The 57671-nt window shown below is 44.7% G+C and carries 57 protein-coding genes (1 of these 57 running past the window's edge); 25 read left to right on the forward strand and 32 right to left on the reverse strand.

Features of this window, described 5'->3' with window-relative positions:
* Both cas3 and LGZ99_RS08765 read right to left on the reverse strand, forming a co-directional pair.
* Positions 1-2638, reverse strand: a 2638-nt coding sequence (cas3, locus tag LGZ99_RS08760) for a CRISPR-associated helicase Cas3' (RefSeq protein WP_262979039.1), incomplete at its 3' end; no start/stop codon positions are given.
* Positions 2639-3277: 639 nt separating this feature from the next.
* Positions 3278-3757 carry a dihydrofolate reductase family protein gene (locus LGZ99_RS08765; RefSeq protein WP_262979040.1) on the reverse strand — a complete coding sequence of 160 codons (480 nt, stop codon included), beginning with the start codon at positions 3755-3757 and terminating at the stop codon, positions 3278-3280.
* 585 nt (positions 3758-4342) lie between these two features.
* On the opposite strand from LGZ99_RS08765, the gene LGZ99_RS08770 reads away from it, so the two are divergent.
* The 6 genes from LGZ99_RS08770 (at position 4343) to mutS (ending at position 14876) form a co-directional block, all read left to right on the forward strand.
* A complete protein-coding gene (locus LGZ99_RS08770; RefSeq protein WP_023045152.1) occupies positions 4343-4846 on the forward strand; it encodes a sigma-70 family RNA polymerase sigma factor in 504 nt (167 codons plus the stop codon).
* A gap of 12 nt (positions 4847-4858) precedes the next feature.
* Positions 4859-5839, forward strand: a complete 981-nt coding sequence (locus LGZ99_RS08775; RefSeq protein WP_262979041.1) for a FecR domain-containing protein — start codon at positions 4859-4861, stop codon at positions 5837-5839.
* An 84-nt stretch (positions 5840-5923) separates the two neighbouring features.
* Positions 5924-8497 (forward strand): TonB-dependent receptor, encoded by a 2574-nt coding sequence (locus tag LGZ99_RS08780; protein ID WP_262979042.1) that lies wholly within the window; start codon positions 5924-5926, stop codon positions 8495-8497.
* An 843-nt stretch (positions 8498-9340) separates the two neighbouring features.
* A complete protein-coding gene (locus LGZ99_RS08785; RefSeq protein WP_021326002.1) occupies positions 9341-10426 on the forward strand; it encodes a PLL family lectin in 1086 nt (361 codons plus the stop codon).
* A 490-nt stretch (positions 10427-10916) separates the two neighbouring features.
* Positions 10917-12032, forward strand: coding sequence for a PLL family lectin (locus tag LGZ99_RS08790; RefSeq protein ID WP_036841169.1), 1116 nt, complete (start codon positions 10917-10919; stop codon positions 12030-12032).
* Between the two features lie 288 nt (positions 12033-12320).
* Positions 12321-14876, forward strand: coding sequence for a DNA mismatch repair protein MutS (gene mutS / locus LGZ99_RS08795; RefSeq protein ID WP_262979043.1), 2556 nt, complete (start codon positions 12321-12323; stop codon positions 14874-14876).
* 166 nt (positions 14877-15042) lie between these two features.
* Here the strand turns inward: mutS and LGZ99_RS08800 are convergent, their stop codons facing one another.
* The 15 genes from LGZ99_RS08800 to cysG all read right to left on the reverse strand — a co-directional run bounded on the left by LGZ99_RS08800 (position 15043) and on the right by cysG (position 27137).
* Entirely contained in the window at positions 15043-15330 is a 288-nt protein-coding gene (locus LGZ99_RS08800) for a HigA family addiction module antitoxin (protein WP_021323174.1), read from the reverse strand.
* On the reverse strand, positions 15330-15608 hold the full coding sequence (locus LGZ99_RS08805) for a type II toxin-antitoxin system RelE/ParE family toxin (RefSeq protein ID WP_262979054.1): 279 nt from the start codon (positions 15606-15608) through the stop codon (positions 15330-15332). The genes LGZ99_RS08800 and LGZ99_RS08805 overlap by 1 nt, the downstream gene beginning before the upstream one ends.
* 151 nt (positions 15609-15759) lie before the next feature.
* Positions 15760-16017 carry a zinc ribbon domain-containing protein gene (locus LGZ99_RS08810; RefSeq protein ID WP_243464908.1) on the reverse strand — a complete coding sequence of 86 codons (258 nt, stop codon included), beginning with the start codon at positions 16015-16017 and terminating at the stop codon, positions 15760-15762.
* Positions 16018-16406: 389 nt separating this feature from the next.
* The gene (gene rpoS / locus LGZ99_RS08815; protein WP_023044146.1) at positions 16407-17405 is read right to left on the reverse strand and encodes an RNA polymerase sigma factor RpoS; all 999 of its coding nucleotides are present in this window, start codon (positions 17403-17405) and stop codon (positions 16407-16409) included.
* 51 nt (positions 17406-17456) lie between these two features.
* Positions 17457-18440 (reverse strand): murein hydrolase activator NlpD, encoded by a 984-nt coding sequence (gene nlpD / locus LGZ99_RS08820; RefSeq protein ID WP_390894008.1) that lies wholly within the window; start codon positions 18438-18440, stop codon positions 17457-17459.
* Positions 18441-18610: 170 nt separating this feature from the next.
* Positions 18611-19237: a protein-L-isoaspartate(D-aspartate) O-methyltransferase gene (locus LGZ99_RS08825; protein ID WP_021323170.1), complete on the reverse strand. Its 627-nt coding sequence runs from the start codon at positions 19235-19237 to the stop codon at positions 18611-18613.
* Positions 19231-19995, reverse strand: coding sequence for a 5'/3'-nucleotidase SurE (gene surE / locus LGZ99_RS08830; RefSeq protein WP_262979045.1), 765 nt, complete (start codon positions 19993-19995; stop codon positions 19231-19233). The genes LGZ99_RS08825 and surE overlap by 7 nt, the downstream gene beginning before the upstream one ends.
* Positions 19973-21022, reverse strand: a complete 1050-nt coding sequence (gene truD / locus LGZ99_RS08835) for a tRNA pseudouridine(13) synthase TruD (RefSeq protein ID WP_262979046.1) — start codon at positions 21020-21022, stop codon at positions 19973-19975. Before truD ends, surE begins: the two co-directional genes overlap by 23 nt.
* A 3-nt stretch (positions 21023-21025) precedes the next feature.
* Complete coding sequence (ispF, locus tag LGZ99_RS08840; protein ID WP_036841446.1) at positions 21026-21499, reverse strand: 2-C-methyl-D-erythritol 2,4-cyclodiphosphate synthase; 474 nt, start codon at positions 21497-21499, stop codon at positions 21026-21028.
* A 13-nt stretch (positions 21500-21512) separates the two neighbouring features.
* Positions 21513-22244: a 2-C-methyl-D-erythritol 4-phosphate cytidylyltransferase gene (ispD, locus tag LGZ99_RS08845; RefSeq protein WP_262979047.1), complete on the reverse strand. Its 732-nt coding sequence runs from the start codon at positions 22242-22244 to the stop codon at positions 21513-21515.
* A gap of 5 nt (positions 22245-22249) precedes the next feature.
* Positions 22250-22570, reverse strand: coding sequence for a cell division protein FtsB (gene ftsB, locus LGZ99_RS08850; RefSeq protein WP_262979048.1), 321 nt, complete (start codon positions 22568-22570; stop codon positions 22250-22252).
* Positions 22571-22715: 145 nt separating this feature from the next.
* Entirely contained in the window at positions 22716-23351 is a 636-nt protein-coding gene (gene cysC, locus LGZ99_RS08855; RefSeq protein WP_262979049.1) for an adenylyl-sulfate kinase, read from the reverse strand.
* Between the two features lies 1 nt (position 23352).
* On the reverse strand, positions 23353-24795 hold the full coding sequence (gene cysN / locus LGZ99_RS08860) for a sulfate adenylyltransferase subunit CysN (RefSeq protein WP_262979050.1): 1443 nt from the start codon (positions 24793-24795) through the stop codon (positions 23353-23355).
* 11 nt (positions 24796-24806) lie between these two features.
* Complete coding sequence (cysD, locus tag LGZ99_RS08865; RefSeq protein WP_262979051.1) at positions 24807-25715, reverse strand: sulfate adenylyltransferase subunit CysD; 909 nt, start codon at positions 25713-25715, stop codon at positions 24807-24809.
* Positions 25716-25724: 9 nt separating this feature from the next.
* Entirely contained in the window at positions 25725-27137 is a 1413-nt protein-coding gene (gene cysG / locus LGZ99_RS08870; RefSeq protein ID WP_036841442.1) for a siroheme synthase CysG, read from the reverse strand.
* Positions 27138-27699: 562 nt separating this feature from the next.
* Between cysG and LGZ99_RS08875 the strand changes: the two genes are divergently transcribed.
* Both LGZ99_RS08875 and LGZ99_RS08880 read left to right on the forward strand, forming a co-directional pair.
* The gene (locus LGZ99_RS08875; RefSeq protein WP_081858333.1) at positions 27700-28176 is read left to right on the forward strand and encodes a CesT family type III secretion system chaperone; all 477 of its coding nucleotides are present in this window, start codon (positions 27700-27702) and stop codon (positions 28174-28176) included.
* 33 nt (positions 28177-28209) lie between these two features.
* Positions 28210-29508: a Tle-like phospholipase domain-containing protein gene (locus LGZ99_RS08880; protein WP_036840228.1), complete on the forward strand. Its 1299-nt coding sequence runs from the start codon at positions 28210-28212 to the stop codon at positions 29506-29508.
* An 81-nt stretch (positions 29509-29589) separates the two neighbouring features.
* On the opposite strand, the gene ampC is transcribed toward LGZ99_RS08880, so the two are convergent.
* Positions 29590-30747: a class C beta-lactamase gene (gene ampC, locus LGZ99_RS08885; RefSeq protein ID WP_021323158.1), complete on the reverse strand. Its 1158-nt coding sequence runs from the start codon at positions 30745-30747 to the stop codon at positions 29590-29592.
* A 399-nt stretch (positions 30748-31146) separates the two neighbouring features.
* Here ampC and agaR point away from each other — a divergent pair, with 399 nt between their 5' ends.
* The 10 genes from agaR (at position 31147) to LGZ99_RS08935 (ending at position 40643) form a co-directional block, all read left to right on the forward strand.
* On the forward strand, positions 31147-31920 hold the full coding sequence (gene agaR / locus LGZ99_RS08890; RefSeq protein WP_021323157.1) for a transcriptional repressor AgaR: 774 nt from the start codon (positions 31147-31149) through the stop codon (positions 31918-31920).
* 65 nt (positions 31921-31985) lie between these two features.
* Positions 31986-33281 (forward strand): D-tagatose-bisphosphate aldolase, class II, non-catalytic subunit, encoded by a 1296-nt coding sequence (locus tag LGZ99_RS08895; RefSeq protein ID WP_036840230.1) that lies wholly within the window; start codon positions 31986-31988, stop codon positions 33279-33281.
* The gene (locus tag LGZ99_RS08900; protein ID WP_036840231.1) at positions 33278-34459 is read left to right on the forward strand and encodes an AgaS family sugar isomerase; all 1182 of its coding nucleotides are present in this window, start codon (positions 33278-33280) and stop codon (positions 34457-34459) included. Before LGZ99_RS08895 ends, LGZ99_RS08900 begins: the two co-directional genes overlap by 4 nt.
* Positions 34460-34461: 2 nt before the next feature.
* The gene (agaV, locus tag LGZ99_RS08905; RefSeq protein WP_023044130.1) at positions 34462-34944 is read left to right on the forward strand and encodes a PTS N-acetylgalactosamine transporter subunit IIB; all 483 of its coding nucleotides are present in this window, start codon (positions 34462-34464) and stop codon (positions 34942-34944) included.
* 11 nt (positions 34945-34955) lie between these two features.
* Positions 34956-35741: a PTS N-acetylgalactosamine transporter subunit IIC gene (agaW, locus tag LGZ99_RS08910; RefSeq protein ID WP_023044129.1), complete on the forward strand. Its 786-nt coding sequence runs from the start codon at positions 34956-34958 to the stop codon at positions 35739-35741.
* Positions 35731-36624, forward strand: coding sequence for a PTS system mannose/fructose/sorbose family transporter subunit IID (locus LGZ99_RS08915; RefSeq protein ID WP_036840233.1), 894 nt, complete (start codon positions 35731-35733; stop codon positions 36622-36624). Before agaW ends, LGZ99_RS08915 begins: the two co-directional genes overlap by 11 nt.
* Before the next feature lie 21 nt (positions 36625-36645).
* The gene (gene agaF, locus LGZ99_RS08920; protein WP_023044128.1) at positions 36646-37080 is read left to right on the forward strand and encodes a PTS galactosamine/N-acetylgalactosamine transporter subunit IIA; all 435 of its coding nucleotides are present in this window, start codon (positions 36646-36648) and stop codon (positions 37078-37080) included.
* A gap of 9 nt (positions 37081-37089) precedes the next feature.
* On the forward strand, positions 37090-37950 hold the full coding sequence (locus LGZ99_RS08925; RefSeq protein ID WP_036840235.1) for a tagatose bisphosphate family class II aldolase: 861 nt from the start codon (positions 37090-37092) through the stop codon (positions 37948-37950).
* A gap of 38 nt (positions 37951-37988) precedes the next feature.
* Positions 37989-39893 carry an alpha-amylase family protein gene (locus LGZ99_RS08930; protein ID WP_036840291.1) on the forward strand — a complete coding sequence of 635 codons (1905 nt, stop codon included), beginning with the start codon at positions 37989-37991 and terminating at the stop codon, positions 39891-39893.
* Between the two features lie 210 nt (positions 39894-40103).
* A complete protein-coding gene (locus LGZ99_RS08935; protein WP_021323152.1) occupies positions 40104-40643 on the forward strand; it encodes a cysteine hydrolase family protein in 540 nt (179 codons plus the stop codon).
* 65 nt (positions 40644-40708) lie between these two features.
* On the opposite strand, the gene speD is transcribed toward LGZ99_RS08935, so the two are convergent.
* The 3 genes from speD to LGZ99_RS08950 form a co-directional block, all read right to left on the reverse strand.
* Positions 40709-41503: an adenosylmethionine decarboxylase gene (gene speD / locus LGZ99_RS08940; protein ID WP_021323151.1), complete on the reverse strand. Its 795-nt coding sequence runs from the start codon at positions 41501-41503 to the stop codon at positions 40709-40711.
* Positions 41504-41531: 28 nt separating this feature from the next.
* A complete protein-coding gene (speE, locus tag LGZ99_RS08945) occupies positions 41532-42395 on the reverse strand; it encodes a polyamine aminopropyltransferase (RefSeq protein ID WP_036840237.1) in 864 nt (287 codons plus the stop codon).
* 111 nt (positions 42396-42506) lie between these two features.
* Positions 42507-42854, reverse strand: coding sequence for a YacC family pilotin-like protein (locus LGZ99_RS08950; protein ID WP_021323149.1), 348 nt, complete (start codon positions 42852-42854; stop codon positions 42507-42509).
* A 204-nt stretch (positions 42855-43058) separates the two neighbouring features.
* On the opposite strand from LGZ99_RS08950, the gene cueO reads away from it, so the two are divergent.
* The 4 genes from cueO to hpt all read left to right on the forward strand — a co-directional run bounded on the left by cueO (position 43059) and on the right by hpt (position 47074).
* On the forward strand, positions 43059-44603 hold the full coding sequence (gene cueO / locus LGZ99_RS08955; RefSeq protein ID WP_021323148.1) for a multicopper oxidase CueO: 1545 nt from the start codon (positions 43059-43061) through the stop codon (positions 44601-44603).
* A 268-nt stretch (positions 44604-44871) separates the two neighbouring features.
* On the forward strand, positions 44872-45096 hold the full coding sequence (locus tag LGZ99_RS08960) for a hypothetical protein (protein ID WP_021323147.1): 225 nt from the start codon (positions 44872-44874) through the stop codon (positions 45094-45096).
* Between the two features lie 7 nt (positions 45097-45103).
* Positions 45104-45877, forward strand: coding sequence for a hypothetical protein (locus tag LGZ99_RS08965; protein ID WP_023044126.1), 774 nt, complete (start codon positions 45104-45106; stop codon positions 45875-45877).
* 660 nt (positions 45878-46537) lie between these two features.
* The gene (gene hpt, locus LGZ99_RS08970; protein WP_021323144.1) at positions 46538-47074 is read left to right on the forward strand and encodes a hypoxanthine phosphoribosyltransferase; all 537 of its coding nucleotides are present in this window, start codon (positions 46538-46540) and stop codon (positions 47072-47074) included.
* Positions 47075-47237: 163 nt separating this feature from the next.
* Here hpt and LGZ99_RS08975 read toward each other — a convergent pair whose 3' ends face one another.
* The 3 genes from LGZ99_RS08975 to can form a co-directional block, all read right to left on the reverse strand.
* Positions 47238-47579 (reverse strand): type II toxin-antitoxin system ChpB family toxin, encoded by a 342-nt coding sequence (locus LGZ99_RS08975; RefSeq protein WP_023044125.1) that lies wholly within the window; start codon positions 47577-47579, stop codon positions 47238-47240.
* Complete coding sequence (locus LGZ99_RS08980; RefSeq protein ID WP_023044124.1) at positions 47579-47833, reverse strand: AbrB/MazE/SpoVT family DNA-binding domain-containing protein; 255 nt, start codon at positions 47831-47833, stop codon at positions 47579-47581. The genes LGZ99_RS08975 and LGZ99_RS08980 overlap by 1 nt, the downstream gene beginning before the upstream one ends.
* Before the next feature lie 312 nt (positions 47834-48145).
* Positions 48146-48799 (reverse strand): carbonate dehydratase, encoded by a 654-nt coding sequence (can, locus tag LGZ99_RS08985; RefSeq protein ID WP_023044123.1) that lies wholly within the window; start codon positions 48797-48799, stop codon positions 48146-48148.
* Between the two features lie 187 nt (positions 48800-48986).
* Between can and LGZ99_RS08990 the strand changes: the two genes are divergently transcribed.
* Both LGZ99_RS08990 and LGZ99_RS08995 read left to right on the forward strand, forming a co-directional pair.
* Positions 48987-49913, forward strand: coding sequence for an ABC transporter ATP-binding protein (locus LGZ99_RS08990; RefSeq protein WP_021323140.1), 927 nt, complete (start codon positions 48987-48989; stop codon positions 49911-49913).
* Positions 49910-50680 (forward strand): ABC transporter permease, encoded by a 771-nt coding sequence (locus tag LGZ99_RS08995; RefSeq protein ID WP_036840239.1) that lies wholly within the window; start codon positions 49910-49912, stop codon positions 50678-50680. The genes LGZ99_RS08990 and LGZ99_RS08995 overlap by 4 nt, the downstream gene beginning before the upstream one ends.
* Positions 50681-50778: 98 nt before the next feature.
* Here LGZ99_RS08995 and panD read toward each other — a convergent pair whose 3' ends face one another.
* The 8 genes from panD to sfsA all read right to left on the reverse strand — a co-directional run bounded on the left by panD (position 50779) and on the right by sfsA (position 57488).
* Positions 50779-51159, reverse strand: coding sequence for an aspartate 1-decarboxylase (panD, locus tag LGZ99_RS09000; RefSeq protein ID WP_036840241.1), 381 nt, complete (start codon positions 51157-51159; stop codon positions 50779-50781).
* 79 nt (positions 51160-51238) lie between these two features.
* Positions 51239-52093 (reverse strand): pantoate--beta-alanine ligase, encoded by an 855-nt coding sequence (gene panC, locus LGZ99_RS09005; protein ID WP_036840243.1) that lies wholly within the window; start codon positions 52091-52093, stop codon positions 51239-51241.
* Between the two features lie 53 nt (positions 52094-52146).
* Positions 52147-52938 carry a 3-methyl-2-oxobutanoate hydroxymethyltransferase gene (gene panB / locus LGZ99_RS09010; RefSeq protein ID WP_036840246.1) on the reverse strand — a complete coding sequence of 264 codons (792 nt, stop codon included), beginning with the start codon at positions 52936-52938 and terminating at the stop codon, positions 52147-52149.
* Between the two features lie 67 nt (positions 52939-53005).
* Entirely contained in the window at positions 53006-53521 is a 516-nt protein-coding gene (folK, locus tag LGZ99_RS09015; RefSeq protein ID WP_036840249.1) for a 2-amino-4-hydroxy-6-hydroxymethyldihydropteridine diphosphokinase, read from the reverse strand.
* Between the two features lie 5 nt (positions 53522-53526).
* A complete protein-coding gene (pcnB, locus tag LGZ99_RS09020) occupies positions 53527-55029 on the reverse strand; it encodes a polynucleotide adenylyltransferase PcnB (protein WP_231398169.1) in 1503 nt (500 codons plus the stop codon).
* A gap of 151 nt (positions 55030-55180) precedes the next feature.
* Entirely contained in the window at positions 55181-56068 is an 888-nt protein-coding gene (gluQRS, locus tag LGZ99_RS09025) for a tRNA glutamyl-Q(34) synthetase GluQRS (RefSeq protein ID WP_036840252.1), read from the reverse strand.
* 62 nt (positions 56069-56130) lie between these two features.
* Entirely contained in the window at positions 56131-56586 is a 456-nt protein-coding gene (dksA, locus tag LGZ99_RS09030) for an RNA polymerase-binding protein DksA (protein ID WP_036840254.1), read from the reverse strand.
* Between the two features lie 191 nt (positions 56587-56777).
* Positions 56778-57488, reverse strand: coding sequence for a DNA/RNA nuclease SfsA (sfsA, locus tag LGZ99_RS09035; protein ID WP_036840257.1), 711 nt, complete (start codon positions 57486-57488; stop codon positions 56778-56780).
* Positions 57489-57579: 91 nt separating this feature from the next.
* Here sfsA and hrpB point away from each other — a divergent pair, with 91 nt between their 5' ends.
* Positions 57580-57671: the 5' end (the start) of an ATP-dependent helicase HrpB gene (gene hrpB, locus LGZ99_RS09040; protein ID WP_036840259.1), read on the forward strand. 2350 nt of this gene lie beyond the right edge of the window; the window shows 92 of its 2442 coding nt (coding positions 1-92); the start codon lies at positions 57580-57582; its stop codon lies off the right edge, out of view.

Consider the following 57671-nt stretch of genomic DNA (forward strand, 5'->3'; position numbering starts at 1 on the left):
TTTGGTGATATCTCTGTTGTAATGCATTGAGAGCGGGAATTAATTTCCTTGGAATTGGCGCTAATTTATCTGCATACTTATTTTTAGATAATGTAACCGTACTCAATGACACTGAAAATTCGGCGGAATTTACCCAGGGTACAAGTTGTCCTGAATCAGTCTTTTTCAGTAATAACACCTCAACGGTTTCAATATCACTGTAGCGGGTATGAATATCGGCATCATCTTCATACCAATTATCGGCACTTCGATCACAATAACCATATAACTGCCACTGCAACCAATAAGACTTCGCTTTGGCTTCCTGACTTCGTTCCTCATCAATTAATACATTTTCCTGGCGTTTTAACTTTTCAGGCGCTTGCTCATAAGCATGACCATAAACCGCATCAATTAACTCACGGGTTTCCGCAGGCATACGTATTGCACCCAGCTTTCTCAATACACGCATGCTTAACCACAAACGTGCAGGCGAACGATAAACATATTGTGTGCTGCGGAAATTATGGCTTAACCAATCTGATTCGGGTTGCTCCTTCCAATCAGGCGCGTGGATAAAGAGTATTGGCGCAGAACGTGAATCTTTAATTCCATGTTGATAAACGCCATCGCTATCACGAGTATGACGTTGCAAACGCCCTGCTCGCTGAATCAGATCATCAATAGGACAAATATCTGAAATCATCACATCGGCATCAGCATCCAAACTTTGCTGGAATACTGGTGTAGCAATTAACGCTTTACCGCGGCGTATTTCACTATGACTATTTTTACCAAAAATAGTCATTACATGATTTTCAATTTCTTTCCGGTGTTGCAATACGAACCGGCTATGAAATAACAGACAACGTTCAGGTTCAGTGAGTAAGCTTCGCAGCGCCTGATAAGCCTCAATAGCATCGTCTACTGTATTTCGGATCCAAACAACACATTGCCCTTGTACAATCGCAGCCAATACTTTTTCAACACAACAGACAAAGCTATTTAAGAAATCAACCTTGACTTCCCGGCTAACATCTTTTCGACTTGATAACGGTTGTTCAATAACGGGCGATATGGCATTCAAGCTTATTTTTGTCGCTAAAGGAAAATCCGTTTTTTGCAATAATTGTGAGCTCAATCCACCGGCGTTCAACCAAATGTCCGTTAAACGCTGACGCTGTTTCAGGGTCAGTGTCGCTGTCAGCAAAATAGCTGAACCACCTTGATAGAGATGCAGAGCTAATAAATTTTCCAATAAATTAAACATAAATTCATCAGCAGCATAAACTTCATCAACAATTAATACCTTACGATTAAGGCCAAATAATCTCAGGGCCTGATAACGTCTGGGTAATACAGCCAATAAAGCCTGATCAATAGCGCCTATTCCAACAGGCGCTAACAATGCTTTCTTGCGTGGATCCGCCAGCCATTGATTGCACTGTGCTGAAGTGGTGATATCTGTTTCACCATAACTTCTGTCTGGGTGATCTAACGCCAGAATGGCTTCATGAAATTGAGCATTCATCTCTTGTGCACCATGAGACAAAATAATATCTGGTTTACTGCCATCGTCTGTTGATAGCATTTGCTGATAATATTCAGCAATCCGGTGAAACATTGCATTGGAAGACGTCATGTCAGGCAAACCGAAATAAAAACCGTCGGCTGCTTTTATTCTCATTAAACGATGTGTCAGCGCTAATGCCGCCTCTGTTTTTCCTGCCCCGGTAACATCTTCTAAAATAAAGAGTTGAGGAGAATCATCTACAGGTATTGATTCAGCCCACTTCTGTAATGGCGTCGCAGCAAAACCGTAGTGGTCCTGAATAGAAATAAATGGCTTTACTATCGGCACCTTGCCTAAATCTGTCGCCATCACCGCTTTTTTTGCCATGGCTTTAGCATGTTGCCAATAATCTGCTAATGGCATAGGTTCAGATTGATATACAAAATAGCGATTATCAGAACCAATCCAATCCGCCAATATTGCAATACCAGCAAACTGCCAGCTCACTTGCTCTAATCGCCGTCGCCATTCTTTGGATTGTAATTTTTCAATAGGAAACTCAGGTTGGAGTAATTCAATTAAGTGGTGAACAAAGAGTGTGGCGGCATTGAGATTATGAGGTTCAGTAAAATATTCGATAGCTTTATAGTCTGTTTTATCTATTGGCTGACCATGATGTCCTAATACACAGTCCATCAGCACCATTAAGGTATCGAAAATCTCTTGCTGTTCTCTCCGTTTAATATCCTCAATATTAATCAGCTTTTTAAGCAACTTCGGTTTGATATGTTCCCAAAAATACAGCCCCATACGGTCATGACAAAAATAACGTCCATCATAGCCTTTACAGCAATAAGGTCGATACAGACCGACTGACTGACTGGGAAATAATTTTTGAAAAGCAGATGCAAATTTACCAATATCATGCAACGTCAGTACAAAAGAGACAATACCTTGTAACTGTTTTGTCGATAACGCTAAAAAATGAGTGAGATCTTTAGTCAGCGATCTTTCTAAAGAAAGTAACTGTCTGCCGACAGCCGCGACATCCAAGCAATGATAAGGGAGTAGATGATAATCTGTACTCTCAGCTTCTGATGTTCGCTTTGCCTTACCCCAATATTGAAAATAAATTGGTATTTCCATTTAAAATCCTTACTTAAACATTTCTTTTACCTACTTTTAGAACATAATGCGAAAATTTAGATCAAAAAAATACTACTTTCTGTTTTTTTGGGATAATCCCGTATAAAGATGCCTTACTTAAACAGATAAACTTCAAGTTCACCTTTGTTAAGCACAAAACAGAATTAAAGCGACATCGTATTGCAAGGAACAACTTGATAACGTGACTAACCTTATACATCCATTTGATAAATAAGGATAACTAGGTGAAAGATTTGTACCGTCTCATCAAGGATTCATTTACGCTGGCAACCCTGCATATATTAATGTCTGACCAAGTTGAGATGAAAATACTGATGGGTGTTTGGCGATGTCAATACAATCATATGCGAATCGCATTCAGTCTTTAGCGGTACAAGCTTAAATCCTGATGCGATAACATAGTGAAGGGGCTGATTTACTAATAAAAATAACTTAATAGAATGATTAATATAGATATTTTCACAGATGAACGACTTCCAGTAAGAACATGGTGCGATTATGGCGCAATTCAGATAATCGCGCCACTTTTGCGCCATCAATATGGCGCAATAAAAACGTTACTATTTTTATTTGGTTGAAATAAAATAATTTTCTATCAATTATTTTAAGGATGTTGTGTTAATCGATATTTACATCCAACAGGATTTCAATGGCACCGCTACGTAAAAAACGTTGAGTTTTAGGTGTAACACTCACTTTTTCACTCACAGGAAGAACTTCAATACCTGTACCTAAAAATACCGGAATCGTGGTCAAGAATACTTGCTGTAATTCACCAACCTTAGCAAAATACGCAGCAGCAATATCTCCTGCTGCTTTATTGGTTATGGTAATATTCAGCCCTTCATGCTTTGGTAATGTCCGATGAGAAAGAACAAATGCGGGAATATTTTTGTATGGCCAATCATCCGATGAATTTGCCATTATCCATTCGTATGTTCCCGAACCCATAATCACAGCACCAATACCTTGGTAAAAATCATCATAAGGTGTTGCGTCATCTCCAAGTACAAACTCATCTAACCAATCCAGAACGTGGGTATTATTAGCAATAAAACCGTCTATTGTCGCAGCGACGTAATAAATTAGTTTCGGCATTATTCTTTCCTATCAAACACGATGTTAAGATACTCTTCTCCCAGAGTATATATATTAAAACATAGATTTATTCGTACCATTTTATATCCTAATACCACTCTCTATATCGCAAAGAGAAATACCGAAACACAGCTCTTTACATCTACAAACGTAAATCTCATCGTTTGTTCGATATCGCCTGAACACAGATTGAAAAATTCTCAGAATTAAAAGAAGAAGTAAAATGTATCACTAAGCATAAATATCAATATCCAACCAATAGATTAGAATAATTTCCCAAAATTCTACGGGGAAATTATATTTTCCACTGTAACTTTCTCCATATTATATTCTATTTAAGTACTTAATATATTAGCCATTTTAATGTATTGATGCAAAATAATTCTGTTACACGACAAAGGAGTATCTATCTTAAATTCTCGATCGCCTATTTAAAGCTTGTATAATTTAGTCTTGCTAATGATAAATAAAAAACCAATCTGAGCAACATATCCCCGCAAATTATTTATTGGTAACGGAGAGTAATTACCTGTAACATACCAAAAATGATAATGATTTGCATTTACATTGTAAAATGGCATGAAAATGACCGTTAATGCTTTAGACACTCAAAAGATCCAGTGGATGTACGTCCACAATCATGATTGGCTATTCCGTTGGCTTAAGCATCGTCTTCACTGCGATGAAACCGCCGCAGACCTGGCTCAAGATACTTTTGTCAAATTACTTCGCTCGCCCTTGCCACAGCAGTTAAATGAACCTCGTGCCTATATCGTCACTATCGCTAAGGGGTTGATGATTAACTGGTATCGCCGTCGATCACTTGAACAGTCTTATCTGGATCTGCTCGCCAGCCTGCCCGAGCAGCTTATTCCTGCACCAGAGCAGAGACTTATTATCCTCGAAACGCTTCAAGAAATTGATATGATGCTCAGTCAACTCCCCACGCCGGTACAGACTGCTTTTTTGCTCTCCCAGATAGAGGGAATGAAATATGAAGATATTGCAAATCACATGAATATTTCACTATCTACGGTAAAACGCTATATGAAACAAGGTTTTTATCAGTGCCTGATAGCGATGGCATAGAGAGGTTGATATATGGCTTCTACCAATACATCCCACTCATTAAGTACAACCTCTGAAACGATACTTGCAGAAGCCGCAGAATGGCTGACCATTCTAAATGACAGCCACGTCAGCGAAGCTGACCGGGACGCCTGTGCCGCCTGGTGTGCACAAAGCCCAGAACATGCTCAAGCTTGGGAGCGTGCGCAATGCCTGTTAGCACGGTTACATCACTTACCGCCTCATATCGCATCACCTTTGTTGAGCAATAAACGTCCCCTTTCCCGCCGGGAAGCCATCAGAAAACTCACGCTCATGTTGTTAATACCAACTGGAGCATCGTTCTTCTGGCAATCCGATCAATTTAAGCTTCTGACTGGCGATTATCACACCGTTACAGGACAAATACAGCGCTGGTCATTGCCAGACAGCGGTCAGCTAACGTTAAACACACAAAGTTCAGCGGATGTTTATTACGACGATACCCAGCGGCTTGTTCATTTAAAATTGGGGGAAATGTATATTGAAACCCATAAAGATAGCCGCCAGCCGGTACGCCCATTTAAAGTACTAACCAAACAAGGCACTATTGTGGCGTTGGGTACAAAATTCAGCGTCCGCCAGCAAGCCTCCCATACTCAGGTAGAAATAGCAGAAGGGGCAGTTCGTATTATTCCAGATAATGGTTCATCACAAATATTGTATGCCGGAGAAGCGACGCATTTCACTCCGTTTGCCGTTTCTCCATCACATCTCAGATCAGCAATATCGCTAAGTTGGTTACAAGGTATGATAGTGGCTGATAATTTGCCGCTGGCAACAGTGATTGCTGAACTGAATCGCTATCGCTCCGGCGTGATCCGCTGTGATGATGCAGTAGCAAATCTGCGGGTTTCTGGCGCCTTTCCTATACGGGATACGGATTTGGCACTGCGTATGCTATTACAGACCTATCCGCTCTCAATGCGCAGCCTGACTCGCTACTGGATTACCCTCTATCCACCCAATGAATAAAAATAATTATTTTTACTGACACTTTTTTCAATCTCATACGGCATAGAGACAAAAGAAGCTTAAAAAGCGATGGAGAAATTGCCTATGCCATATCATGTTAACTGCCTGGGATCACAACCACGCTGGCAGAAAAAGTCCTTAACCACATTGTTATTTCCATTGATGCTACTGTCGGTACAGCCCATTTATGCAGCTACACAACCCGAGACCGTTTATTCCGTCAATATTCCGTCGGGGGCATTGGGAAATTCTTTGTCCCGTTTTGCGGCTCAAACAGGTACGGCGTTCTCCTTCGATCCGAATTTAACCCATGGACTGACAGCACCTTCATTAAACGGCAGCTTTACCGCCCATGAAGGTTTGGCACAACTGCTCACAGGCAGCCATTTACAACTGTCCCAACGCACCGATGGCAGTTATACGTTAGTAAAAATAGTAAGAAATATGACCAAAAAAGGTGCAATAACACTGAGCCCCCTTGCGGTAACAGGCAGTCGCGGGTATTCAGGTAATGAGCCGTTGCGTTTCGAGAGCACCACCATCAAAGGTAAAGATATCGAAAAATTTGGTGTGATCCACCCTGTTGATATATTTAAAACAACCCCAGGCGTATTGTCTGGTGAAGCACGCAGTTCAGGCAGCCTGGATGTGAATATACGGGGCCTGCAAGGACAAGGCCGGGTCTTAACCACCGTTGATGGCGCATCTAACCAGACTGCCTTGTATCGTGGTTATCAAGGTGTCTCCAATCGTTCCTTCATTGATCCCGATTTCATTGGCCGGGTAGACATCAGCAAAGGCCCGACAGGAAAAGGCGGTATGGGAGCCATTGGGGGTGTTGTGGAGATAAAAACCATCGAAGCCAGCGATATCCTGCTTGATGGACAAAAAATCGGACTTCGTCTAAAGGGAAGTCTATTGAATAACCATTCTAATCCTGACGATTATCAACGTAATGACTGGCCATCCCCATCAAAAACCTCTTTCTTTGATGCCAGGAATCGAACCGGGAGTATTGTTTTCGCAGTGGCCGAACCTTCCTATGAATTGCTGTTTGGTGCTTCTCAGCGCAAGCGTGGCAATTACCATTCGGGTAAACATGGGCCAGGAGCCAGGGAACGTGGGATGCCGGGTTACCTGTGTCAAAGCGATCCACAGGATTGCCTCATTCCACAATTCAGTGAACAGATGGCAGGTTATTCGCTGTATGCAATGGGCGATGCCGTTCCTAACACTTCTGAAGATAGTCAATCGTTACTGGGTAAAGGAAAAATTCGTTTTGGTGATGGTCATGAAATCTCCGCTATCGTTAGCCATTATCAAAATCTCTACGGAGAATCTTATGTCGCGGATATGGCAAACCTGAGCCAAACATTCATGATCTTAGATCAGGGTCCACTGACACGGCTCAATATGAACAGACACAGCCTCAATTATAAGTGGGAGCCGTCATCAAATCCCTGGATTAATTTGGACATAGGCGTGTGGCAGACACGAGTTAACGATCGCCCCCGAACTTCAAATAATACCCTCGGCGATAAAAAATTCATGCGTACAGTAGGGATGAATCTGAGTAACACCTCATTATTTGAGCTTTCAAAGCAAGATATTGAACTGAACTACGGCGCCAGTTTTATCCGTGAACGCACTGGCCCAAGCAAAGGAAAATGGGAGTATGCCGTTAATCGGGAAGGAGAGCGTAAGGAAGGTCATTTTTTCCTGAACGGCAGCTATATGCCTACCGAACGTCTTACCTTAATGGGTGGATGGGATTACAAATCCTATCAGGTAGAAGATTATGGCCCAGTGCCTTCTCTTCGTCGGAAACTGGTCTCAGGAAAAGTAAACAACAAGCAGGATCATGCTCATGGTTACTGGGCAGGAGTTAAATTTGAACTTAATAATGAAACTGCGTTACATGCCAAATATACCTATGCGCCACGTTTTCCATCAATGGTTGAAGGTATTCGTGGCTACATGATGAGTGTTGACGACCATATAAAACCTGAAATTTCAAAAAATATAGAATTAGGGCTGACATCTCGTTTCCCGGATGTAATTGCTGACAATGACAGTGTAGATATCAAAATATCCTACTTCGATAATCGGGTGAAAGACTATATCAACCGATCATGGATGAATGATTATTGGAGTATGTATATCAGCAATATTAAAGCAGCAAAATTCGCAGGGTTAGAATTGGCGAGTGTTTACCACAGTGATCATTTTGATGCCCGTTTATCTATGAATTATTATACGAAAGTCAGATTCTGTACTGAAAATGAAGGTTGTGTCGCTCGCAGCCTCCCTTCGGATTATGCTACTAACCATATTCCGCCTAAATATGCTGTATCACTCGATCTGACACGAAAATTTCTAGATGACAAAATGTCCATCAACGCGAGAGTCTCACATTATGGTAAAAGATCTGTACCCGCAGCAAAACCGGGACAAGGTTCCGCTCTCCTGCTGGCCCCCATTATTTGGCGACCCGCAACAGTGGCGGATATCTCTCTGACCGCCCATGTGAATAAACATGTCGAGTTTGAGTTTGGTATAGATAACGTCTTCGACAAATATTATATCCAGCCTCTCAGCCTAGGTTATATTCCATCGCCGGGAAGAACATTTCGTGCCGGGATCACAACTTACTTTTAAATCAATCAGTTAAAATAAAGGCATATCACTGAGCTGATATGCCTTTTTCTGACAGCACGCCATTTATCCCCGTGAATACAGGGAACACTTTTTAACTTTATCTTTAATACATAAAAGATAAGGTTTATTCCCGAAAATACGGGAAACACAGACAAAGTGGTTAATTTATTTTTAAATATTTTAATAGGATAAAAGTTTTACTCAGTTTTTAAAGGACTAAATAGTAATAAACTTGAAAATCAAAACCAAACTTACAAATTAATACCAGATTCTACCTATATAAGTTTATAGAGCGTGCAAGTAATTAGTTTATTTAAGTTGTTATTATTAAAAAATTAATTAATTTAATTTTAAATAAAATTACTAAATAATTCCATTTCGTTATTAACAGTTCAAGATTAATTTCAACATGTATCGGAATTTTTTTATCAATATAGGAAAAAAATATTTTTCCACCTGTTGGACAAGACCTTACCTTTCATTAGCCATTTCTTGTACCCGGCAGATCTTATTTCGAATAAAAACAGAATGACCATGATATAAATATATTATTAATAGAAATACAAGGTGATTTTCAAATAATAAATAGTTTATGTGTAATTAATCATTCTTAGATGATCGTATGTAAAAATACATATTAACACATGGCGTTTTATAAAATAAAATCACGTTTGTTTGACACTTAATTAATCAAAAATTATCTTCAAATAAAATATCAATTATTTCTCTTCTTAATAAAACAAGAAGAATAAATGATAATGGCAATCTACAAAATTAAATGTCTTGTTCATTAAATTACTATTAAGTGAACTTGAAAAATTATTTTTTTAATAAGGTATACATATGAAAATAGACTCTGTTGATACATTAAATTTAGATAATACCCCAAATTATGTAACCGCATTATCCGGAATTGTCTCAGTGACAGGCAACGCCTATGGGCGTCTTGAGGTTTTCGGGATAGGTACTGACAACGCAGTGTGGCGTAATTGGCAAACAGTACCAAACACCGGCTCTTCCTGGTCTGGTTGGAGCTCGCTTGGTGGAGGAGTCACCAGTAAGCCTGCTGTTTACCTCAATGTGGACGGTCGATTGGAAGTATTCGTACGTGGCGCAGATAATGCGCTATGGCATAACTCGCAAACCGCCCCCAATGCTGGTTGGTCAGGCTGGCAGTCATTAGGTGGTGGGATCACCAGCAACCCGGCGGTATATGTCAACTCCGACGGCCGGCTTGAAGTCTTTGTACGTGGCGGCGATAACGCTCTCTGGCACATCTCACAAACCACACCCCATTCCAGTCAGTGGTCGAGTTGGCACTCTCTGGGGGGGACGATCACCAGCAACCCAGCGGTACATATCAACTCCGATGGCCGGCTTGAGGTCTTTGCACGCGGTGCCGACAATGCACTCTGGCACATCTCACAAACCGTTCCCCATGCTGGTCCGTGGTCAAGCTGGCACTCTCTGGGTGGTGGGATCACTAGCGATCCGGTAGTAGTCGGTAACTCCGATGGTCGGCTTGAGGTTTTTGTGCGCGGCGGTGATAACGCACTCTGGCACATCCGGCAAACTGTTCCCCATGCTGGACCGTGGTCAGGCTGGCAGTCACTGGGTGGTGGGATCACCAGCAACCCAGCGGTATATGCCAACGCCGACGGCCGGCTTGAGGTCTTTGCTCGCGGCGGTGATAACGCACTCTGGCATATCTGGCAAACAACAGCGCACACTGGCCCGTGGTCTAGTTGGGCCTCATTGGGTGGCAGTATCACCAGCGCACCCGTGGTGGCGAAAAACGCTGACGGCCAGCTTGAAGTCTTTGCACGCGGCGGTGATAACGCACTCTGGCATATCAAGCAAGGCACACCATCGTGGTCCGCTTGGGCATCTCTCGGCGGCACGTTGATCGACGCTTCAGCGATCAAATAATCTATAAAAAACCAGCTTCGCATAAGAGAAGTATAACCTTCTGGCCTGATGCACAAGGAAAATATTCACTGAGTCGCATCGGGCCAGTGGTACTTAAAATAGATTTTTGGTTGAATATGTCTGGAAAGCAATATCTAACAAAGTAACAGTTTGGTTGTCAGATGTATTGAATGAAATTAAAATAACCATGAAAAAATATATTTTCAAATATAATAAAAATTAAACTTTAAACCGGTAAAACAATTCATTTATAATTTATTATTTTTTAATTACTGCATGTAAAATATATATAAACGAATGGGGTTTTATAATGTAACATCACATTTACCTGACACCTTAAAGATCAGAAACCAGCATCAAATAAAACATTCACCATTTCTTTTTTTAATAAAGAATACAAGCAAGAATATTAATATAAAAATTAAATATATTGCTTATTACATGACTATATTATTGAGTCTAAAAAATTATTCCTAAAAAGGATATATAAATGAAAAAAGCATCTATTAATACATCAGGTCCAGATAATACCGAGTCATATGTTGCAGACGAAATCAAAATATCCAACGAAAGCACCTGGATGGCGTTATCCGAAATTGTCTCAGTAGCAGGCAACGCCGATGGCAGGCTCGAGGTTTTCGGTGTGGGCACCGACAATGCTGTGTTGCACAATTGGCAAACGGCGCCAAACACCAGCTCCTACTGGTCAGGCTGGAACTCGCTTAATGGGAAAGTGACCAGCAAACCCGCTGTTTACATTAATTCAGACGGCCGACCGGAAGTATTTGTACGTGGCACAGATAATACGCTATGGCACAACAGGCAAATCGCCCCCAATTCCGGTTGGTCAGGCTGGCAGTCTTTGGGGGGTGCGATCACCAGCAACCCAGTGATATATGCCCACGCCGATGGCCGGCTCGAGGTCTTTGCGCGCGGCTCTGATAATGCTCTCTGGCACATCTGGCAAACAGCTCCCCATTCCGATTCGTGGTCTGGTTGGCAGTCACTAAATGGCGTGCTCACCAGTGATCCAGCGGTACATGTCAACGCCGATGGTCGGCTTGAAGTCTTTGCGCGCAGCAACGATTACGCTCTCTGGTACATCAGGCAAACGGCTTCTCATACCTATCCCTGGACAAACTGGCAGTCACTGAGTGGCGTGATAACCAGCAACCCGGTAGTGATTAGCAACGCTGATGGTCGGCTTGAGGTCTTTGCACGCGGCTCTGATAACGCTCTCTGGCACATCTGGCAGGTCGCTCCCAATTCAGGTTGGACAAACTGGCGGTCACTGTCTGGTGCGATCACCAGCAACCCAGCGATATATATCAACGCCGATGGCCGACTTGAAGTCTTTGCACGTGGTGCCGATAACACACTCCAGCACATCTGGCAGACGACAGCATCTGGTTCATGGTCTGACTGGGCTTCATTGAATGGCGTGATTACCAGCGCACCCGTGGTGGCAAAAAACGCTGACGGCCAGCTTGAAGTCTTTGCACGCGGCGGTGATAACGCACTCTGGCATATCAAGCAAGGTACACCATCGTGGTCCGCTTGGGCATCTCTCGGCGGTACCTTGATCGACGCTTCAGCGATCAAATAATCTGGAAAAAGCCAGCTTCGCACAGGACGTGCGTAATCTTCTGGCCCGATGCATTTAAGGAAAACATCCACTAAATTGCATCGGGCCAGTGGCACGTAACGAGGATTTTACTTTTAATTTTGTAGCACCACCGCAAAATATCGACCCTTATTTCCGATCTATTCAGATCCTTACAATTTATCCAGTCCAATTTGCGAATTGCTTCCAGATTTTACTTGTGTAAGTTTAAAGCTTGGTGCGATACCATAACAAAAGAATTAATTCACAAATTTAACGTAAGACAACTGCATGATTAACACAGAAACTTTCGACACCCACACGCCCATGATGCAGCAATATCTCCGTCTTAAAGCGCAGCATCCCGATATCCTGCTGTTTTATAGAATGGGGGATTTCTATGAACTCTTTTATGACGATGCTAAAAAAGCCGCAAAACTACTGGATATTTCGCTGACCAAGCGAGGTCAATCGGCTGGTAACCCTATTCCAATGGCGGGCGTGCCACATCATGCAGTAGAAAACTATTTAGCTAAACTAGTTCAATTAGGCGAGTCAGTCGCTATCTGTGAGCAAGTTGGTGATCCAGCCACCAGCAAAGGCCCGGTTGAGCGTAAAGTCGTTCGCATCGTTACCCCCGGTACCGTGACAGATGAAGCTTTATTGCAGGAACGGCAAGATAACCTGCTCGCAGCCATCTGGCACGATAATCAGGGATTTGGCTATGCCACACTGGATTTAACATCCGGTCGCTTCCAAATATCCGAAACGGCAGAACAGGAAACGATGTCAGCCGAATTGCAACGTAGCCGTCCTGTTGAATTGCTCTATCCTGAAAGTTTTGAGCATATGGCTTTGATTGAAAATTATCATGGCCTGCGCCGCCGCCCTTTATGGGAATTTGAACTGGATACAGCAAAGCAGCAGCTTAATCTGCAATTTGGTACCCGTGATCTGGTCGGTTTTGGTGTGGAAAAAGCAACTCTCGCTCTGCGTGCCGCGGGCTGCCTGTTGCAATACGTCAAAGATACTCAGCGCACAGCTTTGCCTCACATCCGTGGCATCACAGTGGAACGTCAGCAAGATACGGTTATTATGGATGCGGCAACCCGCCGTAATCTGGAGCTGACACAAAATCTGTCTGGCGGTACAGATAATACCCTCGCCTCCGTTCTTGATCTGTGTGTTACCCCAATGGGTAGCCGAATGTTGAAGCGTTGGTTGCACGCCCCTGTCAGGGATCGCCAGATATTGGAGAACCGTCAGCAGGCCATTGCGACCTTGCAAGAAATTGGGTTGGAGTTGCAGCCATTTTTACTGCAAGTCGGTGATCTGGAACGTGTGTTGGCCCGCCTGGCTCTGCGCTCTGCCCGGCCACGGGACCTGGCAAGAATGCGCCATGCATTCCAGCAATTGCCTGATATCCATCAGATTATGGCTTCTTCGGATTCCCCGTATATCAAACAATTACAGAAAAACATTGGTCAATTTGATGAGCTACAGGAATTGCTTGAAAAAGCGATTGTAGAAACACCACCGGTATTGGTTCGGGATGGTGGCGTGATCGCGCCCGGCTATAACAGCGAGCTGGATGAGTGGCGTGCATTGGCTGATGGCGCCAGTAACTATCTGGAACAACTGGAAATCCGCGAACGTGAAAAACTGGGCATTGATACTCTGAAAGTCGGCTTTAATGGTGTTCATGGCTACTATATTCAAGTCAGTCGTGGACAGAGTCATCTGGTGCCTATTTATTATGTTCGCCGCCAGACACTGAAAAATGCTGAACGTTATATCATCCCTGAACTAAAAGAATATGAAGATAAGGTTCTGACTTCTAAAGGGAAGTCTCTGGCAATAGAAAAAGCCCTGTACGAGGAATTATTCGATCTGTTACTGCCTCACCTGGCCGAATTACAAACCAGCGCCGAAGCACTGGCTGAACTTGATGTATTGGCAAACCTAGCCGAACGGGCTGAAACCCTGAATTATGTCTGCCCAACACTGAACGATAAACCAGGTATTCAAATCACCGCTGGACGCCATCCGGTTGTTGAGCAAGTTCTGAGTGAGCCATTTATCTCCAACCCACTCTCTTTATCCTCACAGCGACGTTTGCTGATTATTACCGGTCCAAATATGGGCGGTAAAAGTACCTATATGCGTCAGGCAGCCCTCATTACACTTCTGGCTTATATCGGCAGCTTTGTGCCTGCTGAAAAAGCGGTAATTGGCCCTGTTGATCGCATCTTTACCCGTGTAGGCGCTTCCGATGATCTGGCATCTGGCCGTTCAACCTTTATGGTGGAAATGACGGAAACCGCCAATATCCTGCACAATGCGACCGAACAAAGCCTGGTATTGATGGATGAAATTGGCAGAGGAACATCAACTTACGATGGTCTTTCTCTGGCATGGGCATGTGCAGAAAATCTGGCAAACCGCATTAAGGCAATGACTCTGTTTGCCACTCACTATTTTGAGCTGACCACGTTACCGGAAAAACTCGAAGGTGTGGTGAATATTCATCTGGATGCGGTAGAACATGGGGATACCATCGCATTTATGCACAGCGTACAAGATGGTGCAGCCAGTAAGAGTTATGGGCTGGCAGTCGCTTCCCTCGCAGGCGTGCCACGCGAAGTGATTAAACGGGCGCGCCAGAAACTTAAAGAGCTGGAATCGCTGTCTAACAATGCAACTGCAAGTCATGTGGATACACCGCAACTTGCGCTGTTAACAGAAGAAACCTCACCGGCGGTTGAAGCATTGGAAAATCTCAATCCAGACTCTCTGACTCCCCGTCAGGCATTGGAATGGATTTATCGGCTGAAAGATATGGTGTAAGAAAGTGTTCGATAAAAGCCTTTTATAACCGATATCCGGTTTTTTGCAATGTGTATCCCTGTAATTTGAATATAATATTGATTAAAAAAGGTGAGCTTATACTCACCTTTAAACCAATGACGAAGCAATTGAGGTGGTTCAAAATTAGGGGCATTGAAATTATTAATCAAGCTATTTGCAATCGATGAAGGTGAGATACATCAATATGCTGTTTTGCCTGCCATAAATCGTAATCCACCTGCATTCCCATCCAAACTTGAGGTGAACTGCCAATAACGGCAGACAATTTCAGTGCCATTTCTGACGAAACATCAGACTTGCCAACAACCAAGCGTTGCACAGTTGATGGTGCTACACCCAGTGCCTTAGCCAGGCCTCTGGCGCTCAAATTCAGAGCCTCCATAGCCTCTTTAACCAATATTCCGGGATGCGGGGGGTTATACATCATAGCCATTAGTGGTAATCCTCATAGTTCACAATGTAGACATCACCATCATACAATTCAAAGGTAATTCGCCAATTCCCTGTCACAGTAATAGACCACACACCATTCCGGTTTCCTGCAAGTGGGTGTAAAGAAAAGCCAGGGATATCTACATCTTCAATTTTTACAGCTCTATTCAACACCTCAAGACGGGTAGCAATCTTTGGAGCTTGCATGGTATTAATACCGGCTGTAGAACCTGTTTCGAAAAATTTTTTCAACCCTTTATGTTTAAAACTCTTAATCATATCCGCTGCTGAATGGTGCTGTTCGGTACGATTATCATACTCAGTTGCCGCGCAATACGCAACGCTTTTGCAAGTCACAATGAAACTTTAAAACCCTCTGTGGTTTGGTACGGGATTACTCTGATAATAAACAGTTGACATCCTCCCCTTCCTAAAGGAAGGCGATCCCTGCAACCAGACGGCGATGCCCCGCCGCGAGAATGTTCATTGCCGCATTTCTGTCGCGGTTGTGTGTTGCTCCGCACTCAACACATGTCCATTCTCTTATTCGCAAACCCGCTCTACCTTTCGGACTGCTGTCGGAGATAGCTCCGCAGCACGAACAGGTCTGGGTGGAGTAGTTTTCGTTGACAACATCAAACACCACTGACCGCGCAATCGCTTTATATTTCAGTTGTGTTTTGAGCATCGCCCAGCCCGCGTCTAACACGCTCTTTGCCTAACGAGGCGCTCAGCTTGCGGTAGAACCGGCCTGCTGCCAATGGGCCCCTTCTTGAAAGGAAGGGGCTTCCCGCGAAAAGCATGGTGAGGTGAATTTAATCCCAATAGAGCGGATATAATATGGTGTGTTGATATCAGTTATATTCGAACAAAAAAAGATAGAATTACCTAGTGGGAGTGATGAACTCACTCTTGAAAAAGGAGTCATTAGAAATCCTTGATTAAGATTCACCATCATCCCAGACAGGGTTAGGATAATTTTACCGGGTACTGAAGAACTCAATAACACCGAGCGCCAACAACGCAAAAACACGGACAACAGTTCTTCAGAACCCAAGTAGTTAAACTACTCAACAATTAAGTACGGAACAAGGCTTCAATATTCAAACCCTGGGTTTGCATAATATCTTTCAAACGCCGCAAACCTTCAACTTGGATCTGACGCACTCTTTCCCTTGTTAAGCCGATCTCTTTTCCTACATCTTCCAGCGTTTCAGCCTCATACCCCAAAAGACCAAAACGACGCGCTAATACTTCACGTTGCTTCGAATTCAACTCAAACAGCCATTTGACGATACTCTTTTTCATATCGTCTTCCTGTGTTGTTCCCTCCGGCCCGCTTTCATTCTCATCCGATAAAACATCCAATAGCGCTTTATCGGAATCGCTGCTAATGGGGGTATCAACCGAAATGATACGTTCATTCAATCGCAGCATACGGCTTACATCATCAACCGGTTTATCCAGTTGCTCTGCTATCTCTTCTGGGCTAGGTTCATGATCCAATTTATGGGCAAGTTCTCTTGCTGTACGCAAGTAGACATTAAGTTCTTTAACAATATGGATTGGCAACCGAATGGTACGGGTTTGATTCATAATCGCCCGTTCAATAGTTTGCCGAATCCACCATGTTGCATAGGTAGAAAACCTGAACCCACGCTCCGGGTCAAATTTTTCAACAGCACGGATAAGGCCAAGATTGCCTTCTTCAATCAAATCAAGAAGCGCTAACCCCCTGTTACTGTAACGACGGGAAATTTTAACAACCAACCGCAGATTACTCTCGATCATTCTCTGGCGGGCCAGAACATCACCACGTAATGCCCGCCTGGCGAAAAAAACCTCTTCTTCCGCGGTTAACAAAGGAGAAAAACCAATCTCGCCGAGATAAAGCTGTGTCGCATCAAGAACCCGCTGGTTCATACCCTGCAATACATCTAAATCATTCTCAAGATCAGTCAGGTCATCCTCACCATTCTTCAATAATTTCTCATCGAAGTCGTCAGCTTCAATACCACTTTCATCTAAATCCGCATCATCATACAACTCGTTAACTTTCAGCGTATTTTGGCTCATAAGCTGCCCCTACCTATGATAATGCAGGCAGAATTCAGCATTCTGCCCAGTTTATCGCTGCGGAAGATAACGCAGCGGGTTTACGGATTTTCCCTTGTAACGAATTTCAAAGTGTAATCTTACAGAGCTGGTACCCGTGCTACCCATAGTGGCAATTTTTTGCCCCGCCTTGATGTCCTGTTGCTCACGAACCAGCATTGTATCGTTATGAGCATAGGCACTCAGGTAGTCATCGCTATGTTTTATAATTATCAGATTTCCATATCCACGTAAGGCGCTTCCGGCGTAGACCACTCGACCACCTGCTGTTGCGAATACTGACTGACCACTGCTGCCGGCAATATCAATCCCTTTGTTACCCCCTTGGGTATCAGAGAAATTTTCAATCACTTTGCCTTTAGCTGGCCACATCCAACTGCTGATAGCACTGTTTCCACTGCTTGCGGTTGTCGTCGGTGATTTTACATACGTATTATTTACGGTTGACGTAGTTGCCTGTGGCAACATTTTTACACTCTTCTGTTTTCCAGAATTTGCAGGATACGCATTAGTTGATTGAGAATCAACCAGCGTTGTTTGAATTTGATTATGGCTATAAGTGGTTAACATCCCGCCGCCGCTGGTCCTCAAAGTCTGTCCCACCGTCAGGCTATAAGGTTCTGAAATATTATTTTTGCTCGCAAGATCACGAAAATCACTCCCCGTGATCCACGCAATATAAAACAGAGTATCACCGTGCCTTACGGTATAAGTGTTGCTGTTATAGCTACCTTTAGGAATACTTTCATAATCACGGTTATAAATAATTCTCCCTTGTGAATTGCTGCCGCTAGCACTCATTGATGAAGGTGAAGATGGCATTGGTGTAGATGTAGATATAGCAGAGCTGTCTGAAGAGATTACCGGACGACTGAGACCCCTGCTTTGCTCCTGATTAATACTGGTGATAGGCGCTGGGCGAGTTGGTGGATTTGTACAACCGACTAACCAGATTCCCATCAATGAACAAATTACAATCCGCTGTATTTTCTTCATTGGGCTTCCCGAATTCATACTTTCTTCCCCCATAACGGCAAATAATAAGCGTAAAGATCAATAACTCTTAAAGGTTATACATAACCACAAAAATTTCAAAACGAAAATAATTTCGCTTATTAAAGCAAATATAACCATTAATTGAAAAATAGTTGCAATAGACTACGAATTTAAGCCAGTTCCCCTTGTACAAGGGGCACAAAGCGTACGGCTTCGATCACTTCACTATGAAAACCATTGCCATGACGTTTCACAGATTTAAGAATTTGTGTGTGTTCACCAACGGGCAAGACCATAACACCACCATCAGCAAGCTGGAGCATCAATTCTTGTGGAATATATGGAGGAGCCGCGGTCACGATAATAGCATCAAATAACCCACGCGATGGCCATCCTTGCCAACCATCCCCATGACGGGTTGAGACATTATGTAAATCAAGCTGTTTCAATCTGCGTTTAGCCTGCCACTGCAAACCTTTTATCCGTTCTACCGAAAAAACATGTTTGACCAAATGAGCTAATATCGCCGTCTGATAACCAGAGCCTGTACCAATTTCCAGTACTTTAGCATCAGGTGTTAATTGAAGCAGTTCAGTCATACGGGCGACAATGTAAGGCTGAGAAATTGTTTGCCCATAACCAATAGGTAAAGCCGTATTTTCATACGCTTTATGTGCCAATGCTTCATCGACAAAACGCTCCCTGGGCACAGCGGAAATGGCTGCCAGTAAACGTTCATCTTCTATTCCCTGCTGGCGTAATTGTGTCAGCAAATTTTTCATTGCCCGACTTAGCATTCTCCATCAACCTCAGCTTTAGCTAACCAGTCTCTGACTAACTCCTGCGCTTTATACGCAGTCAGATCGATCTGCAATGGTGTAATAGAGACATATCCCTGTTCTACAGCTGCAAAATCTGTTTCAGGCCCCGCATCATGTTTATCTCCCGGCGGCCCCAACCAGTAAAGCATGTTTCCTTTCGGATCTTGCATGGAGTAGACCTCTTCCGCGGCATGACGACTACCACAACGCGTCACCCGAAAACCTTTAATTTGATCAAGTGGCAGATCAGGCACATTCACATTCAGAATATTACCCGCTCTCAAAGGTGCTGTTTGTAACATTTGCAACAAACGGCGTGTGATTTCTGCCGCTGTTTCGTAATACGATTCGCCATCAAGTGAAATGGACAATGCCGGTAATCCCAAGTGGCGGCCTTCCATCGCGGCAGCAACAGTACCTGAGTAAATCACATCATCCCCAAGGTTGGGGCCACGGTTAATACCAGAAACAACAATTTCCGGGCGCGGAAGAACTAAGCGATTAACACCGAGATAAACACAATCTGTTGGTGTGCCATCCAGCACCGAGATATCCCCATTATCCAGCGTATGAATTCTTAATGAACGATCAAGTGTCAATGCATTAGATGCACCGCTCCGGTTACGATCAGGCGCAACAATCTGCACATGATAGCTTTCCCGCAATGTTGTCGCCAAAACCTGAATACCTGGTGCGGTGACACCATCATCATTACTCAGCAATATTCGTAACATTATTTTGATCCTGATTGATGATTTCCCTGACCACACTAGTAGCAAAACTGCCGGCTGGCAGCCAGAAACTGATCTTTACCGTGCTATTATCCGGCCATTCCCAACGCAGATCCTGGGGCTGAACCAGAATAGCCCTGCGGGTACAATCCACTCTTTCCCGTTTGATAAGTTCCCACAATGATTCATAAGGCTGCAAATATTGCCGTTCAAAATCCTCAGATTGATGCAGTGTTCCCAATTCACCACTGCCTGGCAGTGGCGCGGTTATCTGTAGTTCTCCGTCGATGACCCGCTGCTGCAATACAGGCAACTCGGCTTCGCCGGCAACAAACCAACTACCACGCCCCGTTAATTGTAAGGCGTCGCCATTAATGACCTGTTGCTGTTGTTTAACAGCAATCCGCGCACTCGCCACCGCATTAAACATAGCACTGCGACTGGCTGAAAGATAAAAGCTGCGTTTATTTCTCTCTTTTACCCGGATTTCATTATTCGCCCAGCGTTGCGCCTGTACCAGATTCTGCCCATCCCGCCCGAAACGTTGTTCACCAAAATAGTTAGCAACCCCACCTTGTTGAATCAGTTGTAATCGGTTTTCAACAAACTGGTGATGACTGATTTCCCGCAAAATTAGAGTAAATGAATTTCCTTTCAGTGCTCCAATGCGCAGTTTACGTTTCTGACGATCTGTCGCCAGAACCTCACATCCTTCAAGCTGAAACGATGCAAAATCAGGATCCTGTTTACCGGGTAAGTGTAAGCAAAACCATTGTTCTGTCACTGCGTTGCGGTCTTTTAAACCTGCATAACTGACCGATCTAGGCGGTATACCAGCGAAACGGGCGAGGTTCTCGGCAACAAATTGAGTATTACAACCCGTTTTACGGATATGCACCATCAAGTGCTCACCTTCCCCATCAGGAGAAAAACCTAAATCTTCGCAGACGATAAAATCTTCCGGTGAAGCTTTTAATATCCCCGTCGCTTCCGGTTGCCCATACAGCCAATTTAATTCAGCTAATACCATCAATTATTCCTTAACCAGCAAAGCCACCGCTTCGCAAGCAATACCTTCTTTACGTCCAACAAATCCCAATTTTTCGGTCGTTGTGGCTTTAACATTGATATCATCAATGTGACATTGCAGATCTTCCGCCAGATTGACTCTCATTTGCGGGACATGCGGCAGCATTTTTGGTGCCTGAGCAATAATCGTAATATCCAAATTACCGATCCGATAACCCTTTTCTCTGATACGACGATAAGCTTCACGCAATAACTTACGGCTATCCACACCTTTAAATGCCGGATCAGTATCCGGGAACAATTTCCCGATATCACCCAATGCCGCCGCCCCTAACAAGGCGTCAGTCGCTGCATGGAGAGCAACATCACCATCGGAGTGCGCCAATAGCCCTTGTTCATAAGGGATACGGACACCACCGATAATAATCGGCCCTTCACCACCAAATTTATGCACATCGAAACCGTGTCCGATTCTCATGATGTCTGTTCCTTCATTTTCTGGACAGATAAAATTCTGCCAATGCCAAATCCTCGGGGCGTGTGATTTTTATATTGTCCGAACGCCCGTTAACCAATACCGGTTGATAGCCGCAATATTCCAGTGCAGAAGCTTCGTCAGTGATATTAGCGTGTTGTAACAATGCTTTTGATAAGCTATCCCTCAGTAACATCAGTGGAAAAAACTGCGGTGTTAGCGCATGCCAGAGATCTTGGCGCTCTACCGTATGGTCAATAACCTGACCAACACGTCCACGTTTTATCGTATCGCTGACCGGAGATGCCAGAATACCACCACATGACATATTTCCCTGTTCATCCGCTTCTGCCAATTGTAGCAAATGTTCAAGATCGTCACGGTGTAAACAAGGGCGGGCCGCATCATGCACTAAAACCCAGCGATTATCATTCCCGGCCAAATTAACCAGATGATTTAAACCAGCCAATACAGAATCTGCTCGCTGCTTCCCACCGATTACCGTCGTAATACGTGGATCTGATGCAACCTCAAGAGATTGAAACTGTGTATCAGCCGGATTTAAAACAACCACAACGCGCTGAATGCGGGGATGATCAAGTAGTGCAGCCAGAGTGTGTTCAATAACAGCTTTTCCGGCAATAGACAGATATTGCTTTGGGCAATCCGAATTCATTCGGCTACCAATGCCCGCTGCGGGTACCAAAGCAATAATATCAGCACAGGAATGCAATAATAGATCGTTCATTTTAATTATTGAGTATTATTTGGAGTCGAGGGACGTGAAGTATTTTCTTTAGATTTATCAGTGATTAAACGATAGAAAGTTTCACCTGGTTTGATCATACCCAATTCATTACGGGAGCGCTCTTCAATGGCTTCCTGCCCGCCTGTAAGATCGTCAATTTCCGCCGATAACTGATCGTTACGCACTTTAAGTTTGCTGTTTTTGCTCTTTTCCATAGCAACATCATTCTTAACCCGTACATAATCATGAATACCGTTTTTACCAAGCCACAGTGAATACTGTAACCATCCGAGTAAAACCACTAATAGTAGCGTCAGCTTACCCATTTCCGCCCCCTGAAATATCTGTCAATCATCCCATAACTCAAAGAGTGACGCTACTATCACAAAACAGGATGGGGGAAAAATAGTTGAGGATAAAGTCATGACATAAGCACATCAATGAAGATTCAATAAGGTGCTTATGTTGATGTTATAGGTCATTAATCCCTGAACGTATAATGCCGTTCTTTTTCAATTCCGCCAGCAACTGTTCCACTGATGCTTCAATAGGTTGTTGACCTGAAAGATAAATTTCCGGGTTATCGGGAATCTCATAGGCTGAACCAATCCCCGTGAAATGACGGATTTCACCCGCACGGGCTTTTTTGTACAATCCTTTAGGATCACGGGATTCGCAAATTTCCAATGGTGTATCGACAAAAACTTCAATAAATTGCCTTGGTTCCAGCAATTCACGAACTTTTTGCCTCTCTGCTTTATGAGGGGAAATAAAAGCGGTCAGTACAACTAAACCCGCATCTACCATCAGATTGGCAACTTCACCCACACGGCGGATATTTTCCTGTCTGTCTTGTTCTGAGAAACCCAAATCACTGCAAAGGCCATGACGCAAGTTATCACCATCAAGCAGATACGTTTTTATTCCCCGTTGAAACAGGGCCTGTTCTAAAGCTCCAGCCACCGTGGATTTACCTGAACCAGATAAACCAGTGAACCAAATAACCAATGCGGGATGCCCATTTTCAGCTTCCCGTCGTTCTCTGGTCAGTTGATATCTATGCCAGACAACATTTTCTGACGCCAAATTTTCAATTCCTTCTGCCAATTTATTTACCTCCCAATAAATCTCTGGCCCCCCAATGGGGGAAATGGCGGCGAATCAACCGGTTCAACTCCAGTTCAAATTCGCTGAATTCTTTTGGCCCTTCATAAACACCTGTCTGAATTTCACGTACCAAACCAGCACCAACCGTGACATTAGTCAGCCGATCAATAAAGATAATGCCGCCAGTGTCACTATTTTGCTGATAACTATCGAGCATTAATGGCTCTTCAAAAGAAAACTCCACTGAGCCGATGGCATTCAATGGTAAATCAACAGCTACCCGTTGTGTCAGATTCGTAATATCCACCTGATACTGGATATTCTCAACTTTCCCACGGCTCTTTTTACCTGCCACTTTGATATCAAGATTTTGTCCCTGCACCAAGGGCTGTTCAGACATCCACACGACATCTACCAAAGCATGTCGGGTAACCGTCATCTCATCATCAGCAGAAATCAGGAGATCGCCCCGGCTGATATCAATTTCATCTTTCAGCACCACGGTAATTGCTTCACCGGGGACAGCAAAATCCAAATCACCATCAAAAGTCACGATCCGCTCTACTTGCGAGGTTACACCAGATGGCATGACTTTAATTTTCTGCCCGTTGCGTAAAATCCCAGATGAAAGTGTGCCGCTGTAACCACGAAAATCGAGATCAGGCCGGCTGACATACTGTACCGGGAAGCGCAGTAACTGCTTCGAAGCTTCTTTCTTTACATCTGCGGTTTCAAGAATATCCAACAACGCAGGTCCTTCATACCAGACCATATTGGTACTTCTGGTGACAATGTTATCGCCATCAAGTGCAGAGATCGGCACAAAATAAATTTTCAAATCTGTCGGCAACTGAGCGGCAAAGCTCAAATAATCTTGTTTGATCAGGTCAAAAACTTGCTGCCTGTATCCCATCAGATCCATTTTATTCACAGCAACCACCAAGTGGCGGATCCCCAGCAAGGTACTGATAAAACTGTGACGACGGGTCTGCTCCTGAACACCTTTACGGGCATCAATCAACAGAATCGAAAGATCGCAGGTCGATGCACCTGTCGCCATATTACGCGTGTACTGTTCATGTCCCGGCGTGTCGGCAATAATAAATTTGCGTTTTTCGGTGGAAAAATAGCGATAAGCAACATCAATGGTGATGCCTTGTTCGCGCTCTGCGGCGAGACCATCCACCAGCAAAGCCAAATCCAATTTTTCACCCTGAGTACCGATTCGTTTACTGTCATTCTGCAATGTTGAAAGCTGATCTTCGTAGATCTGACGGGTATCATGTAACAGACGGCCAATCAGGGTACTTTTGCCATCATCGACGCTGCCACAAGTCAGGAAACGCAATAATCCCTTATCCTGTTGAGCACGCAGATAGGCTTCCACACCACCCTGTTGTTTAATTTGATCAGCAATAGCTTCATTTTGTGCAAGTGCGGACATGGTTGTTCTCCTTAGAAATAACCCTGACGTTTTTTCAGTTCCATAGAAGCAGATTGATCACTGTCAATCAGCCGCCCTTGCCGCTCACTTGTCGTGGATATCAGCATCTCTTCAATAATTTCCGGCAATGTTTCAGCATCAGATCTCACGGCCCCCGTCAGCGGCCAGCAACCAAGAGTACGGAAACGAACTTTGCGTTGACTGATAACTTCGCCAGGTTTCAAATCGATCCGGTTGTCATCAACCATAATCAACGTGCCATCACGCTCTATTATCGGACGCGGTTTAGCAAAATAGAGAGGAACGATATCAATTTGCTCCAGGTAGATGTATTGCCAAACATCCAGTTCAGTCCAGTTGGAAAGCGGGAATACGCGAATGCTTTCACCTTTGTTAATCTGACCGTTGTAATTGCGCCACAATTCAGGACGTTGGTTTTTAGGATCCCAACGATGTGAGCGATCACGGAATGAATAAATACGCTCTTTGGCTCGTGATTTTTCTTCATCACGCCGGGCACCACCGAAAGCCGCATCAAAACCATATTTATCCAGTGCCTGTTTTAACCCTTCCGTTTTCATGATGTCGGTATGTTTAGCGCTACCATGCACAAATGGGTTTATTCCTATCGCTTCCCCTTGTGCGTTGCGATATACCAGAAGTTCAAAACCGTAATTCTTGGCGGTACGATCACGAAACTCGTACATTTCGCGGAATTTCCAGCCCGTATCCACGTGCAGCAAAGGAAATGGTAAGGTTCCCGGATAGAACGCCTTGCGCGCAAGATGAAGCATGACTGAAGAATCTTTACCAATAGAGTAAAGCATTACTGGATTTTCAAACTCTGCGGCCACTTCCCGTATAATATGGATACTTTCAGCTTCAAGTTGCTGCAAGTGTGTCAATTTTTTCTCGTCCATTACCACTCCTTATGCAAAATCGACTACTGCCGGACGGCTTATCCTGGCAATAGGTTGTTGCCCAAACCAGGCTATCTGATGGTGGAGTTGAGCTACCTCCCCCACTACCAGTAACGCCGGTGACGGTGCCTGCTGTGCCAACTGTTCCAGTTCCAGCAAAGTGCCTGTCAACACTTGCTGCTCTGGACGAGTACCACAACCGATAACAGCTACGGGTGTATCTTCTGCCCGCCCATGTAAAATTAATTGATGACTTATCAAGGCGGCTTTCACCGTCCCCATATAAATCGCCAGAGTCTGATTGCCTTTGGCCAAAGCCTGCCAATCCAGGTCATTACCATTTTCCCGGCAATGACCTGTAATAAAAGTGATACTCTGCGAGTGTTCCCGGTGAGTCAGCGGAATTCCCGCGTAAGCAGTCGCTCCAATAGCGGCGGTAATTCCCGGTACGACTTGAAAAGGAATACCTGCTGATGCCGCAACTTGTAACTCTTCACCACCACGGCCAAAAATAAAGGGATCACCGCCTTTAAGGCGAACCACTTTTTTCCCTTGTCTGGCAAATTTCACTATCAATTGGTTAGTTTCTTCCTGAGAAACGGAGTGATTACCGGCTCTTTTACCAACGCAAATTTTATCTGCATCCCGGCGAACCAGATCCAGCACTTCGCTGCTGACCAGATGATCATAAAGCACCACATCAGCCTGCTGAATAACCTGTAACCCTCGCAATGTCAGTAATCCCGGATCGCCTGGGCCTGCACCGACCAGAGCCAATTCTCCCGGTGAATCAGGCTGTTCCAGTTGTTGTTCAAGCTGTTCTTCCGCCTGTTGGATCTGACCATTTGCAACCAACATAGCGAAACGACCATTAAAAGCCTGTTCCCAAAAAGAACGACGCTGACGCATGGAAGTTAATCGCTGTTTCACCCGCTCACGCCAATTCCCGGCAATTTTCGCCATTGCGCCAAGACTGGAAGGCAATAACGCTTCCAGTTTTTCCCGTATTAAACGCGCCAATACCGGCGCTTTTCCTGCCGATGAAATCGCCACTAAAACAGGAGAACGATCGATAATTGATGGAAAAATAAATGAGCAATGGGATTGATCATCAACGACATTGACCAAAACACCGCGCTTATCCGCCTCGGTAAATACCTGATGGTTTAGAATGTGATCATCAGTCGCTGCAATCACCAGAAAAATGCCATCAAGATATTCAGGCTGGAATTCTCTCTTATACCATTCCAGTTCACCAGCTTGATAACGCTGTTGTAATTCAGAGCATAATTCAGGCGTTACAACCTGTAATAATGCACCTGCCCGTAGTAGTAGAGTCGCCTTACGTGCGGCTACATCTCCACCACCGACAAGTAATACAAGCCGCCCTTTTAACTCAACAAATATCGGTAAGTAATCCACAATTGCCCTTTGTATCCAGTGAAATATTTATAAGTAATGAAACTGTTTCGAATGAATATATGAGTCGGTGATAAGGTTATGAAATGACAAAAAGGAATTTATTGTTCTGTAATGGAATATAGCTAACCTTTCTAGAATAGGGTTGGAGCAGTTTTTTCTTCCCCCACTGGAACCGTGCCCATCATCGTCCCAGACGGATAAAAAACGGTACTTTTATCCTGTTTAATCAGGTCGCTATAAACCGACTCAAGCACCAGGTCGGGGAATTGCTTTTGGCATCGTCTATCGAGTGACCAATGCCATTTTTCTATCTGAAATTCTCATTTATTTTGGGGAAAGAAAGTGAGGTAAATCCATGCAGGTTTCCGAGGGAGACACTGTTGTTGATATAACTTTTCTTGGTGCAAGCCAACTGCCGATAAGTCGCTATTTCGACGTCGATATAAAAAACTTCTCCCTACGGATAAATCATGGCTTGTCAGTGATTGTTAACATATTCCCACTTCCTGTTTGCGTGCGAAACCCTTCCGTTCGCAAGGGATAACGAGCGGAGAACGTCATAGTGAAAACATATCAACAGACAGTATCGGAATGGTTGCGCCTTGTTGGTGAACGCCAAGGCGTGGCTTTGAGCCTCGGCAGTGATGGTCACTGTACAGTACCTTTCGGCCAGGGTGGAGAGTGCGTCATTGAAGTGCCGGATAACGACGATGTTCAGGCATTTTATATCTATATTCCTTTGTTGCGATTACCGGCAGATGAACCGGGCCAGTTGATGCTGACCCGGGCTGCCCTTGAACTGAATATGTTCGGTCTCACCACGGGTGGCAGTCAGATCAGCTTGGACAGTCGTACCAATTATCTGGTGTTGAGCTTCTCTGCGTTGATCGAGATGTTCGATGAAACTGCATTTATGCAGACTCTGGGTGAGTTTCTCGATCTTGGGATCAATTTGCAGGCCCAGTTTCAGGTGATCAACTCCCAGCAGAACGGAGTATCTGCACAGCATCCATTACCAGGTTCAGCTATCGTATGCTGATTGGCAGTCATCTTAATAACAAAGGAGAATAAGATGTCTATTCAAGGTCTTGGGCACACTCCCAGCGCCACTGCATTGTCGTCCCTCTCGAATGGGGAAGTACAGACACCATCTCGTAATAACAATGTTCATCATCATCTTGCCGCCCATTACACCAGTACTGCTCTTGGTACTCAGGTGTCACCGGGCAAGGTGCTGACTACCACACTGAAATATCTGACCCTGAGCGCCCCAGCTCGCAAGATTGGCACTGCTATACAGGGAGGACACGACTCCCATGCACAGAGCGCTAAAGGTAAGGCGCGTTACTGGACCGGGGCTATTATCAAAGGATTAGCCAATATTACTGGCGGTGCCAGTAGCGTAACGAGTGGCGCAATTTCGGTCGGTGTTGCAGGCGTTAAAAACTTGGCGGAATCCACGGGGCGTTTGCTGGCATCTTCTGCTCTGGGGCTGGCTGGCGCGGGCATGAAGGGAATTTCGCATCTACCGCTTGGCGCGTCTGATCGTCTGCAAGCTGGAACCCATGCTGAACAATTGGTGAATACTGCCAAGGTGCTTGTCAAACCAACGTTTGTGGCTAAAGCAGAGCAAGAGCCGTTGAATGCTGTGGGAGCCCGGGCGGTGATGGATGCGGCCCAATTGGCGAGAGTCAGCTGCTCCAGTAGTTATCGGGATATGCCGGCAGGTTACAGTCATGCCACCTTGGCTGATATCCCATCCTCAATATTGGCTCGCCGGGAGGATGGTAGTGGCGGGACTGGCAGTGAGTTAACCCTGCATGTTCGCCTTGGCAAGGGGGAGAATGAGCCTTTAATCCTCGAGGGGGATGCTTGGTCTGCGCTCAAGGTTGCTGTTTATAAGCGTGACGATACCATGGTGCTTTCCTTTGTGGGCACCCAACCAACTAAGCGTCCTGGTACTGTGAAGAGTGATGTTGGAGCGGCTTTAGGGATCAAGGACAGCGCGTTTCAGGATGCTGACCGTTTGGTCAAGGCTTTTACCAAACAATATAGCGGCAAGGTTGAGGTTCTGGGCCACTCTTTAGGCGGTGGGTTGGCGCAATATGCGGGCATCAAACATGGGATTAAGGTCACCGCATTCAACAGCATGGGATTGCATGTAGGATTGCGGGATCGGCTGGCCGACAAGTTGGATAGTGCCAACGTCACTCACATCAATACCAGTAGCGATCCGCTGAGTCAGAAGGCCGAACATGGTATTTGGGGCCTGGATGCCTCTTCTCAGGTAGGCAAGCGTTATGTGATTGAGCACTCAGGTGGTCACCGTATGGAGGCGGTGACCGCTGGTTTGGAAGCCTTACTTGCTTAATGACTGGATATGTCATAGACAACGCCTCCTGTGGGAGGCGTTGTTGCTGCCAATAGACAGTGAATCTAACGCAACTGCGTGTTATTTCAGCGCATTGAGGATTTGCCAGGCTGCTTTGATGCGCGCCTCGTTGGGGTAGTTTTTGTTGGCTAGCAGCACAATACCCATTTGCTCTTGCGGCACAAACGCGACATACGCGCCGAAGCCATTGGTGGCGCCGGTTTTATTGATAAAAAGCGCCTCTGTTGGCGGCTCCGGCGGCGATAGTTCCGTGGTTTTGTTGGCTTGATAAGCGATCTGCGCCGAGTTGCCGCTCAGTACCTGCTCAAGGGTAACGGGCCAGTGATAAAGCTCCCAGCCCAGTCCTTGCGTCATTTCCCCCACCCGGTAATAGCCGGTATGGGTTGCCCGAATGGCCTGTGCCAGCTTGCTATCACCTATGCGGGAAGGATCGATATTCGCATCAACGAAGCTGATCATATCCTGCGCACTGGCTTTCAGGCCGTAGGCTTCCTCATCCAGTACGCCGGGGGTTACGCGAATCGGTTTATTCTCTTTTGAATAACCCCAGGCATAATTTTTCATATCTTGTTCGGGCACGTTAAACCGGGCATGATGCAGACCAAGCGGTGAAAGAATTTGGTTTGCTACCAGCATTGAGTAAGGTTTTCCAAGGCGTTGGGCAGCGATATAGCCCGCCAGGCCAATGCTGGGATTGGAGTATTGGCGGTAAGTTCCGGGCGCATACTTCGGCTGCCAGTGCTGATACCAGTTCACCATTTTGCTCTTGCTGTCGATCTCATCAGGGAACTGTAATGGCAGGCCGCCCGCGGTGTAGGTGGCAATATTCAGCAGGCTTATGTTGTCAAAGGCGCTGCCTGCAATTGGTTGAAAATGCTGGCTGGCCTTATCGGAGAGGGAAATGGCTCCCGTCACTTGCGCCCAAGAAATCAGGCTGGCGGTAAAGGTTTTGCTGACTGAGCCTAATTCGAAGATCGTCTCTTTGGTGACCGGCGTGTTGTTTTCTTTTGACGCGTCACCGTATTGATAGAAGAAATGCTGACCGCGGAAAGTTACCGCAATCGCCATTCCTGGAATGTCATATTCCTGCATCAGGGAATGTATGGTCTTATCAACAGTATTTGTCAGATGGGACTGATCGGGTGTATTCGAAGCTTGAGCGCCGAGAGAAGCGGCGAGCAGCAGCCCGCCAGTCAGCACCGAAAATCGTTTTGTCATGTGGTGTGTCCTTTTATTACCGTGAGAGCGTTCAATTCTGGATTTTATCAGTCTTTTCACACCCAATCACAAAATTTGTGATCTCTATCACCTGACAAAATAAAACCTTGCGGTTGTTGATTGAAAACCAAGGGCTTTCGTTTCTTTAATATCAATTTCTACTAAAAAAGCGGATGAAAGCTTATTTTGGGGTAAGCATAAGTAATGATAGAACTTAATATTCTCTTTCGTTTTGTTTTCAATCGAAACCTTTTTAACCTAATTTTGTCTATATAATAGACTGCAACACTGATCACAATTTCATTTCATTGCTTTTGTTGTAATTTAACCGAAAGAGAGGGAAAGCAATTCATCACAGGTGACGTGAACTTGTTGCTGAAATCTGAGGAGCATAACGGAATGGCAATGGACACTGTGAAAAGACGTGAACAGATTATTGACCTGCTGTGCCATGAGGGCAGTGTGCGTGTTGAGCATTTGAGTTCCCGTTTTGGGGTTTCCAGCGTCACTATCCGTAATGACCTGCGTTATCTGGAGCAAAAAGGTTGTGCGCTGCGTTCTTATGGCGGCGCCATGTTGAATCAGCAATTCGCCTTTGATCGCCCCCTGCAAGATAAAGGCCGGCTGAATCGTGATGTGAAATCACGTATTGCGGCCAGGGCGGCGCAGTTTGTTAAGGATGGTGATGCCTTGATCCTTGACTCCGGCTCCACGACTACGCAAATCGTGCCGTATCTTAAGGAGCGGCGTGATTTGGTGGTAATGACTAACGCGTTGAATATCGCCTATGAACTGGCGGGATTTGATCAGATGGAAGTGATGGTGCTTGGCGGGAGTGTGCGTCAGAACTCCTACTCGCTTTATGGTCCGGCGGCGGAACAGCAATTGCGTCAGTATCGTTTTAATACTCTGTTTCTTGGTGTCGATGGGTTTGATTTGGAAGCAGGGATTACCACGCCCCATCCCGGCGAAGCTCACCTTAATCGCGTAATGTGTGAGGTGGCGCATGAAATTATCGCTGTGGCGGATGCCAGTAAATTTGGGCGCAGAAGCTTTTGTATGATCCGTCAGGCTGGACAGATTCATCGGCTGATTACTGACAGCCGGATCCCCGATAACTACAGGCGGGCATTAACTGAACTCGGCGTAGATGTGGTTATTGCCGACGAATAACTCTTACAGAGATTAGAACCTGTCTAAGAGTTGATAAACGGGTTCTTGCCCGCATGGGAGACACCATGCAGTCACTATTACAACTTATTCGTCGCCATAAATCAGGTGAAGCGGTGGGGATCTATTCGGTCTGTTCCGCCCATCCTTGGGTATTGGAAAGTGCTTTGCGCGTTGCTAAAGAGCGTAAGACGCCGATACTGATTGAAGCAACGTCTAATCAGGTTAATCAGTTTGGTGGTTATACCGGTATGCAGCCCGCTCAGTTTCGTGATGCAGTTTGGCGACAAGCTGATCTTATTGGCTTGCCGCGTGATCGTATTTGGTTGGGCGGTGATCATCTTGGGCCGAACGCTTGGCAGGATCGCTCCGCAGCAGAGGCGATGAAATTGGCTGAAACGTTGATACACGATTATGTGGCCGCAGGATTTCGTAAGATCCACCTTGATTGCTCTATGTCTTGTGCCGATGATCCAACACCGCTTGGTGATGATGAGATTGCGGTACGTGCGGCTCGTTTGTGTCAGGTGGCAGAACGTTGCTGGCAGCAGGTGGGGGGAGAATCACCGGTTTATGTGATCGGCACCGAAGTGCCGGTACCGGGAGGCGCTAAAGAAGCGTTGGAAGGAATGCAGGTCACTACACCTCAGGCAGCGGCCACAACGTTGAATGTACATCAACAAGCCTGGCGATTGGCCGGGTTGGAACAGGTATGGCCGCGGGTGATTGCGCTGGTGGTGCAGCCGGGTGTGGAGTTCGATCACCATGATGTCGAACATTATCAATCGGAACGTGCGGCGGCATTGAGTCAATACATCGAATCTCAGCCTTACTTGGTCTATGAAGCGCATTCTACTGATTATCAAACTGCACTGGCTTACCGTGAATTGGTTCGTGATCATTTCGCTATTCTGAAAGTCGGTCCTGCTTTGACTTTTGCTCTGCGTGAGGCGCTTTTCGCACTCGATAAAATTGATGGTGAATGGAATGGGGAGCAGACAGCAGCGAATCTGTGCGCCACACTGGAACAGGTCATGCTTGAACAGCCTGAATACTGGAACCGCTATTACCATGGTACACCGCATCAGCAGTTTATTGATCGTCAATACAGCTTGAGCGATCGCGTGCGTTATTACTGGCCGCATCCTCAGGTACAACAGACCGTAAGTACTTTGATGGATAATCTGCGCCGTCATCCGGTTTCTCTTTCACTATTGAGTCAGTACCTGCCAGAACAGGCGCAGGCAGTTAACGCGGGAAGGTTGGAAAATGACCCGCATGCCTGGGTGTTGGATAAGATTCGTTCTGTGCTCTTGAGCTATGCTCAGGCTTGTGAGTCTGAGGCACAAGGAGCTCTCGTATGAATGAGCTGTTTTTCTATACCGAAGCCTGGCTGCGTGAGCATCACGCGTTGCATACTGCCAGAGAGATTCACCAACAGCCTGCGCTTTGGCGTCAGTTATATCAAAACCTGCAACGTGAGGAAGCGTTGTGGCGACCCTTTTTGCTGCCTTTGTTGTCTGATCCGCAGTTACAGATAGTGTTGTGTGGCGCAGGCTCATCCGCGTTTGTCGGGCGCGCGCTGGCTCCCTGGTTGCGTGAGCAGTGTGGGCTGAATGTGGTTGCGTACAGTACCACGGATATTGTGCCTTCTCCTTTGCAATACCTCGATCCAACACGTTCAACATTGCTGATTTCTTATGGGCGATCCGGCAATAGTCCGGAGAGCGTGGCAGCGGTAAAACTAGCAGATCAGATACTGCCACGCTGTTATCACCTGATGTTGACCTGCAATCCCGATGGTGCATTAGCACGTTATGCCGAAGGACGTGCTCATGTTTGCTCATTGAATATGCCGCAGGGTTCTCATGACCAGAGTTTTGCCATGACTTCCAGTTTCAGTTGTATGACGCTGGCGACAGCGTTGCTGTTAGGGCCGTTAACGCTGGAACAGAGTGGTGCGCCACTGATGGCGATGGCTGCGTTGTGCGATCGCGAGTGGAGACAGTGGCAGGTACAGACTAAGCGACTGGCACGCAGCGGCTTTAAGCGCATGATGTGTCTGGGCTCCAGTTGTTTTACCGGTGTAGCTGAAGAGGGGGCGCTCAAGATGCTGGAACTGACCGCCGGGTATATCACCACCCGTTACGATTCGTCGATGGGAGTGCGTCATGGGCCGAAGTTTATGATCGAACGCGATACGCTGGTGGTCATGATGCTTTCTGCTGATAAGTATCGTCGTCGTTATGATCTCGATTTGTGGCATGAGCTGAATCATGACGGTCTGGCGCGTCAGGTTGTTGCACTGAGTGGCACGCCGGGGGAAGGATTTACGGCGATTAATAGTGAACAAGATGATATCTGGCTGCTTTTTCCCTATCTGATGTTTTTGCAGATGTTAGCGTTTGAAACCTCTCTAGCGTTGGGGATAGCGCCGGACAATCCATGCCCAACAGGGGAGGTCAACCGTGTGGTGAAGGGGGTGGAAATTTATCCTTATCTCCCATCTTACTCACAAAGAACAGCATGTAAGCAGGAGTGATTATGTCGATACCGAATATTTTAATGACCCGAATTGATAACCGGTTGGTGCATGGTCAGGTAGGTGTGACCTGGACCAATTCACTGGGGGCCAATTTGGTATTGGTGGCTAACGATCAAGTTGCCGGTGATTTGATGCAGCAAAACCTGATGGATATGGTGGTTTCCGATGGGATTCAGACCCGTTATTTCACTCTGCAAAAAACCATTGATGTGATCCATAAAGCGGCTGAACGTCAGAAAATTTTTATCGTCTGTAAAACACCGCAAGATGTACTGACGCTGGTAAAGGGTGGAGTGCCGATCCGATTTGTTAACGTGGGCAATATGCATTTTGCTGAAGGGAAGCGCCAGATCCATAAGACTGTTTCGGTTGATGATAGTGACGTAGAGGTGTTTCGTGAACTAGAGCAACTGGGTGTTACCTGCGAGATACGGCGGGTACCGGATGAAGCGGGAGAGCTTATCGATAAACTGTTGTTCTAAAGAGGTGAGTTATGCTGATTGATGCGATATTGATTGGATTACTGGCCGGGTTGGCGGGAGTGGATCTGTTTGATGGATTGACCCATTTTCACCGCCCTGTGGTGATTGGCCCGCTGGTCGGGTTGATTTTAGGGGATGTACAGACGGGTTTGCTGGTGGGGGGAACATTGGAGCTGGTCTGGATGGGAATGGTGCCGCTGGCTGGCGCTCAACCGCCAAATGTGGTGATTGGCGGTGTGATTGGCACCGCATTTGCTATTTTGACTCAAGCCGATCCTAAGGTGGCGATTGGTATAGCGGTGCCATTTTCCATTGCGGTACAAGGCTGCATTACGCTGCTGTTTACCCTGTTCTCACCTATGATGCATAAATGCGATCAGATGGTGAAAAAGCTGAATTGGCGCGGTGTGGAACGTGTGAACTATCTGGGTATCACCATTCTGTTTTGTTTCTACTTTATTGTAGCGTTTTTGCCAGTCTATTTTGGTGCCGACGCGGCCAGCGTCATGGTGCAGAAAGCGCCGCAGTGGTTGTTGGATGGGTTGGCCGTTGCCGGCGGAATGATGCCTGCCATCGGTTTTTCCATGCTGATGAAAATCATGATGAAAAAGACCTATATAGCCTATTTCATTCTGGGCTTTATTTCGGTCACGTTCCTTAATATGCCGATTATCGCTGTAGCACTTGGCGCATTGGCGATCGCATTAATCGATTTCTTTAACCGTTCCCGTATAGAAGATGCGGCTGAACGCGGCGCACCTACCACCCAGTCTCAGGAGATGGAAGATGGCATTTAACGACACCGATGCTGCTATGGCAGCTAAAGCTGAGAAAAGGATGGCGCAGGCACTGGCAACCAGTCAGGTTGAGCAGGATAATTATCAGGACAGTACGCCGGGTGAAGAGCTGACTAACCGCGATCTGAATCGTATGGCGTGGCGCTCCCTGTTGTTACAGGCATCATTTAACTATGAACGTATGCAGGCGGGAGGCTGGTTGTACACCTTGATCCCTGGGCTGCGTAAGATCCATAAGGATCCGCAAGATCTGGCGAATTCTATGAAGATGCACATGGAATTTATCAATGTGCATCCGTTTGATGTCACCTTCCTGTCTGGGTTGGTGCTGGCAATGGAACGGAATAAAGAGAAAATTTCGACTATTCGTGCTGTGAAAGTTGCGTTGATGGGGCCGCTGGGCGGGATTGGCGATGCGTTGTTTTGGCTGACGCTGTTACCCATTTGCGCTGGGATTGGGGCATCTCTGGCGCTACAGGGCAGCCTATTTGGCCCCCTCGTATTCCTGCTACTGTTCAATATCGTACATTTTGGCTTGCGTTTTGGTCTGGCGCATTATGGTTATCGTACAGGAACCAGTGCGCTGGTATTGCTAAAAAAACATACCAAAAAGATCTCCCACGCGGCATCAATCGTGGGAATGACGGTGATCGGGGCATTGGTGGCTTCCTATGTTCATCTCTCGACACCGGTGGTGGTCAACGCCGGTAAAGCCAGTGTGGCGTTGCAAAAGGATGTGCTGGATAAACTGATGCCTAATTTATTGCCGTTATGTTTCACCCTGCTGGTGTTTTGGCTGATGAAAAAAGGGTTTTCGCCGGTCAAATTGATTGGTTTGACGGTGGTGATCGGCATTGTGGGTAAATTTGTTGGTTTTCTTTAACAAGCGCACTGAGGAGATGGCATGTTAGGTATTGTAATCACCGGTCATGGGCATTTCGCCAGTGGTTTGTTGCAGGCGGTGGAACAGGTCGTAGGGCAGCAGCCCCAGTGTTGTGCTGTCGATTTTCCTGAAGGGATCAGTACTGAAAAATTGTTGCTATTGCTGGAGGTGGCTTGCTCCGCTTGTGATAGCGGCGATGGTGTGATTATTCTCAGTGATTTGCTGGGGGGCTCACCGTTTCGACAGGCGGCGCAATTGGCGATAGCTAATCCACGTTATGAAGTTATCACCGGGACTAATATGCAGTTGGTGGTAGAAATGATGTTGGACCGTGAAGGTATGGCGCTGGAAACCTTTCGTGATATGGCGCTGGAATGTGGGCGGCGGGGATTGACCAGCCTGTGGCATGAACAACAGAAACGGCGATATGACAGCCTGAATCTGGATGGCATTTAAGGAGCTTGTATGTACCTGATTTCCAGTCGTCAAATGTTGAAAAAGGCTCTGCGTGAAGGTTATGCGGTTCCTGCTTTCAACGTCCATAATCTGGAAACTATCCAGGTGGTAGCGGAAACCGCTGCCCGTTTGGCATCACCGGTTATTCTGGCGGGTACGCCGGGCACTTTCAGTTATGCCGGTACTGACTACCTGGTGTCGATCTGCCAGGACGCGGCCCACCGCCACAATCTGCCGCTTGCGCTGCATCTTGATCATCATGAGGAATTGGCGGATATCCGCAATAAAGTGGAGGCGGGTGTACGTTCAGTGATGATTGATGGCTCGCATTTACCCTTTGAGGAGAATATTCGTAAGGTGGCTGAGGTGGTACGATTTTGCCATCGTTACGATGTTAGCGTTGAGGCGGAATTGGGGCGGTTAGGTGGGCAGGAAGATGATTTACAGGTCTCCAGTGCCGATAGTTTCTTTACCGATCCGCTGGCAGCGAAGGCCTTTGTTGCCCGTACCGGTATTGATTCTCTGGCGGTAGCGATTGGTTCTGCGCATGGTTTGTATCATGGTGAACCGCATCTGGATTTTGATCGGTTAGCCGCAATCTGTGAACAGGTGGATATTCCGTTGGTGCTGCATGGCGCATCGGGTATTCCTGAAGTGATGATACAGCAGGCGATTGGTCTTGGTGTATGTAAAGTCAATGTGGCGACTGATCTGAAAATTGCTTTTGCTGATGCGGTAAAACGCTATTTCATCCAGCATCCAGATGCGAATGATCCACGTAAATATATCGCGCCGGGAAAACAGGCTATGCAGGCAGTAGTAGAAGAGAAGATCCGGATTTGTGGCAGTGCAGGTAAGCTGTATTCGTGACGGTTCTGTTTTTTCATTCTGACTATAAGGAAACTGCTGTGAAAATAAGAACGTTAAATAAAATTACGTTAAGTTTATTAGCGAGTTCCGTGTTGTATAGTGCCCCAGTCTGGGCAGATAGCTGGCGATTGGAGGGTGACAATTACCGTGTAACTGTTAGCGACGAACACGGTAAAGTGACGCAACTACAATTTGAAAATCCGAAAAACCACGATCAAATCATTACTGACAATCTGTTTGAAATCACGTTGAAATCAGGAGAGACGCTCGCGGCTAAAGATTTTCAGATTACTGATATCAGCAAAAAGGACAATCGTATTGTTGTCTCCCTGAAACATGGCGACATTCAGGTAAAAAATATCATTACTGCGGAGGATAAAGATAAGTACGGCTCGTTTGAAATCACCATTACACCGCAGGAAAACGCGTTAGAGCTTAGCTCTGTCTCGTTGATGCCATTTCGCACTAAAATCCCTTTTGTTCACGGGTCTATCGCCAGTTCACCGATTATCAGCGATAGCTTCTTTATTGTTCCCGGTAATCCATTGATTAACACTGAGGCTTATAAAGGAGGCGCTTCGCAAAAAATTGCGCTCTCTATCCCGTTAGATCCGGGGAAAACGTTAAGTTATAAGACGTATATTGGTGTTTATCAGGAAGGGCAATTGCGGCGCAACTTCAATGAGTTTTTGAATAATGCTCGTTCGCGTAAATATAGTCCTTACCTACATTACAACTCTTGGTACGATATTGGTTTCTTCACTCCTTATACCGAACAAGATGCGTTGACCCGTATCAAGCAGTTTGGGCAGGAGCTGGTGACTAATCGCGGTGTGAAGTTGAGTGGTTATCTGTTTGATGATGGTTGGGATAACCTCAAAGGAGATTGGGGCTTTAGTCAGGCGTTTCCTCATGAGTTCAAAAATCTTAAACAGACAGCAGATCAATATCATGCTCGTTTAGGTATCTGGCTTTCTCCTTGGGGCGGTTATGGTAAACCTGGTGAGCAACGTGTTTCTCATGCGGAGGAGTTTGGTTATGAAGTGATAGATGGCAGATTTGCGCTTTCAGGCCCTAATTACTACGCCAATTTCCATAACCGGGTGCTCAACCTGATTCAACAACAAAATGTGTCCATGTTTAAGTTAGATGGCACTGGTAATGCTGATCGTGTGATTAAAGGAAGTGCATTCACCAGTGATTTTGATGCCGCTATCCATCTTATTGAAGATATGCGCAGTACAGGAAATGATCTGTTTATCAACTTGACCACAGGCACCAAAGCCACGCCTTCCTGGCTATTTTTCGCCGATTCTATTTGGCGTGGTGGCTATGATGTGGGGTTTCACGGTACAGGTTCCAAAGTGCAGCAGTGGCTTACCTATCGTGATGCAGAAACTTATCGTAATGTCGTAAGAAATGGGCCGTTGTTCCCACTGAATTCGTTGATGCTGCATGGCATTGTTTATGCTAAACAGGCCAAGCATCTGGATAAACAGTCACCTAAAGATTTTGCCGATCAGGTTTGGAGCTATTTTGGTAGCGGTACTCAGTTACAGGAGATGTATGTTACGCCTGAATTGTTGACCACAGAGGATTGGGATACGCTGGCAAATGCGGCGAAATGGTCAGAGAAAAATAAAGATGTGCTGTTTGATACTCATTGGATTGGTAAAGATCCCACCGAGCTAGATGTGTATGGTTGGGGAGCCTGGAGTTCGAAAAAGTCGATTATTACTTTGCGCAATCCTGCTGATGAAGTGAAACAATATTATCTGGATCTGCAAAGTGATCTTGAATTACCTGATAATCAACCTTCTGTGTATGACGTTAATATAGACTACGGTAATAACAGCTCTGTACCGAGGTTTATTAATCAAGCGGTACTGATTACCCTTCAGCCGTTGGAGACGTTAACGTTTTCTCTAACACCATCGAAATAATGACAGAGTAATTAAACTGCCCTGGATAAACTATTTATTCAGGGCAGTTATTATTTAGGAAATTATTGTAACGGTATTTTTTTATCGTTGTATTTAGGTGAATTTCAGAGAATAAGATCACACTAATTGAAAAACATGATTCCAGTATCTTTACGATGCTTATATTTATTGTTCTTGTTTTCGTACACACAAACTTGAAAGGCAGAATTAATGAAAGCGTTAATTGTAATTGACATGCTGAACGATTTTGTCACGGGAGCACTCGCCAATGAGGCGGATGCGATGAAGATCGTACCGGTAATTAAACGGCTGATTAATTACGCCCGATGCCAATCCGATTGGCTGGTAGTTTATGCTAATGATGCTCACCGAACGAATGATCGGGAAATGGATATTTGGGGCAGGCATGCAATAGCTGGAACACCAGGCGCTAATGTTATTGAGGCACTGGCTCCTATTGGGGCAGATCGTGAAATTGTTTCACCCAAGCGATTTTATGGGGCTTTCGATGGCACCGATCTGGAAGATGTTTTTAAAGAATATGGTGTAACGGAGGTTGTGTTAACAGGCCAGCATACTCATTGTTGTATCAGGCATACCGCCTATGGTGCGTTTATACGCGGTTATCGCATCAAGGTCCCGTCAGACGCTGTGTGTGCCTTTCCTGGTGTTGATCAGCAGGCAGCCCTTGATTATCTTAAGGCCATTTACAGTGCTGAAATTACAACGAGTACCGCGTTAGGCGTGTAATAAAATTGATCTGGCAGATACCTGTAAATATTGGTATCTACCAGCTAAATATAAATTAATGAAATCTAAATAGTGGGTAAATTACGTCCATAGTAAATTTCTTGTATCTCTTTTTTTAAGAGATGGGTAATTTCCAGCTTTTCAGTTTCACTTAATTGCTCTGGTGTGGCATTAAATAAATAATCATTCAGGTCAAATTCTTTTAGCATCATTTTTGTATGAAATAAATTTTCCTGATAAATATTGACATCCATCATGTAATACTGTGATTGTACTTCTTCGGTCATATAATTCTGAATAGAACTGATTTCGTGATCGATATAGTGCTTCACGCCATTCACATCTCTGGTGAAACCACGCACGCGATAATCCATTGTGACAATATCCGATTCCAATTTGTGGATCAGATAATTCAGTGCTTTGAGAGGTGAAATCACGCCACAGGTCGATACTTCAATATCAGCTCGGAAAGTGCATATGCCACCGCCCGGATGACTCTCTGGGTAAGTGTGAACACAGATATGACTTTTATCCAAATGAGCAACGGCAGAATCGGGTAATGGACCTGGATTTTCAGTATTGTCTACATCCTTTGGGTCCATCGGCTCTTCACTGATGAGAATAGTGACACTTGCTCCTTGTGGCTCATAGTCCTGGCGGGCAATGTTTAAAATATTTGCACCAATAATCGAACAGGTTTCGCTGAGAATTTCCGTTAAACGATTAGCGTTATATTGTTCGTCAATATAGGCGATATAACTATCCCGATCGGCTTGGCTTTTTGCATAGCAGATATCATAAATACAAAAACTCAGGCTTTTTGTCAGGTTATTAAAGCCGTGCAATTTCAGCTTGTGCAATTTATTTCACCTCCTGACTAATGGGTGATTATGGGTTCTTGGATAGGGCATCCAGCAGATATTGCGGTAGAGCAAAACTACCTGCGTGAATGGCTGGGTTGTAGTAGCGGCAGGTAAAGCCTGCGGCATTAAAACGCTGTTGCAGTGTTGCTAGATCCACACGACGTAATGCCCGGTTCTGACTTGCCCATGCAAAGGTCATTATTCCGCCGTAATAGGTTGGAATAGCAGCCTGATAGAAACTGCTGTCGGCAAAATAGTTGCTCAATTTTTTATGGCTGGTTACCGCTTCATCCTGTTGCAGGAAACAGACACCATTCTGGGCAACAAAAATGCCACCTTCATTCAGACAATGTTGGCAACCTTGATAGAATTCAGATGTGAATAACCCTTCACCAGGTCCGATTGGATCAGTGCAGTCAGAGATAATGACATCGAATTTCTGATCGGTGGTGTTAACGAAATTAACACCATCGTCAATGATCAGGTTGAAGCGCGGATCATCGTAAGCACCGGCATTATGGTTAGGCAAATATTGGCGGCAGAATTCAACTACGCCAGAATCAATTTCAACCATAGTAATGTTTTCAAGGTATTGATGACGACAGACTTCGCGCAGCATACCGCCGTCACCACCGCCGATAATCAGCACTCGTTTGGCGTTCCCGTGGGCGAACAGAGGAACATGAGCCATCATTTCGTGGTAGATAAATTCATCACGTTCAGTCGTTTGTACTGTGCCATCCAGCGCCATGATGCGGCCTAACTCCGCATTTTCAAAGATAATCAAATCCTGATGTTCAGTTTTATCGTGATAAAGCACTTTATCAACCGAAAAATACTGACCAAAATTGGTATGCAGGGTTTCGTACCAAGTTTCTTTTTGTGACATGCCGCGGTTTTCCTCCACTGTGATGGCCGTGAAAATTGGGCTCACATAATAGCCAACAATTCTCACAGTTGCACGGTGAAATTTACCCCTTAAGGGGTATGAGGAAAAGGACTATTTAACGTAGGCAAATAGGCTTAACGAATCTCTGGCAAGGGCATGGCACTTTATCGCATTGGAGAGGTAAATACTTTTCAGATCCTGGTAGCTTTCTTCATTGAGTCTGTCCATCAATTGGCTGTTGTAATTGGTCAAATCCCACTTATTACGTTGAGCGAAATAGATAATGGCCCGCTTAATTTCCCGGTCAGGGATTTGGCTGTAACCACAGTCATATTTCAGATAGATAAACACCGCTGTCAGATCCGCCAGATCTTCAGCTTCATTTTCTGTCAGCGCTTTTGCGGGGTGGGAAAAACCGAAAAGAACTAATATGTAAGTTAATAAGGCTAATTTTCGCATTTGTATTATTATAATGAATTCATGTCAGGTTACGTTAACATATTAATATCTTTGTCCGGTAAAATTTATTTTTTTAAATTACTGTAAAGATCGACTTAAATCACATTCCCATCGCTTGACCTTCCTGTAAGGGGAACCTTTACGTTGCTGCTATGTGTTGTTTTTTTATTGTTTATTTTTTGCCGGTTTAATTAGGAAGTTAATATGCAACGACGTGATTTTATTAAATTAAGCGCTGTTATAGGTGTCTCCAGTATGTTACCTGTATGGAGCCGTTTCTCCTTTGCTGAACCTTATCCGGCACTCCCCATCCCTCCACAGGTAGAGCCAGATGCGTCAGGTAAAATTGCTATTGAAATCAAAGCAGGGCAATCCCGTTTGCGGGCGGGAACGGTGACTAAGACCTGGGGTTATAACGGTGATTTACTTGGCCCGGCACTGAAATTAACTTCAGGTAAACCTGTCACTATTGATATTCGTAATCATCTGCCGGAAGAGACGACTGTTCACTGGCATGGCTTGGAAATTACCGGGGAGGCTGATGGTGGTCCACATGCGATGATTGCACCAGGTGGGAGTCGAACTGTTAGTTTTACCCTTGAACAACCAGAAGCAACTTGCTGGTTCCATCCGCATACACATGGTAAGACGGGTTATCAGGTAGCAATGGGGCTTGGTGGATTAGTGCTGATTGAAGATGAGAACAGTATTAAAACGGGTTTGCCAAACCAATGGGGTGTGGATGATATCCCGGTGATTTTGCAGGATAAACGCTTGAATAGAGAGGGCCAGATTGATTATCAACTGGATGTGATGAGCGCCGCTGTTGGTTGGTTTGGCGATATGATGCTGACCAATGGCGTTGTTTTACCCCAGCATATTGCGCCACGCGGTTGGTTACGCCTGCGTTTGCTGAATGGTTGTAATGCTCGCAGCCTGAATATTGCTGCCAGTGATGGCCGAGAATTGTATGTTGTTGCCAGTGATGGCGGTTTGTTAGCGGAACCCGTTGCGGTTAATGAGTTATCGATTCTGGCGGGAGAGCGTTTTGAAATAGTGGTAAATACTTCGGATGGAAAACCTTTCGAGCTGGTGACGTTACCGGTGGTTCAGATAGGAATGACATTACCGCCGTTCGATCAGCCATTGCCAGTTTTGCGCATTCAACCTCAGCTTTTTTCCAGCCGCACAATACTGTCGGAACAGCTTGCTACTCTTCCTGTCTTGCCTTCCTTAAAGGGCTTGAATAGACGTAATTTGCATCTGGCGATGGATGGTCGTCTGGATATGCAGGGGATGATGCAGCTGTCTCAGCGTTACGATGAGCAAGCTATGGCGGGTATGGGAATGCATCATGGGAATATGAAGCACGGAGATATGCATCATGGCGATGAATTCAATTTCCATCATGCGAACACGATTAACGGATTGGCTTTCTCCATGACAAAGCCTGCTTTTGATGTTAAACAGGGGCAATATGAGCACTGGGTGATTTCGGGTGTTGGCGATATGATGCTGCATCCGTTCCATATCCACGGTACCCGTTTCCGCATTTTGAGTGAAAATGGCCGCAAACCTGCCGCTCATCGCAGTGGTTGGAAAGACATTGTTCATGTGGAAGGTAAGGAGAGTGAAGTGCTGGTTCAGTTCAATCATACGGCGGGAGCTAAACATCCATTTATGGCGCACTGTCATCTGCTGGAACATGAAGATACCGGTATGATGCTGGGTTTTACTGTTAGTAAATAATCTTGCTCACATTGTCTCTGATTTGGCTTATCAGGGACGGCCTCACTGTACCTTATGGTCCATATAGTTATGTAGTTTTTTCAATGAATTATTGTTATAGGATGTACATGATAGAACAAAGGTTATACGCAATTGCTTCTACTTTGAATTGGTGTTAATAGATGCTTAACCAGCAGTAAATGGGCACAACAAAGTATTGTCAGTGATTACCGCAGGTATTAGACTATGATACAGTTGGTTGTTTGTTACTCAGTGAAGGAGAGGTAAAATGTCTAGTTTTTTCAAGAATATGGGATGTGCTCTTGTTTCTCCGGAAAGGGTGATGGCACGTCTCGTTGGCGCACATAAAGAAACTTGTTCTGATGCTGATCAGAAAGATGAAAAGTTCATCATTAATCGTTCTGGAACGGTTACTCTGAATCGTTGTAATCCTGATGTTCAACGGGCTTTCGCTTTAAATGTTGAGTGGTTGAGTACTAAAAAAGAGGGATAACCTATCAATGTGGGCAGCTGTGGTTATTGTTGTTTTAGTATGTGGTTATGTTTATACAAATAGTCATCTACCCTCTAGATTTAAGCAAAATAAAGCCATTGGTTGGAACGCTTACTTTGAAGTAGCACGACAAGGTGGCTTTTTTCTTATCGCAGGTTTTTGTCTGGCTTTAACACTGAGTTGTTTAATCTTTGCTGTTATGATGCTACTGAACATCCCTGTATATTTTGGTGTAAAATATATCCCTTTTACTTTTGCTCATGATTTGTTCAACTCCCGGTTAGTGGGGATGAGTGTTTTTTCTTTTCTTATCTTAAGTTTTACCGTGTTGATAAGTATCAGTGCATCCTATAACGCAGAGAAAGATTTTAGAAATCCTGAAAAGCGCAATGGTATTTTTAAAGAAATTGCATCTAACAGTGCTATTGAAAGCCTTCTTTTGGAATCAATTGAAAGTGGTCTGTTGCTGTTAATTACTTTAAAGTCGAGAAAAGTTTATGTTGGAATGGTTGATGAAGCGAGATTTCATCATTTGGATACCGACACTATCGTTATCATTCCTTTTATGAGTGGTTACAGAGATAAAGATACGCTGACATTTTGTGCCGAGCATAATTACGCTGATCATTACAGGAATGAAGATATTACACTAACTTCAAAGCCTTTGAGTGTGTATCAGTTTCGTCATGTTCTTCCGCTTGAGCAGATAGAGTCTCTATCGCTTTTTAATCCTGAAACCTATGATAAGTTCCAGGAAGTTATTAAAGATAAATCTAATTGAGGTAAAATGTCTCAAATAGGTTTTGTAGTTCATCAGTCCGAAGAAATTTAACAAGATAGACTTGGTAGTCTCTTTTTCTTAATGTTGTTCGGTACATGGCAGATAGAATATGGAAACTTTGCGTTTTCTATGAGTAAAGAATAGCAGCAATAGATGAAATCCTTACAGAAACATTGGAAATAAGCATTGACGATTTACATGAGGCTCTTAGAGCTCTTAAAAGGAAAAAGTTAATAGAAATTCTACCTTGTGCTGATGGGATGACGTTATATTTTGTGAGTGGGAAGAGGATAAGTAAAACTTATGATGAAGAAACTAAGCTTTACAGAGTTGCCGCTAATGTTTTGTTACAACCTAATCCCAAATTAAAGATGTTGCCAGAGACATAGTGATCATCAGAAACCATCTTTATCTTTGTTTGAGATACCCCATATTTTCGAAGAACTTTTGATAATCACCATTCGATCATAGTTGTTCGGAATTTGTGCATTACTGAAAGGGGGCGTAAGGTTTCCTATTTCAATTTTATTTGTAATGATGCTTCTAAGTGTTATTTTATCCGTTCAAAAGAACGGCGTATCAATCGGCATACTAATAATCATGATTTTCACCGCGCTTTATCATGATTATTATTTTTAAAAACAATTGGTTATATTTATAATGAAACACACTGTAGAAGTTATGATCTCCGAACAGGAGGTTAAGCAACGTATCGCTGAGTTGGGAAAACAGATCACTGAACACTATCGTGACAGTGGCAGCGAACTGGTTATGGTCGGGTTATTGAGAGGTTCATTTATTTTTATGGCTGATTTATGCCGTGAAATTCAGGTTCCTCATGAAGTGGATTTTATGACGGCTTCCAGTTATGGCAGCGGTATGAATTCCACCCGCGATGTGAAAATCCTTAAAGATCTGGATGAAGATATTCGTGGCAAACATGTGCTGATTGTGGAAGATATTATTGATTCAGGTAATACTCTGAATAAAGTGCGTGAAATTCTGGCACTGCGTGAGCCAAAATCACTGGCAATTTGTACTTTGCTTGATAAACCTTCTCGCCGTGAAGTCGATGTTCCGGTTGAGTGGATAGGTTACTCAATTGAAGATAAATTTGTTGTGGGTTATGGTATTGACTATGCGCAGCATTATCGCCATTTGCCTTATATCGGTCATGTGATTTTGTTGGAAGAGTAATTTTTACCGAATCTGAAAACGGTAGCTTTCGGGCTGCCGTTTTTGTTTTGTGATTCAGGAATGATATATAGGGCTGCGCCCCTATCTGCATTTCGGCACGGTGCTTAATATAGCTTCCAGTCGTAGAACCATATCAGCAGATATCCCTGGTTAACAGCAGAATTTATTCTAATATGCTGGACACCATGGCTAAAATTTCATTAACTACAAACGTCGGTGCCTCTTCAATTTTTCTTGCTTGTCTTGCATTTAGATCGATGGAACGAATGCCATTCGCTAATAGAACTCCTTGAGTCTGTGTTCCAGTGCTCATCAATGTCACGGCAAAACCTGCAAACCTAGCATAATTTCCTCCTTGTGTTATAGGAATAATAATTGTTAAACCTAATTTGTTAAAATTGTATGGACTTATTACTAAGCATGGCCTTTTGTCACCTTGCAGCTCTTGACCAGCGACTGGGTTTAAGCAAGCCTCAACAACATCTCCTCGTTGAAATATTGCCATTACACTTCATTCCCTACAGGTTTACTGGTATCCCATTCTTTTAAGATTTCAGGCATTGGTGCTTCTGAGTCACATAGAGCAAGTAGATCGGCTAATTTGTACTTGGGACGATGGTTTACCGCAGAGATCACGATTTTCCCTTGTTCTTCGACAATTGATAATTGGTCACCCTCTTTCAGGTGGAGGGATTTCAATAGTTGAGCTGGAATAATAGCACCGACAGAGTTTCCAATTTTTCTGACATGAGTAAGCATAGAACTTTCCTCGCAAGTAACGGTTATCACATTGTTGACACTTTAGAGTGGTTTTGCCTAAGTGTCAACATTGTTATTACAGGTAATGTGATGAGATCGCCCATAAAAATGTTCTTTTTTATGAATTATTTTGTTTTCTTTTTATTACCATATGCATACATTCGTAAAATAAAGAAATTAAAATAGATACTTGATATTTAATAGGCTGCGATTTAATAAAATGAAAATCTGTATTAATCTTCGTTTAATTACGCTGTAGAAGAGGTTAAATATAACCTTTTCTACAGCGTATTTTGTTAGTTATCTGAAAACTTACTTCTTATTCGTCAGTTTGGATACGGTCTGGCGATAGGCAAGTTCCAGTTTTTCACGACTGTCAGCCGTAACTTCAAGATCCTGCAATTGACCATTATGGATACCGTAAACCCAGCCGTGGATCATCACTTTCTGTCCCCGTTTCCATGCTGCTTGCATAATAGTTGAGTGACCAAGGTTATAGACTTGCTCGACAACGTTGATTTCACACAGACGGTTCAGGCGCTCATTGGGCGGTAATTCACCCAGCATAGAGCTATGTTTATACCAGAGATCGCGGATATGCAGCAGCCAGTTGTTAATCAATCCCAGCTCGGTACCGTCAATTGCGGCTTCGATACCACCACAGCCGTAATGGCCGCAGATAATAATATGTTCAACTTCCAGTACGTCTACTGCGTATTGAATGACAGAGAGACAATTTAAATCAGTATGAATAACCAGGTTTGCCACATTTCTGTGAACAAATAAGTCACCGGGAGCGGCATCAATCAGTTTTTCTGCTGGTACTCTACTGTCTGAGCAACCAATCCACAAGAAATGGGGTTTCTGGGTTTTTGCTAATTCCTTGAAAAATTTTGGATTTTCTTCGTTAACCGATTCTGACCACTGCTTGTTATTGGCAAGCAACTCTTCTATTTTTTTCATCATGGTGAATAGCCTGATAGCGTTTATTTGAGATAGAATCATATACAACATCAATTGAAATTTTAATATTTTGTTGCTGTTTGTTTTTCAACTTTCTACTGTTTTTGCAAAGAAAACTAGACAGGAAAGGCGCACTATATTTTCATATTGCACGCAAAGGCGGCCAGATAATAAAGGTGTTTTTTAATTTATGACCTATGCATTGGAATTAACGCAGCTTACCAAGACCTACGCTGGTGATGTTAAGGCGCTGCGAGGGATTGACCTGAATGTAGAAGCAGGAGATTTCTACGCGTTATTGGGTCCGAACGGTGCAGGGAAGTCCACCACAATCGGCATTATCAGTTCTCTGGTAAACAAAAGCAGCGGTAAGGTTAAGGTGTTTGGTTACGATATTGATACGGATATTGTGAATGCCAAGCGCCAGTTAGGTCTTGTTCCGCAGGAGTTTAACTTTAATCCATTTGAGACGGTGTTGCAGATTGTTCTCAATCAGGCGGGTTACTATGGTGTACCGCGAAAAGTGGCTCAAGCCAGAGCGAAAACTTATCTGTCACAATTAGATCTGTGGGAAAAACGCGATCAACGGGCGATCCGTTTGTCTGGTGGGATGAAACGGCGCCTGATGATTGTACGAGCTTTGATGCATCAGCCTAAATTATTAATCCTTGATGAACCGACAGCGGGCGTCGATATTGAACTTCGCCGCTCTATGTGGCGTTTTTTGAAGGAATTGAATGCACAGGGAACAACGATCATTCTGACTACCCACTATCTGGAAGAGGCAGAAATGCTGTGCCGTAATATTGGTATTATTCAGCATGGTGAGCTGGTGGAAAATACCAGTATGAAAAATTTACTCAGTCAGGTGGAATCTGAAACGTTCTTCTTTGATCTGGCGACGAAAAGTCCAGCGCCTGAACTTGCCGGATATAATTATCGGGTGATAGACACATCGACCCTGGAAGTCGATGTTCAGCGTGAACAGGGGTTAAATGGTGTGTTTACCCAGTTAAATGCTCAGGGTATTCAGATCCCGAGTATGCGTAATAAAGCGAACCGTCTGGAAGAGTTGTTTGTCAGTTTGGTGAACAACAAGCAAGGAGACCGTAAATGATTCAGTTGTACTGGGTGGCGCTAAAAACGCTCTGGATTAAAGAAATTACCCGTTTTGGTCGTATCTGGGTACAGACTTTATTACCGCCGGTTATCACCATGTCACTCTATTTTATTATTTTCGGTAGTTTGATCGGTTCGCGGATTGGCAAAATGGGCGGTGTGGATTATATGCAGTTTATTGTCCCTGGCCTGATTATGATGGCGGTGATTACTAACTCTTATGCCAATGTTTCTTCTTCTTTCTTTGGGGCGAAATTTCAGCGCAGTATTGAGGAATTACTGGTGGCGCCGGTTCCGACACACATCGTTATTGCGGGTTTTGTGGGGGGCGGTGTTGCCCGTGGTGTTTGCGTCGGTATTCTGGTGACACTGGTTTCTCTGTTTTTTGTTCCGCTTCATATTCATGCGTGGTGGATGATTGTTGTCACTTTACTGATGACATCAATTCTGTTCTCGCTGGGTGGTTTGCTGAATTCGATTTTCGCTAAGACATTTGATGATATCAGCATTATTCCGACCTTCGTATTAACGCCTCTGACTTATCTTGGCGGGGTGTTTTATTCGCTGACATTATTACCGCCATTTTGGCAAGCTGTTTCCAAACTGAATCCGATTGTTTATATGATTAGTGGTTTCCGATATGGTTTCCTGGGAATTACTGACGTTTCTTTAACAATAACGTTGGGTGTTTTGACTGCGTTTATTGCAGTTTTTTATTTTGTCGCTTGGTATTTGATTGAAACAGGCCGGGGATTGAGGACTTAATTTGTAGATTATTTTGTGATTAAGTGGTGGTGATGGGTAGGGGAAGTTTATTTATAATGTCTTCACAACCTACCCATTATTGATCATGTGGTTTGTATTCAGGCTATTTGAACTGGAACGGCTTTGGCAATACGACTCATAATATTATCACCGTCAAAGTAAGCCATATTAGGCTTATGATGACGGGCGTCTTGGTCAGAAATTTGTATATATGAGCAGATAATTAACTTATGATCTACCTGAGCACGGTGAGCCGCGGCTCCGTTGACTGAAATGATTCTGGAACCACGTTCAGCGGCAATAGCATAAGTGGAAAAACGTTCGCCGTTATCCACGTTATAGATATCAATGGCTTCATATTCCAGAATACCGGCTGCATCCATAAAGTTCTGATCAATTGCACAGGAACCTTCATAATGCAGATCTGCCTGAGTGACTTTCACTCGGTGCAATTTCCCTTGTAGCATAGTGCGCAACATGGTTTTCTCCTGATTTGATGACAACTTAGAACCTGTTATTTTATTTTTCTGCGTCAATAATGTCTGACAGAACAAACTGTTATTGAGTTAAATCGACCCGCTGATTATCAATCAATCGGGTTTGTCCTAACCAAGCGGCCATCAGAATAACCGCGTTTTTACTTTCGGTATTCAACGGTGCCAGAGTTTCGGCATCACGGATAAACAACTCATCAGGCATAAAGCCCGCTTCACGTAGCTGTTCGGAAGCTTGAGCGAGCAATTGTTCTGTGTGGCGTTCACCTTGCGCCATTTTTTCAGCGATAGATTTCATGATCTTGCTGAGTTCTGGCGCAATTCTATGTTCATCGGTTGTTAAATTGTTATTACGCGAGCTCAGCGCCAGGCCATTTTTATCGCGTACCGTCGGCACTGAAACCAAAGTAATATCATAAGCCAGATCAGCAATCATTTTGCGGATAAGTTGTAATTGCTGAAAATCTTTCTCGCCAAAATAGGTTAAATCCGGTTGCACCAGATTGAACAGTTTACTCACCACGGTTGAAACACCGCGGAAATGACCGGGACGGCTGGCACCTTCCAGTATGGTAGAAAGTTCAGGAACTTCAACATACGTCTGATGCTCCATACCATTGGGGTATATTTCTTTATCGGAAGGAGCAAAGATTAGATCGACACCATGTTGGTGAAGTTTCTCACAATCTTTTTGTAAGGTGCGCGGATATCTTGCCAGATCATCCTGACGATTAAACTGCATCGGGTTAACAAAGATACTGACAATGACAATATCTACCTGCCCTTTGGCCTCATCAACTAACGTCATGTGACCATCGTGCAGGTTACCCATTGTTGGCACCAATGCAATGCGTTTCCCTTCCTGACGCCAGCGGCGGATTTCACGGCGTAGAATCGGTACTGTTTCGACAATCAGCATTGCTTAATACTCCTTAATGTGTTCAAAGTCTTCGGGCTAACAAGGGTAATTTATTAATTAAATGAGTGTTCTTTACCAGGGTAGGTGCCGCTTTCTACCTGTTCTTTATACAGGCGGATGGCATCACGCATATTTCCTGCTTCTTCAAGGAAGTTTTTCGCAAATTTAGGTGGTCTGGCGGTAATTCCCAGGGCGTCATGCATCACCAAAACTTGTCCGTCAGTCACATTACCGGCACCAATACCAATCACCGGGATTTGTAATTCATCGGTAATACGTTTAGCTAATTCAGTAGGGACACATTCCAGCACCAGCAATTGTATACCCGCTTGTTCCAGGGTAATCGCATCTTTTATCAATTGATTAGCCGATTTTTCATCACGTCCTTGGACTTTATAACCCCCAAGAACATGAACAGACTGAGGGGTTAGCCCCAAATGAGCGCAAACAGGTACGGAACGTTCGGTAAGGATCTTAATGGTATCGCTCAACCAACTGCCGCCCTCAATTTTCACCATATTAGCCCCGGCACGCATAAGTTTGGCGGCGTTTTCACAACTCTGTTCTGGTGTCGCATAACTCATGAAAGGCATATCGGCAATAATGAAAGTATAGGGTGCTCCAGCACGGACGCAACGAGTGTGGTAGACAATATCTTCGACTGTCACTGGGATGGTGGTATCAGCCCCTTGTAATGTCATACCCAGTGAGTCACCAACCAGCATGACATCAATATCTTGCCCGGCAAATAGCTGGGCAAAGCTGGAGTCGTAAGCGGTAATCGTGGCGAATTTACGTTTTTCTTTTTTGAGCTGATTCAGATCAGCCATGGTGATGGGTTTCATTATCTATCTTCCTCCTGCAATTTTTCTTGTTATGTACAGAAATCGGCCACGGACTGAACTGAGATCCTTATCTGCAATGATTAGGATCTGAGGGCTGTGACAGCTGCCAGAGTACCAGGCCGTTTTCCGGGATATGTTTCAGTCTTTCAGATAAAGCTTCCCCATCAGGAAATATCAGGTCAGGGGCGATTTCAGCCAACGGGCAGAGCATGAATTCGCGCTGTTTCAGTCCGTAATGGGGCACCGTTAAACGTTCGGTATTAATCACCTGATCACCAAATAGCATGATATCCAGATCAAGTGTCCTTGGCCCCCAGCGTTCATCTTTTCTTACCCGTCCCTGAGCCAGTTCAATCGCCTGAGTGTGATTGAGCAGCTCTTCCGGTGCCAGAGTGGTTTCCAGTGCCACCGCCACATTCAGAAAATCAGGCTGATTTTGTGGCCCCATCGGTTTGGTTCGATACCATGAAGAGCTGGCAATAAACTCTGTTTTCGGTAAATCTTTTAATGCAGCAAGTGCATTTTTTACTTGCTGCACAGGTTCTGCCAGGTTGCTGCCGACAGCGATATAAACACGGGTCATGATGATCAGTTGTCCCTGCTCAGTCTCGGTTTATAGTGGCGACGTGGTCGTGTACGACGACGGACAATATCGCTACCCAACTCAGAAATCATACTTCGTTGTTGTGATGCATTGGCTTGCTGGAATTCTCCCCACCAATGAGCAAGGTCTTTTAGCTCATTGCGGTTTTCGACATTGGCACGCAGTTCCAGCAGATCATAGGCGGCACGGAATTTAGGGTGTTCCATCAGTTTGTTTGCTCGTCTGCCATGGCGGCGCGGCAGACGTAACTGCAATTGCCAGATATCACGCATGATGGTTGTCAGGCGCTTGGGAATGGCGATAGAGTGGCATTGTTCGTCCAGAATATCATTCATCGCCAGGGCGAAGGAGTCGTAGTAAGCCAGACCGCTTTCCTGAGACAGCTTTTCCGCATGCTCAACCAATGGATACCAAAGCATAGCAGCGAACAGAAACGCCGGGTTGACCCGTTTATCATTTTGTAACCGATAGTCGGTATTCTTCAAAACTTGATTGAGCATACGTTCCATAGGTGAATCGTTATTTTCGGTGAAATAGCGTTGAACCAATGGGAATAGCGGTTGGAACAGGCGGTATTCGCGCAGCAGTTTATAAGTGCTGTAACCTTGACCTGTTTGCAACAGTTTTAACGACTCTTCAAACAGACGGGCTGGTGGAATATTGCTCAGCAGAAAAGCCAGACGGGAAATAGGCTCGGCGGTATCTTCGCTGATTGTCATATCCAGTTTGCTGGCGAAACGAACTGCACGCAGCATTCTTACCGGATCTTCCCGATAACGGGTTTCTGGATCGCCAATTAAACGGATAACACCCGTTTCTAGATCATTAAGGCCACCGGCATAATCACGCAGAGAGAAATCGTTGATGCCATAATAGAGGCTGTTAATGGTGAAATCACGGCGCATAGCATCTTCTTCAATTGAACCGAAGATGTTATCCCGTAACAACATACCACTCTGAGCCTGTTGTGACTGATTTTTGTCATCAGAATCAGTCTGCTCATGTGGTCCACGGAATGTTGCGACTTCAATCACTTCCGGGCCAAACATAATATGGGCTAAACGGAAGCGGCGTCCAACCAGACGGCAGTTGCGAAATAACTTACGAACTTGTTCTGGTGTTGCATTGGTTGCAATATCAAAATCTTTCGGTTGTGTGCCGAGGAGTAAGTCACGGACACCACCGCCGACCAGATAAGCTTCAAAGCCGGATTTATTTAAACGGTAAAGCACTTTCAGGGCATTTTCACTGATATCTTTGCGGGAAATATTGTGCTGCTCCCGTGGAATTACCGTTATTGGTAAATCCAAATGCAGATTCTCCTGCTCAACCTTCCTTTGTGTTTTCACGTTGGATGAGGATTGATGGGGGTTTTGGCGATTAGAGTGAAGAGTTACATACTCTTCCTGAGTAGAATGGTCAGATACGGTGACTGGCCTTTCACTGGCTGCCTGTAGCTCGCGGTTAATTTTCCCCTCGCGGATCAATAAATTACGGCAGAAATTTGCTACTCGGTTAAAAATGGTACACCTCGATAAGTAACTAATCATATAAAACGAATAAAAAACAGCAGCTAATCATAGCCTACTGTGTATTTTTTGAGAATGGTTGTTATGACTAAGCTTAACTTTATTCACGTTACCTGTATATTTTACCTTGCCGTGGAATTCGGTCCAGATCCCAACGTGCTGTTGCTTTTTGCAACAATTGATCGCGGGAAAGATCTTGCCAGTTTTTTATGACAGGCTGATTAAGGAAAGATAATGCTTCAATCAATAACGGCCGGGGATCATCCAGTGGGATTGGCTGGGCGTGATTCTGTTTGGAAAGTTTGTTGCCGTTCTTATTCAGAGCCAGTGGCAGGTGAATATAATCGGGTAGTCCGAGATTTAATTGCTGATAAAGTGCAATCTGGCGGACAGTTGGCTCAATTAAATCAGCGCCTCTGACTACCTCAGTCACACCTTGGTAATCATCATCAATAACGACCACTAAATTATAGGCAAATAGGCCATCACGACGATGAATAATAAAATCTTCCTCAGCCATGGCAGGATCGGCGTTCAGGTATCCTTGCAACTTATCTTTAAAACCATAAACAGGGTTGCTTTGTTTTAACCGGATTGCTGCGTGATTGACAGGCAGATTTAATTCACGGCAGTTTCTGTCATAAAAACCATTAACTTGCTGAATACGTTGACGGGTGCAGGTGCAATAATAGCTTAAGCCCTGTTGTTGCAACTGATTAAGTATATGACGATAAGCCTCATGGCGCTGAGATTGATAGAGAATCTCATCATCCCAATGTAACCCATAATGTTCAAGAGCGTGGAGAATACGGCTGGCGGCACCGGGAATCGCCCTTGGAGGATCAATGTCGTCAATTCGTATCAGCCACTTTCCCTGACAAGCCTTGGCTTGCAAATAGCTGCCAATTGCGGTGATTAATGAACCAAAATGAAGATCACCAGAAGGTGAAGGGGCGAAACGCCCAATATAAGCGCGGGGACGTTCAGGTTTTATCATACAGGGATCAGCGAGGATTGTTCGTACGGCGCCGTTAAGGCGCCGTATCAAAACACCATTAATTAGCCTGCCATCTGCTTTTCACGGATTTCGGCCAGGGTTTTACAATCAATACACAAATCTGCGGTTGGACGGGCTTCCAAACGACGGATGCCTATCTCAACGCCACAGGATTCACAAAAACCGAAATCATCGTCTTCGACTTTTTTCAGTGTTTTCTCGATCTTCTTAATCAATTTACGTTCACGATCACGGTTACGTAATTCAAGACTGAACTCTTCTTCCTGCGCTGCACGGTCAACTGGGTCTGGGAAGTTCGCTGCCTCATCTTGCATATGAGATACAGTACGATCTACTTCATCCCTGAGCTGATTGCGCCATGCTTCAAGAATTAGCTTGAAATGCGCCAACTGGGCATCGTTCATGTATTCTTCACCTGGCTTCTCTTGGTAAGGTTCTACCCCAGCGATGGCGAGAATGCTTAAGGACGAGGTTTTACGTTTTTGCCCTTCTTGCATAATACTTCTCCTAACACACGCACTATCAAACGAACCCCTAGCGGGGAAAAAAACAGGCCGCTATAAATAGCAGATGGAGCATGGGTTGGCAATTGTTCCTGCCATTAGTTTCACAATGGTGTGAAGACAAACGCAGTGAATGACTTTACACCCTGTACAACTTGACTGTAAATATTAGGTCAATCAATAAATTAACGACTTAGTACAAAAGTTAACTTATCGCCTAAAACCATCCCTTTTCCTGTAATGCTTGCCTGGTAACAGATAACTTCGACTCCAGAATTTCGCGCTTGTTCCAAAAGAGATGAATAATTATGGTCAATATGCGCAGCCGCCGCGACTTGCCTGATGCCAGAATGCAAAACTGCAAAAAATAAAACTGCTCTTTGTCCTTGTTCCGTTATGTGTTGTAGTTCCCGTAAGTGTTTCTGCCCGCGGGTAGTAACAGCATCGGGGAAATAGCCACAATTTTCTTGGAGAAGCGTCACGGATTTCACTTCGATATAGCAGTTAACTTGCTGTTCTGCCTGCAACAACAGATCTATCCGGCTGCTCTCTTCGCCATATTTTACTTCCCGGCTCATTTTTTTGTATTCAGAAAATTCTGAAATGACATTTTGTTGAATCGCCTCGGCCACTAAATCGTTTGCTCTGAGCGTATTGACACAAATCCAGTGACCATCCTGCGTTTCGGTCAATTCCCAACTGTTGGGATATTTACGCTTTGGATTGTCAGATGTGGAGTACCAAACGGTATCTCCCGGCGTAGCACAGCCAGTCATCGCACCCGTGTTGGCGCAGTGGATAGTCAGTATTTCACCTTCCGGTGTCATGACATCAGCCAGGAAGCGTTTATAACGACGAATTAGCGTTGCGGATTGTAAGGGAGGATGGAATTCCATAAAAACTCCTTAATGACTGATGGCATAAGATTGAAGCAGGCAATGCTACAATGTTGGCCGCTGAAAGTTAACTTTCTTTAATGGAGTGTTTGTGTCTTTATTGCCTGTATATGAGGTCGTTGAGTCTGTCCTGAGTGTGCTGAAAAGCTCACCGCAGGTGCTGCTTCATGCGCCTGCTGGTGC

Origin of the sequence: Photorhabdus temperata (genome assembly GCF_025384845.1) — a bacterium.
Lineage (GTDB): Bacteria > Pseudomonadota > Gammaproteobacteria > Enterobacterales > Enterobacteriaceae > Photorhabdus > Photorhabdus temperata.

Coding starts and splice junctions, on each gene's coding strand:
- panD (WP_036840241.1), bottom strand. CDS start 51,159: ATGTTGCGCACTATGCTACAAGGGAAATTGCACCGAGTGAAAGTCACT.
- LGZ99_RS08785 (WP_021326002.1), top strand. CDS start 9,341: ATGAAAATAGACTCTGTTGATACATTAAATTTAGATAATACCCCAAAT.
- cueO (WP_021323148.1), top strand. CDS start 43,059: ATGCAACGACGTGATTTTATTAAATTAAGCGCTGTTATAGGTGTCTCC.
- LGZ99_RS08960 (WP_021323147.1), top strand. CDS start 44,872: ATGTCTAGTTTTTTCAAGAATATGGGATGTGCTCTTGTTTCTCCGGAA.
- gluQRS (WP_036840252.1), bottom strand. CDS start 56,068: ATGATAAAACCTGAACGTCCCCGCGCTTATATTGGGCGTTTCGCCCCT.
- agaW (WP_023044129.1), top strand. CDS start 34,956: ATGCTGATTGATGCGATATTGATTGGATTACTGGCCGGGTTGGCGGGA.
- LGZ99_RS08805 (WP_262979054.1), bottom strand. CDS start 15,608: ATGATTAAGAGTTTTAAACATAAAGGGTTGAAAAAATTTTTCGAAACA.
- sfsA (WP_036840257.1), bottom strand. CDS start 57,488: ATGGAATTCCATCCTCCCTTACAATCCGCAACGCTAATTCGTCGTTAT.
- mutS (WP_262979043.1), top strand. CDS start 12,321: ATGATTAACACAGAAACTTTCGACACCCACACGCCCATGATGCAGCAA.
- LGZ99_RS08935 (WP_021323152.1), top strand. CDS start 40,104: ATGAAAGCGTTAATTGTAATTGACATGCTGAACGATTTTGTCACGGGA.
- LGZ99_RS08780 (WP_262979042.1), top strand. CDS start 5,924: ATGCCATATCATGTTAACTGCCTGGGATCACAACCACGCTGGCAGAAA.
- truD (WP_262979046.1), bottom strand. CDS start 21,022: ATGGTATTAGCTGAATTAAATTGGCTGTATGGGCAACCGGAAGCGACG.
- LGZ99_RS08800 (WP_021323174.1), bottom strand. CDS start 15,330: ATGGCTATGATGTATAACCCCCCGCATCCCGGAATATTGGTTAAAGAG.
- LGZ99_RS08770 (WP_023045152.1), top strand. CDS start 4,343: ATGACCGTTAATGCTTTAGACACTCAAAAGATCCAGTGGATGTACGTC.
- speE (WP_036840237.1), bottom strand. CDS start 42,395: ATGTCACAAAAAGAAACTTGGTACGAAACCCTGCATACCAATTTTGGT.
- cysD (WP_262979051.1), bottom strand. CDS start 25,715: ATGGACGAGAAAAAATTGACACACTTGCAGCAACTTGAAGCTGAAAGT.
- LGZ99_RS08765 (WP_262979040.1), bottom strand. CDS start 3,757: ATGCCGAAACTAATTTATTACGTCGCTGCGACAATAGACGGTTTTATT.
- LGZ99_RS08975 (WP_023044125.1), bottom strand. CDS start 47,579: ATGGCAATATTTCAACGAGGAGATGTTGTTGAGGCTTGCTTAAACCCA.
- LGZ99_RS08825 (WP_021323170.1), bottom strand. CDS start 19,237: ATGCTAAGTCGGGCAATGAAAAATTTGCTGACACAATTACGCCAGCAG.
- LGZ99_RS08990 (WP_021323140.1), top strand. CDS start 48,987: ATGACCTATGCATTGGAATTAACGCAGCTTACCAAGACCTACGCTGGT.
- LGZ99_RS08995 (WP_036840239.1), top strand. CDS start 49,910: ATGATTCAGTTGTACTGGGTGGCGCTAAAAACGCTCTGGATTAAAGAA.
- agaF (WP_023044128.1), top strand. CDS start 36,646: ATGTTAGGTATTGTAATCACCGGTCATGGGCATTTCGCCAGTGGTTTG.
- ispD (WP_262979047.1), bottom strand. CDS start 22,244: ATGAACGATCTATTATTGCATTCCTGTGCTGATATTATTGCTTTGGTA.
- LGZ99_RS08790 (WP_036841169.1), top strand. CDS start 10,917: ATGAAAAAAGCATCTATTAATACATCAGGTCCAGATAATACCGAGTCA.
- folK (WP_036840249.1), bottom strand. CDS start 53,521: ATGACCCGTGTTTATATCGCTGTCGGCAGCAACCTGGCAGAACCTGTG.
- LGZ99_RS08810 (WP_243464908.1), bottom strand. CDS start 16,017: ATGCTCAAAACACAACTGAAATATAAAGCGATTGCGCGGTCAGTGGTG.
- LGZ99_RS08980 (WP_023044124.1), bottom strand. CDS start 47,833: ATGCTTACTCATGTCAGAAAAATTGGAAACTCTGTCGGTGCTATTATT.
- panC (WP_036840243.1), bottom strand. CDS start 52,093: ATGCTGATTGTCGAAACAGTACCGATTCTACGCCGTGAAATCCGCCGC.
- rpoS (WP_023044146.1), bottom strand. CDS start 17,405: ATGAGCCAAAATACGCTGAAAGTTAACGAGTTGTATGATGATGCGGAT.
- LGZ99_RS08895 (WP_036840230.1), top strand. CDS start 31,986: ATGCAGTCACTATTACAACTTATTCGTCGCCATAAATCAGGTGAAGCG.
- LGZ99_RS08775 (WP_262979041.1), top strand. CDS start 4,859: ATGGCTTCTACCAATACATCCCACTCATTAAGTACAACCTCTGAAACG.
- ispF (WP_036841446.1), bottom strand. CDS start 21,499: ATGAGAATCGGACACGGTTTCGATGTGCATAAATTTGGTGGTGAAGGG.
- LGZ99_RS08915 (WP_036840233.1), top strand. CDS start 35,731: ATGGCATTTAACGACACCGATGCTGCTATGGCAGCTAAAGCTGAGAAA.
- surE (WP_262979045.1), bottom strand. CDS start 19,995: ATGTTACGAATATTGCTGAGTAATGATGATGGTGTCACCGCACCAGGT.
- panB (WP_036840246.1), bottom strand. CDS start 52,938: ATGAAACCCATCACCATGGCTGATCTGAATCAGCTCAAAAAAGAAAAA.
- cysN (WP_262979050.1), bottom strand. CDS start 24,795: ATGTCCGCACTTGCACAAAATGAAGCTATTGCTGATCAAATTAAACAA.
- LGZ99_RS08950 (WP_021323149.1), bottom strand. CDS start 42,854: ATGCGAAAATTAGCCTTATTAACTTACATATTAGTTCTTTTCGGTTTT.
- ftsB (WP_262979048.1), bottom strand. CDS start 22,570: ATGGGTAAGCTGACGCTACTATTAGTGGTTTTACTCGGATGGTTACAG.
- dksA (WP_036840254.1), bottom strand. CDS start 56,586: ATGCAAGAAGGGCAAAAACGTAAAACCTCGTCCTTAAGCATTCTCGCC.
- LGZ99_RS08965 (WP_023044126.1), top strand. CDS start 45,104: ATGTGGGCAGCTGTGGTTATTGTTGTTTTAGTATGTGGTTATGTTTAT.
- ampC (WP_021323158.1), bottom strand. CDS start 30,747: ATGACAAAACGATTTTCGGTGCTGACTGGCGGGCTGCTGCTCGCCGCT.
- agaV (WP_023044130.1), top strand. CDS start 34,462: ATGTCGATACCGAATATTTTAATGACCCGAATTGATAACCGGTTGGTG.
- agaR (WP_021323157.1), top strand. CDS start 31,147: ATGGCAATGGACACTGTGAAAAGACGTGAACAGATTATTGACCTGCTG.
- LGZ99_RS08880 (WP_036840228.1), top strand. CDS start 28,210: ATGTCTATTCAAGGTCTTGGGCACACTCCCAGCGCCACTGCATTGTCG.
- hpt (WP_021323144.1), top strand. CDS start 46,538: ATGAAACACACTGTAGAAGTTATGATCTCCGAACAGGAGGTTAAGCAA.
- LGZ99_RS08900 (WP_036840231.1), top strand. CDS start 33,278: ATGAATGAGCTGTTTTTCTATACCGAAGCCTGGCTGCGTGAGCATCAC.
- nlpD (WP_390894008.1), bottom strand. CDS start 18,440: ATGAAGAAAATACAGCGGATTGTAATTTGTTCATTGATGGGAATCTGG.
- LGZ99_RS08925 (WP_036840235.1), top strand. CDS start 37,090: ATGTACCTGATTTCCAGTCGTCAAATGTTGAAAAAGGCTCTGCGTGAA.
- can (WP_023044123.1), bottom strand. CDS start 48,799: ATGATGAAAAAAATAGAAGAGTTGCTTGCCAATAACAAGCAGTGGTCA.